General features: G+C 62.3%; 51 protein-coding genes and 11 pseudogenes (2 of these 62 cut by a window edge). 41 read left to right on the top strand and 21 right to left on the bottom strand.

From position 1 onward, the window contains the following. From AC3B5T_RS03940 to AC3B5T_RS03885, 12 genes and pseudogenes are all read left to right on the top strand, one after another. On the top strand, positions 1-12 hold the 3' portion of the coding sequence (locus AC3B5T_RS03940) for an ABC transporter permease (protein WP_006369623.1). Its footprint begins 852 nt before the window's first position; only the last 12 of its 864 coding nucleotides appear in the window; its start codon lies beyond the left edge, outside the window; it ends in the stop codon at positions 10-12. Positions 13-21: 9 nt separating this feature from the next. Next, complete coding sequence (locus AC3B5T_RS03935; protein WP_005195121.1) at positions 22-1,059, top strand: MlaD family protein; 1,038 nt, start codon at positions 22-24, stop codon at positions 1,057-1,059. Continuing rightward, entirely contained in the window at positions 1,056-2,069 is a 1,014-nt protein-coding gene (locus tag AC3B5T_RS03930) for an MlaD family protein (RefSeq protein WP_006369624.1), read from the top strand. Before AC3B5T_RS03935 ends, AC3B5T_RS03930 begins: the two co-directional genes overlap by 4 nt. Continuing rightward, positions 2,066-2,491 (top strand): annotated as a pseudogene (locus tag AC3B5T_RS03925) (MlaD family protein); the annotation flags it as partial. The gene AC3B5T_RS03930 and the pseudogene AC3B5T_RS03925, both read left to right, overlap by 4 nt. A 49-nt stretch (positions 2,492-2,540) precedes the next feature. Beyond that, positions 2,541-3,814 (top strand): IS3 family transposase gene (locus AC3B5T_RS03920; protein WP_156354424.1). Its coding sequence is split into 2 segments (ribosomal slippage): positions 2,541-2,820 and positions 2,820-3,814, totalling 1,275 coding nucleotides; the frame shifts between segments, so codons are not numbered across the junction. Beyond that, positions 3,784-4,416, top strand: a pseudogene (locus tag AC3B5T_RS03915) (MlaD family protein); the annotation flags it as partial. The gene AC3B5T_RS03920 and the pseudogene AC3B5T_RS03915, both read left to right, overlap by 31 nt. Further along, positions 4,410-5,471 (top strand): MlaD family protein, encoded by a 1,062-nt coding sequence (locus AC3B5T_RS03910; RefSeq protein ID WP_005195124.1) that lies wholly within the window; start codon positions 4,410-4,412, stop codon positions 5,469-5,471. The pseudogene AC3B5T_RS03915 and the gene AC3B5T_RS03910, both read left to right, overlap by 7 nt. Beyond that, the gene (locus AC3B5T_RS03905; protein WP_005195125.1) at positions 5,468-6,511 is read left to right on the top strand and encodes an MlaD family protein; all 1,044 of its coding nucleotides are present in this window, start codon (positions 5,468-5,470) and stop codon (positions 6,509-6,511) included. Before AC3B5T_RS03910 ends, AC3B5T_RS03905 begins: the two co-directional genes overlap by 4 nt. Beyond that, positions 6,508-7,464, top strand: coding sequence for an MlaD family protein (locus AC3B5T_RS03900; RefSeq protein ID WP_006369626.1), 957 nt, complete (start codon positions 6,508-6,510; stop codon positions 7,462-7,464). The genes AC3B5T_RS03905 and AC3B5T_RS03900 overlap by 4 nt, the downstream gene beginning before the upstream one ends. A gap of 46 nt (positions 7,465-7,510) precedes the next feature. Beyond that, entirely contained in the window at positions 7,511-8,200 is a 690-nt protein-coding gene (locus AC3B5T_RS03895; RefSeq protein ID WP_005195127.1) for a hypothetical protein, read from the top strand. Positions 8,201-8,229: 29 nt separating this feature from the next. After that, a complete protein-coding gene (locus AC3B5T_RS03890; RefSeq protein WP_005195128.1) occupies positions 8,230-9,870 on the top strand; it encodes a long-chain fatty acid--CoA ligase in 1,641 nt (546 codons plus the stop codon). A 238-nt stretch (positions 9,871-10,108) separates the two neighbouring features. Next, positions 10,109-10,270, top strand: a complete 162-nt coding sequence (locus AC3B5T_RS03885; RefSeq protein ID WP_005195129.1) for a hypothetical protein — start codon at positions 10,109-10,111, stop codon at positions 10,268-10,270. A gap of 131 nt (positions 10,271-10,401) precedes the next feature. Here AC3B5T_RS03885 and AC3B5T_RS03880 read toward each other — a convergent pair. Then, positions 10,402-11,373 (bottom strand): annotated as a pseudogene (locus AC3B5T_RS03880) (IS256 family transposase); the annotation flags it as partial. Here AC3B5T_RS03880 and AC3B5T_RS03875 point away from each other — a divergent pair. After that, positions 11,366-11,536: pseudogene (locus AC3B5T_RS03875) on the top strand (integrase core domain-containing protein); the annotation flags it as partial. The pseudogenes AC3B5T_RS03880 and AC3B5T_RS03875 overlap by 8 nt on opposite strands. 192 nt (positions 11,537-11,728) lie before the next feature. Here AC3B5T_RS03875 and AC3B5T_RS03870 read toward each other — a convergent pair. Both AC3B5T_RS03870 and AC3B5T_RS03865 read right to left on the bottom strand, forming a co-directional pair. Then, positions 11,729-14,818: an MMPL/RND family transporter gene (locus AC3B5T_RS03870; protein ID WP_026919817.1), complete on the bottom strand. Its 3,090-nt coding sequence runs from the start codon at positions 14,816-14,818 to the stop codon at positions 11,729-11,731. Between the two features lie 79 nt (positions 14,819-14,897). Further along, entirely contained in the window at positions 14,898-15,236 is a 339-nt protein-coding gene (locus AC3B5T_RS03865; RefSeq protein ID WP_005195185.1) for a DUF4873 domain-containing protein, read from the bottom strand. 133 nt (positions 15,237-15,369) lie between these two features. On the opposite strand from AC3B5T_RS03865, the gene AC3B5T_RS03860 reads away from it, so the two are divergent. From AC3B5T_RS03860 to AC3B5T_RS03835, 6 genes are all read left to right on the top strand, one after another. Beyond that, entirely contained in the window at positions 15,370-16,338 is a 969-nt protein-coding gene (locus AC3B5T_RS03860) for an AurF N-oxygenase family protein (protein WP_005195186.1), read from the top strand. A 161-nt stretch (positions 16,339-16,499) separates the two neighbouring features. After that, on the top strand, positions 16,500-18,020 hold the full coding sequence (locus AC3B5T_RS03855) for a flavin-containing monooxygenase (protein WP_005195187.1): 1,521 nt from the start codon (positions 16,500-16,502) through the stop codon (positions 18,018-18,020). A 47-nt stretch (positions 18,021-18,067) separates the two neighbouring features. Beyond that, positions 18,068-18,937 carry an SDR family NAD(P)-dependent oxidoreductase gene (locus tag AC3B5T_RS03850; RefSeq protein ID WP_006369629.1) on the top strand — a complete coding sequence of 290 codons (870 nt, stop codon included), beginning with the start codon at positions 18,068-18,070 and terminating at the stop codon, positions 18,935-18,937. Continuing rightward, complete coding sequence (locus tag AC3B5T_RS03845) at positions 18,934-20,004, top strand: ferredoxin--NADP reductase (RefSeq protein ID WP_005195189.1); 1,071 nt, start codon at positions 18,934-18,936, stop codon at positions 20,002-20,004. The genes AC3B5T_RS03850 and AC3B5T_RS03845 overlap by 4 nt, the downstream gene beginning before the upstream one ends. Beyond that, positions 19,994-20,899, top strand: a complete 906-nt coding sequence (locus tag AC3B5T_RS03840) for an alpha/beta fold hydrolase (protein ID WP_006369630.1) — start codon at positions 19,994-19,996, stop codon at positions 20,897-20,899. The genes AC3B5T_RS03845 and AC3B5T_RS03840 overlap by 11 nt, the downstream gene beginning before the upstream one ends. Positions 20,900-20,990: 91 nt before the next feature. Next, positions 20,991-21,740, top strand: a complete 750-nt coding sequence (locus AC3B5T_RS03835; RefSeq protein ID WP_026919816.1) for a TetR/AcrR family transcriptional regulator — start codon at positions 20,991-20,993, stop codon at positions 21,738-21,740. A 349-nt stretch (positions 21,741-22,089) separates the two neighbouring features. Here the strand turns inward: AC3B5T_RS03835 and AC3B5T_RS03830 are convergent, their stop codons facing one another. From AC3B5T_RS03830 to AC3B5T_RS03810, 5 genes and pseudogenes are all read right to left on the bottom strand, one after another. Continuing rightward, the gene (locus AC3B5T_RS03830; protein ID WP_370530226.1) at positions 22,090-23,148 is read right to left on the bottom strand and encodes a BtrH N-terminal domain-containing protein; all 1,059 of its coding nucleotides are present in this window, start codon (positions 23,146-23,148) and stop codon (positions 22,090-22,092) included. A gap of 114 nt (positions 23,149-23,262) precedes the next feature. Then, positions 23,263-23,937 (bottom strand): transglutaminase-like domain-containing protein, encoded by a 675-nt coding sequence (locus AC3B5T_RS03825; RefSeq protein ID WP_005195131.1) that lies wholly within the window; start codon positions 23,935-23,937, stop codon positions 23,263-23,265. Continuing rightward, on the bottom strand, positions 23,934-25,133 hold the full coding sequence (locus AC3B5T_RS03820) for an NAD(P)/FAD-dependent oxidoreductase (RefSeq protein WP_005195132.1): 1,200 nt from the start codon (positions 25,131-25,133) through the stop codon (positions 23,934-23,936). The genes AC3B5T_RS03825 and AC3B5T_RS03820 overlap by 4 nt, the downstream gene beginning before the upstream one ends. Further along, positions 25,130-26,520: pseudogene (locus AC3B5T_RS03815) on the bottom strand (cytochrome P450). The gene AC3B5T_RS03820 and the pseudogene AC3B5T_RS03815 overlap by 4 nt, the downstream one beginning before the upstream one ends. Positions 26,521-26,545: 25 nt before the next feature. Beyond that, positions 26,546-26,866 (bottom strand): 2Fe-2S iron-sulfur cluster-binding protein, encoded by a 321-nt coding sequence (locus AC3B5T_RS03810; protein ID WP_005195134.1) that lies wholly within the window; start codon positions 26,864-26,866, stop codon positions 26,546-26,548. 100 nt (positions 26,867-26,966) lie between these two features. Here AC3B5T_RS03810 and AC3B5T_RS03805 point away from each other — a divergent pair, with 100 nt between their 5' ends. Beyond that, positions 26,967-27,983, top strand: coding sequence for a helix-turn-helix domain-containing protein (locus tag AC3B5T_RS03805; RefSeq protein ID WP_005195135.1), 1,017 nt, complete (start codon positions 26,967-26,969; stop codon positions 27,981-27,983). Between the two features lie 543 nt (positions 27,984-28,526). On the opposite strand, the gene AC3B5T_RS03800 is transcribed toward AC3B5T_RS03805, so the two are convergent. Next, positions 28,527-29,135: a TetR/AcrR family transcriptional regulator gene (locus tag AC3B5T_RS03800; protein ID WP_005201328.1), complete on the bottom strand. Its 609-nt coding sequence runs from the start codon at positions 29,133-29,135 to the stop codon at positions 28,527-28,529. Between the two features lie 249 nt (positions 29,136-29,384). On the opposite strand from AC3B5T_RS03800, the gene AC3B5T_RS03795 reads away from it, so the two are divergent. From AC3B5T_RS03795 to AC3B5T_RS03770, 6 genes are read left to right on the top strand one after another with little or no spacing between them, the layout of a single operon-like run. After that, positions 29,385-31,157, top strand: coding sequence for a GMC oxidoreductase (locus AC3B5T_RS03795; RefSeq protein WP_005201331.1), 1,773 nt, complete (start codon positions 29,385-29,387; stop codon positions 31,155-31,157). Then, the gene (locus AC3B5T_RS03790; protein ID WP_005201333.1) at positions 31,154-31,969 is read left to right on the top strand and encodes an MlaE family ABC transporter permease; all 816 of its coding nucleotides are present in this window, start codon (positions 31,154-31,156) and stop codon (positions 31,967-31,969) included. The genes AC3B5T_RS03795 and AC3B5T_RS03790 overlap by 4 nt, the downstream gene beginning before the upstream one ends. A 57-nt stretch (positions 31,970-32,026) precedes the next feature. Beyond that, positions 32,027-32,878, top strand: a complete 852-nt coding sequence (locus AC3B5T_RS03785; RefSeq protein WP_006369842.1) for an MlaE family ABC transporter permease — start codon at positions 32,027-32,029, stop codon at positions 32,876-32,878. Beyond that, a complete protein-coding gene (locus tag AC3B5T_RS03780; protein ID WP_005201337.1) occupies positions 32,875-34,041 on the top strand; it encodes an MCE family protein in 1,167 nt (388 codons plus the stop codon). The genes AC3B5T_RS03785 and AC3B5T_RS03780 overlap by 4 nt, the downstream gene beginning before the upstream one ends. Further along, the gene (locus tag AC3B5T_RS03775; protein ID WP_005201339.1) at positions 34,038-35,078 is read left to right on the top strand and encodes an MCE family protein; all 1,041 of its coding nucleotides are present in this window, start codon (positions 34,038-34,040) and stop codon (positions 35,076-35,078) included. The genes AC3B5T_RS03780 and AC3B5T_RS03775 overlap by 4 nt, the downstream gene beginning before the upstream one ends. Before the next feature lie 29 nt (positions 35,079-35,107). Next, complete coding sequence (locus AC3B5T_RS03770) at positions 35,108-35,983, top strand: MCE family protein (RefSeq protein ID WP_488358258.1); 876 nt, start codon at positions 35,108-35,110, stop codon at positions 35,981-35,983. Here AC3B5T_RS03770 and AC3B5T_RS03765 read toward each other — a convergent pair. Further along, positions 35,973-37,246 (bottom strand): IS3 family transposase gene (locus AC3B5T_RS03765; RefSeq protein ID WP_156354424.1). Its coding sequence is split into 2 segments (ribosomal slippage): positions 35,973-36,967 and positions 36,967-37,246, totalling 1,275 coding nucleotides; the frame shifts between segments, so codons are not numbered across the junction. The two genes, AC3B5T_RS03770 and AC3B5T_RS03765, sit on opposite strands and share 11 nt — an antisense overlap. A 77-nt stretch (positions 37,247-37,323) precedes the next feature. Here AC3B5T_RS03765 and AC3B5T_RS03760 point away from each other — a divergent pair. From AC3B5T_RS03760 to AC3B5T_RS03730, 7 genes are all read left to right on the top strand, one after another. Then, positions 37,324-37,452 carry a hypothetical protein gene (locus tag AC3B5T_RS03760; protein ID WP_488358257.1) on the top strand — a complete coding sequence of 43 codons (129 nt, stop codon included), beginning with the start codon at positions 37,324-37,326 and terminating at the stop codon, positions 37,450-37,452. Continuing rightward, positions 37,449-38,567: an MCE family protein gene (locus AC3B5T_RS03755; protein WP_005201342.1), complete on the top strand. Its 1,119-nt coding sequence runs from the start codon at positions 37,449-37,451 to the stop codon at positions 38,565-38,567. The genes AC3B5T_RS03760 and AC3B5T_RS03755 overlap by 4 nt, the downstream gene beginning before the upstream one ends. Beyond that, entirely contained in the window at positions 38,567-39,724 is a 1,158-nt protein-coding gene (locus AC3B5T_RS03750) for an MCE family protein (RefSeq protein WP_006369841.1), read from the top strand. Before AC3B5T_RS03755 ends, AC3B5T_RS03750 begins: the two co-directional genes overlap by 1 nt. After that, complete coding sequence (locus AC3B5T_RS03745) at positions 39,721-41,139, top strand: MCE family protein (RefSeq protein ID WP_005201346.1); 1,419 nt, start codon at positions 39,721-39,723, stop codon at positions 41,137-41,139. The genes AC3B5T_RS03750 and AC3B5T_RS03745 overlap by 4 nt, the downstream gene beginning before the upstream one ends. Continuing rightward, complete coding sequence (locus AC3B5T_RS03740; protein ID WP_005201349.1) at positions 41,115-41,693, top strand: hypothetical protein; 579 nt, start codon at positions 41,115-41,117, stop codon at positions 41,691-41,693. Before AC3B5T_RS03745 ends, AC3B5T_RS03740 begins: the two co-directional genes overlap by 25 nt. Positions 41,694-41,757: 64 nt before the next feature. Continuing rightward, complete coding sequence (locus AC3B5T_RS03735; RefSeq protein WP_005201351.1) at positions 41,758-42,417, top strand: hypothetical protein; 660 nt, start codon at positions 41,758-41,760, stop codon at positions 42,415-42,417. 46 nt (positions 42,418-42,463) lie between these two features. Beyond that, positions 42,464-44,176 (top strand): aldehyde dehydrogenase family protein, encoded by a 1,713-nt coding sequence (locus AC3B5T_RS03730; protein WP_006369840.1) that lies wholly within the window; start codon positions 42,464-42,466, stop codon positions 44,174-44,176. 58 nt (positions 44,177-44,234) lie between these two features. On the opposite strand, the gene AC3B5T_RS03725 is transcribed toward AC3B5T_RS03730, so the two are convergent. Then, positions 44,235-44,495 carry a hypothetical protein gene (locus AC3B5T_RS03725; protein WP_010844852.1) on the bottom strand — a complete coding sequence of 87 codons (261 nt, stop codon included), beginning with the start codon at positions 44,493-44,495 and terminating at the stop codon, positions 44,235-44,237. A gap of 450 nt (positions 44,496-44,945) precedes the next feature. On the opposite strand from AC3B5T_RS03725, the gene AC3B5T_RS03720 reads away from it, so the two are divergent. From AC3B5T_RS03720 to AC3B5T_RS03705, 4 genes and pseudogenes are all read left to right on the top strand, one after another. Next, positions 44,946-45,491 carry a cytochrome ubiquinol oxidase subunit I gene (locus AC3B5T_RS03720; protein WP_005201356.1) on the top strand — a complete coding sequence of 182 codons (546 nt, stop codon included), beginning with the start codon at positions 44,946-44,948 and terminating at the stop codon, positions 45,489-45,491. A 23-nt stretch (positions 45,492-45,514) separates the two neighbouring features. Then, a complete protein-coding gene (locus AC3B5T_RS03715; protein WP_006369839.1) occupies positions 45,515-45,814 on the top strand; it encodes a transposase in 300 nt (99 codons plus the stop codon). Then, positions 45,792-46,427 (top strand): annotated as a pseudogene (locus AC3B5T_RS03710) (DDE-type integrase/transposase/recombinase); the annotation flags it as partial. The gene AC3B5T_RS03715 and the pseudogene AC3B5T_RS03710, both read left to right, overlap by 23 nt. Positions 46,428-46,477: 50 nt before the next feature. Then, positions 46,478-47,068 (top strand): annotated as a pseudogene (locus AC3B5T_RS03705) (transposase); the annotation flags it as partial. A 632-nt stretch (positions 47,069-47,700) separates the two neighbouring features. Here the strand turns inward: AC3B5T_RS03705 and AC3B5T_RS03700 are convergent. From AC3B5T_RS03700 to AC3B5T_RS03690, 3 genes are all read right to left on the bottom strand, one after another. Further along, complete coding sequence (locus AC3B5T_RS03700) at positions 47,701-48,159, bottom strand: hypothetical protein (RefSeq protein WP_010844958.1); 459 nt, start codon at positions 48,157-48,159, stop codon at positions 47,701-47,703. A gap of 82 nt (positions 48,160-48,241) precedes the next feature. Next, complete coding sequence (locus AC3B5T_RS03695) at positions 48,242-48,883, bottom strand: Mu transposase domain-containing protein (protein WP_026920504.1); 642 nt, start codon at positions 48,881-48,883, stop codon at positions 48,242-48,244. Beyond that, positions 48,873-49,124 carry a hypothetical protein gene (locus AC3B5T_RS03690; protein ID WP_240524022.1) on the bottom strand — a complete coding sequence of 84 codons (252 nt, stop codon included), beginning with the start codon at positions 49,122-49,124 and terminating at the stop codon, positions 48,873-48,875. Before AC3B5T_RS03690 ends, AC3B5T_RS03695 begins: the two co-directional genes overlap by 11 nt. A 123-nt stretch (positions 49,125-49,247) precedes the next feature. Here AC3B5T_RS03690 and AC3B5T_RS03685 point away from each other — a divergent pair. The 3 genes and pseudogenes from AC3B5T_RS03685 to AC3B5T_RS03675 all read left to right on the top strand — a co-directional run. After that, a pseudogene (locus AC3B5T_RS03685) lies at positions 49,248-49,400 on the top strand (helix-turn-helix domain-containing protein); the annotation flags it as partial. 35 nt (positions 49,401-49,435) lie between these two features. Beyond that, positions 49,436-49,609 carry a transposase gene (locus AC3B5T_RS03680; RefSeq protein WP_488358256.1) on the top strand — a complete coding sequence of 58 codons (174 nt, stop codon included), beginning with the start codon at positions 49,436-49,438 and terminating at the stop codon, positions 49,607-49,609. 112 nt (positions 49,610-49,721) lie between these two features. Continuing rightward, complete coding sequence (locus AC3B5T_RS03675) at positions 49,722-50,711, top strand: IS3 family transposase (RefSeq protein ID WP_488358254.1); 990 nt, start codon at positions 49,722-49,724, stop codon at positions 50,709-50,711. Here the strand turns inward: AC3B5T_RS03675 and AC3B5T_RS03670 are convergent. Beyond that, positions 50,638-52,029, bottom strand: coding sequence for an IS256 family transposase (locus tag AC3B5T_RS03670; protein WP_045540970.1), 1,392 nt, complete (start codon positions 52,027-52,029; stop codon positions 50,638-50,640). The genes AC3B5T_RS03675 and AC3B5T_RS03670 overlap by 74 nt on opposite strands. A gap of 177 nt (positions 52,030-52,206) precedes the next feature. Here AC3B5T_RS03670 and AC3B5T_RS03665 point away from each other — a divergent pair. Beyond that, positions 52,207-52,341 (top strand): annotated as a pseudogene (locus AC3B5T_RS03665) (ATP-binding protein); the annotation flags it as partial. Positions 52,342-52,405: 64 nt separating this feature from the next. Here AC3B5T_RS03665 and AC3B5T_RS03660 read toward each other — a convergent pair. From AC3B5T_RS03660 to AC3B5T_RS03635, 6 genes and pseudogenes are all read right to left on the bottom strand, one after another. Further along, positions 52,406-53,233: pseudogene (locus AC3B5T_RS03660) on the bottom strand (IS481 family transposase); the annotation flags it as partial. Positions 53,234-53,360: 127 nt separating this feature from the next. Next, positions 53,361-53,711, bottom strand: a complete 351-nt coding sequence (locus tag AC3B5T_RS03655; RefSeq protein ID WP_010844931.1) for a hypothetical protein — start codon at positions 53,709-53,711, stop codon at positions 53,361-53,363. Between the two features lie 296 nt (positions 53,712-54,007). Further along, on the bottom strand, positions 54,008-55,060 hold the full coding sequence (locus AC3B5T_RS03650) for a hypothetical protein (protein WP_020169780.1): 1,053 nt from the start codon (positions 55,058-55,060) through the stop codon (positions 54,008-54,010). Positions 55,061-55,219: 159 nt separating this feature from the next. Beyond that, positions 55,220-55,702 (bottom strand): annotated as a pseudogene (locus AC3B5T_RS03645) (TniQ family protein); the annotation flags it as partial. Beyond that, complete coding sequence (locus AC3B5T_RS03640; protein ID WP_006369929.1) at positions 55,668-56,741, bottom strand: ATP-binding protein; 1,074 nt, start codon at positions 56,739-56,741, stop codon at positions 55,668-55,670. The gene AC3B5T_RS03640 and the pseudogene AC3B5T_RS03645, both read right to left, overlap by 35 nt. Beyond that, a protein-coding gene (locus AC3B5T_RS03635) for a helix-turn-helix domain-containing protein (protein ID WP_079931101.1) crosses the window boundary here: on the bottom strand, positions 56,738-56,991 show its end. It continues 1,756 nt past the right edge of the window; 254 of the gene's 2,010 nt are visible here — the last part of the coding sequence; its start codon lies beyond the right edge, outside the window — the gene reads right to left on this strand; it ends in the stop codon at positions 56,738-56,740. Before AC3B5T_RS03635 ends, AC3B5T_RS03640 begins: the two co-directional genes overlap by 4 nt.

Raw genomic sequence — 56,991 nt, 5'->3', positions numbered from 1 at the left:
ATTTCTGGGTAGGGGGGTTCAGTGGCTGTCTTTCATGATCCGTCCGGGCGCGAACCATCGCACGGGAACCTGGTCCTTCGGGGGGTCGCCCTCTTAATCCTCGGCGCGATAGCTGCCTACTTACTGATAAGTGACGCTAACGGTGACTTCAGCGATCACACGTCGTTGACCATCAACACCGACGCGATAGGCGACGGATTGAAGGGGGGATCGGAAGTGAAGTACCTTGGGTTCACCGTGGGCGAGGTCTCGAGCATCTCGGTTCGAGACCGTGGCGCGACGGTCAAAATCAACTTCACCGGTTCCGGCAACGACCTAGATCTCCGGCAGGGCATGACGGTGAATTACACTTCGGCAAACGCACTGGGACCGACGGCACTGGAAATCGTAGATCCTGGACACGGACCGCCCATCGGTTCCGGCGGGAGTGTCTACGTAAGCAGGTTGCAGTCTGAACAGACCTCGGTGTCAACACTTGTTCGCAAGATCTCCACGCTGGTCGAGGCACTGGACCAGCCCTCGTTCGAAGCGGTGGTGAGGTTCATCGTCGAGGATTCGCAGGCAATGTCTGATAGCGGAAAACTCGTATTCCAGATCGCGAAGCTCACGCGGGATGTCCAGAAACGGCCGGTCGGGGAGGACCTAGAAATTGCAGCCAATCTGTCCACCGGAGTCGCCGACTTCATGACGCCGTTCGTCCCTGGCGTCTTGAAGAACGTCGATATCGCTGACTTTTTCGCCACTCAACAGAACATCGATCGCACGAAAAGCAATCTCGGCGACACGGGAAAGGTTCTGTTCGGTGCACTCGGCGGACTGCTCGACAAGAATTACCCGGCCCTGAGTTCGCTGTTAGACGTCGGCCTTGATCTAGCGCGGCCCGTCGCCAGATCCGCCTCGGGGCTCGTTCGCACGGTGTACACGATCCCGCAGATCCTCGATGGCATCGACAAAGCCTTGCCGAAATTCGGCGACCGAGTCCAGCTCCAGCTAGCACTGGTGGTCCAGACCTCACCTGCTCTACAAAGCGCATTGAGAATGGGGGGGCCCACGGGATGACTCTGAGGTCTCTGACACCCACAATCATTAAGATCACCGCGTTCACCGCTGTCATCGGCGTCCTTACGTATGTCATCATCGCGATTCTGCAGCCGACCAACGAAGGATCCTCCAGTTCGCAGCATTCCGCGGTTTTTGCCGACGCTTCCGGACTCAAGCCCCGCGACGGGGTACGACTCGCTGGAGTGAAGGTGGGATATGTAACGGCTGTCGACCTGAAGGGATCAACAGCGATCGTCCGTTTCCAACTGGACGACGGCGTCTCGATTACCCCCGCGACGACTGCCGCCGTCCGTTACCAAAACCTGCTGGGGCAGCGGTATGTGGAGCTCATCAATGCCGGACAAGGCGCCGACCAGGAGTCGATCACACAGGTGGCACTCAACAAGACCGTCCCGTCGTTCGACGTATCGACACTATTCAACAGTTTCAAACCAGTATTCGATACATTGAATACGGCCGAGATCAATGAGCTTCAGTCGAACCTGCTACGGGTCGCCCAGGGGGACGGTCGAGGTATCGCACCAGTCATGAAGCAAGTCGCGAACATCACCGAGTACGGGAACCAGCGTTCAGAGATCATCACCAACATTGTGACGAGCCTGGGACAGGTGTCTGATCAGTTGATGGGGCGCTCCGCCGAACTGGTCGAGTTGATAGACAAATTGGGGTCAATCGTCGATGCGTTCAGCCGCGTGAGCGATCGCCTGAGGGCCTCGCTGCGGGAGGTCAACCGTTCGATGGCGAAGACTGTGCTCTCCGGTGAGCAGATCGAGTCGACCTACGACACCAGCTTCGCGGCCATTTATCAGAGATTGGTGCGGGAGCCAGGGGATACAGAAAGCTTACTGAACGGTGCCGTTCTCCTGAAGCCACTCCTGGACGCCCTGGAAACTACATCCAAAGCGACACCTTCGTCCTCGGCGGCAGGGTGCGCCCGAGGAGTGCTCGACCTACCGAGAACAGCGCAGATCGCCCTGATGGGTCAACGACTGGTGGTGTGCCAGTGACCCGCTTCTTCGATAAGCGTCCGCATCACCGCCCGCAGCGTCGGCGCGACCTCATCCTGGCGGGAGTCGTTACGATGGTCACGGTGGCCGGCCTCGTCGTGGCGGGTGCTGTGTACATCTCACCGCCCGGACAAACTAGCTACAGTGCCAAGTTAGTCAATACCGGCGGATTGGAAGCCGGCGACCAGGTACGTATCGCCGGGATCAGGAAAGGCAAGGTCGCGTCAGTCGACCTGACCGGAACGTTCATCACCGTGCGATTCCGGCTGGATGACTCGATTGCCGTTCGGTCGGACGCGACGGCGAACGTCCGTCTCATCACCCCTATTGGTGGACGTGTATTGGACCTCGACCCAGGTTCAGGCCCGTCGGCCCTCGACGGTGCAATCCCACTGGAGCAGACAAGCAGCACCTACGACATGATCCCTCCCGGGATTTCCGGAGGGCTCCTCTCAAGGGAGGATGAAACCTATGGCAGCAGGATCGAAGCGGTACTCGGCTGAGTTGAAGCGAGACGCCGTGGACATGGTGGCCCAGTTGGTGGCCCACGGGTCGGCGGAGTGGCCGGCGATGCGCAAGACCGCAGATCTGTTGGGGGTGACCTCGGCGGAGACTGTCCGTCAGTGGGTTCGTAAGGCCCCGGCCGCTGATGCGGAAGGCGCCTCGAGGGCCGACAACGAGGAGATCCGCAGGCTCAAACAGGAGGTCGCCGAACTCAAACGGGCCAACGGCATCCTGAAAGCGGCGTCGGTTTTCTTCGCGGCCGAAATCGACCGGCCACACCGGTAATTGTGGACTTCATCCGCACCCACCAGGGACATCGGGTGGGTGCGGATGGTCTTATCTGGGGTGTCGATTCGATGTGCGCCGTGCTCTCTGAGCACGGCTGGCGCATCGCCCCGTCCACATACTACGACCACATCAACCGCGGGCCGAGCGCCCGTATGCTCGCTGACGCGCAGGTCATCGATGCGATCTTCATGCTCCGCAAGAACAAACCCCTGACCCGCGTTCTGGGCTCACGAAAGACATGGATAATGCTGCGCAGCAACGGATTAGATGTCGCCCGTTGCACGGTTGAACGGGTCATGCGGGAGATGGGATGGCACGGCGCGATCAAGAAGAAACGGGTGCGCACGACCATCCCTGACGCGGCGGCCAAGCGGCCGACGGATCTGGTCGACCGGCAGTTTTATGCCGCGGCACCCAACCGCCTGTGGGTGGCCGATTTCACCTACTGCCGCACCGAATCCGGTTGGGCGTACACAGCCTTCGTGACTGACGTGTTCGCCCGCAAGATCGTCGGCTGGAAGGTGGCCACGGAGATGACGGTGAACTTGGTGACCGATGCGATCAACAATGCGATCGACAACAGAAAACGTTGCGGGGTAGTCGATTTGAGCAAACTCGTCCATCATAGCGACGCCGGATCGCAGTATACTGCCATCGTGTTCGGGCAGCGATTGGCCGAGGAAGGGATCGCGGCCTCTATCGGCACCGTCGGGGACAGTTTCGACAATGCCCTGGCCGAATCGGTGAACTCGGACTACAAGAACGAACTGGTCGACAACCAGCCCCTGTTCCATGGAGCCACTGAGTTGTCGCTGGGCACCGCCGAATGGGTGGCGTTCTACAACCGAGAACGACCACACAGCTACTGCCACGACCTCACCCCCGACCGGGCAGAGCAACTCCACTACGATCGCATGCGCACCCTCAATCCGGAGGAAGCGCTCACACCATGAGCTCTCCGGAAACGCCGGGAGGGATCAACATTTCCAGCACGCTTGAGACAACCACACCGGTGTTCCGTGACGTGCGTGGTGTTGATCTACGGCGCACAGCGGCGCTGCTACAGAATGCTTTCTCCGACGGAAACACCAATATCCCTGATGCCCTGCAAAACGCGAGCAGCCTGATGGACCTACTGCAACGTCAGTACGCACAACTCGACAAGACGATGACGTTGTCCGATGAGTACGTCGCCGCCCTCGCAAACCGCAAGCAGGTACTCGTGGACTTCCTCCGCCAGCTCAGCTTCCTTGCCCGCACCCTTGGACCAGACATCGCCAACGTCCAGAACGGATTCGATTATCTGCGCCGTCTTTTCAAGCTACTGACCCGACCGCTTGTCGCGTACCGCGACGGAATAGAACCATCGGTACAACAGTTCAAGACCCTTCTGAACAAGGTGTCGGCCCAGATGCCCGCCTACGCAAACGCGCTGACCCAGGTCGATCAGATCACCAGACGACTGAGCATTCTTCTCGACGCTCCAGAGGTCGGTCCAGCGAGTCCTGAACCGACTGTCCGCATCTGCATCCCGAGTGGTGATCAAAAATGCTGACAGAGCGGATGCGTCAGCATCTGATCCCGATCGCCACCATCGTCACACTCGCAGTAGTGATCGCGGCCGTAGGAATCAACTATGCGACAGCCGACGACGACACGCGGCCACTATGTGCGGAGTTTTCCGACGCATCAGGTCTGTACGAAGGCAACTCCGTCGCGATGCTCGGCAAGAAGGTGGGCAGGGTCGTAGGCATTCACGAGGAGGGCCAGAGGGGCGTGCGTGTCGACATGCGGATCGACAAGACCGTGCCGCTTCCCGCGGATGTGGGGGCCACCCTGGTGTCCACCTCGATTGTCACCGAAAGACAAATCGAGTTCACCCATCCCTATCGCGGCGGAGAGCATTACGAGTCGGCCAAGTGCATACCACTGAACAAAACCAGGACTCCACTGGGGATTAGTCAAACGCTCGACGCGATCAGCACTCTTTCCGATGAACTCGTCAAGGACGGCGGACGTGACACCGATGCGATTCTCCAGGCGCTCACGCTCGTCTCCAAGAACATGGAGGGAACCCAGGGCGATATCTCTGGCATTCTCAAGGACTCGGCCACGCTGATCAACGATCCGACCCGGCGTGATGGTCAGATACGCAGAATTGTAGCCAACCTCGCGACCTTAACCGGTGTTGCCACCGAGAACAGTGCTGAGGTGACCCAGCTGTTCGACAACTTCGTCGGCGCAATCGAGGTGATTGTTGCTTTCGGTCAAACATTCGGCGCCGCAACAGAGTACGCAGGTACCTTCGTCCCCATCCTGTCGCGATTGGCGTCCGACTTCGGTCCACCGATCTTCGCAATTGGTGATGCTGCGGTTCCACTCCTCGCGCAAGTAGGCAAGCAAGAGAACATCCTGGCGACCGTCGCCGCTCGAACGGCTGACCTCATCGTCAAGCATCCGGATGCGAAGTCGATCCTGCGGGCATTCGCCGTGTCTGTCCCACTGCAGACCCTAAGAACGGCGTGTGCCTCTCCCCCCGTCAACGGCGTCTGCAGGACGGGTAACGAAGTGGCGACGATCGCTAACTTGATCGGAGGGCAATCTCAATGATGACCTACGGCTACCTTCGCCGTGTCACGGCCGCGATCGTGACGCTGTTCGCAGCGACCATCGCCCTCGCCGCCTGCAGCATCAACGCCGACAACCCGCCGACCATCGGCGGATCATCCGCCCGAGACGGCTACGACATCGAGATCGAGTTCACGAGTGCTCTGAACTTGCCTGCCCGTGCCAAAGTCCTCTCTCGAGGGATTGACGTCGGTGCCGTCACCAGCGTCACGTACGACGGAGGCCACGCGCTGGTTGCCGCCCGAATTGATAAAGACGCCCAACTGCAGGAAGATTCGCGCGCGGAACTCCGCCAAGACACTCTCCTGGGCGAGATTTATGTGGCCATCCTTCCCCCCGCACAGCAGTCCACCCAAGCCTTGCTGCACGCGGGATCGGTAATACCTCTCTCACGCACCGAACCGGCTGCCAACGTCGAGGACGTGATGCGGGGGATGGCTAATGTACTGGGCGGGGGTGAACTCGATAAAATCCATACCGCGATATCGACACTGAACTCGACCTTTCCGAGTGACCCCGCCCAATTCGATACGCTTTACCGCACGACGTTGCGCACCGTGTCTGAGGTGTCCGCCAACACCGACAAACTCGACGTAGTCCTGCAGTCGGCCGATCGCACACTGAAAGTGATCCTGGCCGACCCGTCAGGTACTGACCGAATGTTGACCAAGGGGGGAGTGAACTTCTATGGTCTGGGCTATTCGCTAATTGACGTCGCGCTACTTATCGCCAACCTGCGCGACTTCGCAGTATCTGCCGGCCGTATCGTCGACCCTGAGTATTCCCGCATCAAGGAAACGGTAGGAGCGATCGCGCCGGTAATCGCGTCCATCGCGTACTCGGACATCTACTCCAAGGATGTTTCCGACAAGGCGACGCGTGTAATACGCGAGAAGCTCATCCCATTCGTCAGCTCGCCAGATATCAACGTTTCCGACGTGTCTATCGACGGCCAAGATCTAGCCCGACGTGATGCCGGGTCGTTCATTAACGTATTGCGAGCGATCGGAATGATGCCATGATCCGCAGCACCGTCGTATCCCTGGTTGCCCTTGTCGTCGTCTTCCTCGTCGGAGCAACATACCTGACCATCGACGTGGCACGAATAAACCCGTTCCGCTCCGACTACACGATCTCGGCCATACTCAAGAGCTCGGGCGGCCTGCTCGACACATCGCCGGTGATGCTAGAGGGGGTGCCGGCGGGCAAGGTGACATCTATTCGCGTCACAGATAATCAGCTCGCCGTCGACATGTCCATCGACTCCGGCTACAAGATCCCTCGCGGCAGTGTCATGACGATCCAGAACCTCTCGGTCGCGGGAGAGCAATACATCAACTTCATCCCACCGGATACCACCACCAGTGAGTACTTGCGTAGTGGGGACCTAGTGCCCGCCAGCGCCATCCACGTGTCCCAATCCGTTCCCCAGGTGCTCCCGAAAATGTCGGCAGTGGCCGACGCGCTCGATCCAGCATCGATTCAGACCATCAACGAAACGATCTCGGCTGCAGTCGACGGCCGGCAAAAGGACCTCGACACGATCGGAGACATGATGCACCGCCTCGTGGACTTCGTCGGTGACGACGGTGCGGTCCGTACCACCGCGGACAATGCCGAGTTCCTCCTGGGCCTCATGTCGAACGTGGGCGGTGTGCTCAGTACCGCGTCGGTCCGGACCCCGGATGCCGTCGACGGTTTGGCGAGAATCCAACGTGCGTTCATCGTTTTCACCTCTACGTCCTACGACAAATGGCCACCAATCCTGAAGCTAGTGGAAAAGCTCAGCGGTTACATCCAGATACTTCAGCCCGACATTGTCGCCATCACCCGCGCGGTCAAACCGGCGACGGCGAAAGTCGCAGACACATACGTCGACTTCGGATCGATCGGTGATCTCCTGGCGCGAACAGTCCCCGCGTCCCATCGGGGACAGGCGCAAATCCCGATCGCCGTCACACCATCACCCCGCTGACGCCCGATGTCTCCCCCCCTACCCCAGCATTTACAGAAGGCAGCAAATGACCGCACACGACAACGGATCAGAATCCGAGGACAGCGGCACCGAAAATGAGCTGACTACGGCTTCCGATAAGGCAGACCGCGGCGACGCCACTAGTGCCACAGAACCTGCGACGTCACAGGACGTTTCCGCCTCGGACGAGGCAAGCCCCCCGACGTCCGAGGCCGAGCAGCGCTGGGGATCAGCACGCCTCCAGGTGGTGGCCGTCGGTGCTCTCGTGGTAGTACTCGCGGTGCTGGCCGGGCTCTTTGCTTACCTCTACATTGACATGCGGCAAGCAAAGACGTCCCTGGAGGACGCCGCCACACAACGAGCGCAGGCAGCGCAGGCAGCATCGGACTACACCACAAAGTCGCTCACGTACAGCTACCAAAACACCGACGCATTCTTTACCGAAGTGAAAGAGAATGCCAGCGATGCGTTGGTCAAGCGATACGACGATGTCGAACCCACCCTGACCCAAATCATGAAACAGGCCAAGGTCCAAGCGGCGGGACGCGTACTGGCGACCAGCGTCACCGGCAGCGCCAGCGAGAACCGGGGGGAATACACGGTGCTGGTCTTCGCCACCCAGAAGACCCAGAATGTTCAGAACCCTCAGCCGAGCGAACTCCCCACACTGTTGAAAGTCGTCGTGCTGAAGACCGATAACGGCTGGCAGATCCAGGATTACGGACCTGCCGAATGATCCAGCGTCCGCCGCGAAAGGAGAGTTAGATGAAAAGCACCATGCAGGAGGTGCCGATGACAGTGTCATCGATACTGCGCCACGTCGCAACCAATCACACTGTTAGGCAGGTGATTACCTATTCCGTGAACGGCTCTGCCCGGTATGCGACCTACGGCGATCTTGAAGAGCGATGCGCACGTCTGGCGAATGCTCTGCGTCGGGTCGGCGTGGTCGGCGACGACCGCGTGGCAACGATGCTGTGGAACAACCAGGAGCACCTCGAAGCGTACGCTGCGGTACCCGCGATGGGCGCGGTGCTGCATACGCTGAACATCCGGTTGTCACCGGCTCAGCTGCAGTTCATCGCGAACCACGCCGAAGACAAGGTCATTATCGTGGACGGGTCGCTGGTTCCGTTGTTGGCGGCGGTCCTACCGGGCTTGGCGACGGTTCGGGTTGTGTTCGTTACCGGCGACGGCGACACCTCCCCGCTCGACGGGCACGGCGTGACCGTGATGCGATATCATGACGCGCTCGCAGCGGAATCCCCAGTGTTCTCTTGGGTCGATCCCGACGAGCGGTCGGCTGCGGGTATGTGTTATACGAGCGGCACTACAGGCGATCCCAAGGGGGTCGTCTACAGTCATCGCTCGGTGTTTCTGCACTCCATGGCAGCGTGTACCGGTAACGCTCTGGCGATCGCAGAAGCCGATCGTGTACTTCCCGTCGTGCCGATGTTTCATGCCAGCGCCTGGGGTCTGCCCTACGCGTCGCTGATGGCCGGCGCGGACTTGCTGATGCCTGATCGATACCTTCAAGCAGCGCCGCTCGCTGACATGATCCAACAACATCGCCCCACGAAGGCAGGAGCAGTACCGACAATCTGGAACGATCTTCTTCAGTACGGTATCGCGAATCCGGGTGTCGACTTGTCATCGATCGACCTTGTCGCCTGTGGTGGAGCTCCCGTCCCGCAGTCGTTGATCGAGGGGTTTGCGGACCGCTTCGGCGTACAGATTATTCAGGCGTGGGGTATGACTGAGACGTCCCCGCTTGCAGCGGTAGGTCGGCCTCCCGCCGGGATCAGCCCCGCAAAGGAAATATCTTACCGCAAGCGACAGGGACGGGCAATTTGCGGGGTGGAGATGCGCCTCATCGACGAGGGCGGCCTGCCTGTTCCCCGTGACGACAAGTCCGTCGGTGAACTCGAAGTGCGGGGTCCGTGGGTCACAGGCAGCTACTACCGACTCGAGGACACCGAGAGGTTTCGGGATGGCTGGTTGCGGACCGGCGACGTGGGACACATCAGTCCGGACGGGTATCTGACGCTGACCGACCGGTCCAAGGACGTCATCAAGTCCGGGGGCGAATGGATCTCGTCAGTGGAGCTCGAGAACTGGATCATGTCGCACCCGGATGTCGCCGAGGCCGCGGTTGTCGCGATGCCCGACCCCCGATGGCAGGAGACAGCTCTCGCTGTTGTGGTTCCGGCACCGGGTCGCGAAGTGTCGGCTGACACGCTCCACGAGTGGTGCCTAAGAAATTGCCCGGAGGAGATCCCGCACTGGTGGATCCCGAACAACTGGACGTTCATGGAGCAGATACCACGGACGAGCGTGGGCAAGTTCGACAAGAAGGTGTTGCGCGCGAAGCATGAGCAGGGCGAGCTGCCGGTTGTATCGAACTAGCGCCGCACGGGGTCGGCTTCGCGTCCGCACTGGCCGAGATAGGACACCGCCGAGGTAAGGCACAGATGTGCCCACCGAACGTCCTCAGCGTTCGGTGGGCACGTATTTATTGGAGCGATCCGTCTGCCCGATGGCCCCGGTGGGAAAGACAGAACCGTCACTGGGAATTGCGCGGCCATTCATCTCTCACTCATCGTTCGTTGGGCGCCGTTTTATCGAGCGTCGTAGAGTTTGCGAGGTGGACATCGCAGCCAGCGCTCCACATTCGCAGTCATCAGCACACAACATCGAAGGGGCCACCATCATGGCCGAGGCTATCGTGGGCGCAATCATTACCGACATCGTCGGCGAACTGGTCACCGGATCGATCGAGTCCGGATCAGACGAAGCTACCGCTTGAGCGCTTCACAGAAGAACACACCGCCCCGTGGCTTCTGCCGCGGGGCGGTCTCTTGGTGCGCGGGGGCTCGAGAGCTTGTCAAGATGTCTGTGTAAGAACGTGACTCCTGATTTTCTTGTGGTCTGTGGGGTCTAGCTGAGGTGGGGTTCGATCCGGTCGGGGTAGGCCAGTGCGAGTTGTCCGAGGGCCTGTTTCCAGTTGGTGACGACCTGTCCCTCGACCAGTCGTCCGAGGGCCTTACGGGGCTGTGACCGCCTGGTCCCGCGTTCTTTGAGGCGTTGAGCGGCTCGTTTGTCTTCGATGTCGCAGATGGCCAGCCACAAGAGTTTGCGGACCGCGATGTCGTTGGGGAAATGTCCGCGGTTCTTGATGACCTTGCGGAGCTGGTAGTTCAATGACTCGATCGAGTTGGTGGTGTAGATGACTTTGCGCAGCTCGGGCGGGAATGCCAGGAAGGGGATGAACCGATCCCAGGCTCGGTCGAAAGCCATTGCCGCACTCGGATATTTGGCGCCTAGTTCCGAGTCGCGGAAGGCTTCCCACTCGCGGCGGGCGGTCTCGGCGTCGGGGGCGGTGTAGATCGGTTTGATCGCCCGGGCCACGTCTTTGCGGTCTTTGTGGTTCACGAACCGCATCGAGTTGCGGATCAGATGCACCACACAGGTTTGCACGGTGGCCAGCGGCCAGGTCGCCTCGATTGCCTCGGGGAATCCGGTGAGCCCGTCACAGCACACGATCAGCACGTCCTTGACGCCGCGGTTGGCCAGATTCGCACACACCCCGGCCCAGAACTTGGCGCCTTCTTCGGCCTGTATCCAGATTCCCAGCACATGCTTGACGCCGGCCATGTCGACGCCAATAGCGATGTGGGCGTGCTTGTTTCGAACATGAGAACTGTCTTTGACGTTCACCACCAGGGCATCAAGGTAGATGACGGGATACAACGGCTCCAGCGGCCGGTTCTGCCATTCGTCGACCGCGTCGAGGACCTCGTCGCAGATCTTGGAGATCGTCTCGTGCGAGAGATCGGTGCCGATCGTGGCGGCCAAATGGTGTTGGATATCGCGCAACGTCATGCCGCCGGCGTACAGCGGGACCACGATCTTCCACTCCAGCCCGTACAAGACCGTCTCCGACGTCGAGTTCGCGGCCGCTGGTTGGGTCGACTGGTACAACAACAGCAGGCTGCACTCGAGTATCGGCCAGATCCCCCCGACCGAGTTCGAAACGCTCCACTACTCTGGCCTCGGCCCGAGGACCAGCCCACAATGGAGGCGGCACAAAACCTCGGGTCGTTCAGTCCCTGTGCGTGAGGCTCCGGCCCGCAACCCCCAACACATCGCCGTGGAGTCACCCATACCGTCTAGCGTTGTACGGACGCAATTCGTCTATCACGAGCGACCGTGCCGCGTCATGCCCTATGCCGATCCTTACCTGTTGACGGGATGGTCGGGAAGTTCAGGGACCGACGCTTGTCAGATCCCCATGGGTCCGTCCGCGTGTCTTTTGCGATGGTCCCAGGGCGCGCCGGAAGCGGTCGATGTCACCCGGCCACCAGCTTGCAGTGCCCAGCAGCACCGCTAGTGCCGGGACTACTAAGGTCCGCACCAGGAACGTGTCGAGCAGCAAACCGACACCGATGATGAACCCGATTTGCACCATCACATCGATGGAGCCGACCATCAGCCCGAACATGCTGGCTGCGAAGATCAACCCGGCCGAGGTGATCACCGAACCGGTGTAGGCGACGGTACGCATTACTCCGACCCGCACGCTCGCTCTCGTCTCCTCTCTCAGGCGTGAGACCAGCAGCATGTTGTAGTCAGCGCCCACCGCCACCAAGACGATGAACGACACCAGTGGAGCTGGCCAGGCGATCCCGGCACCGAGGATGTGTTGAAGTACGAGCACACCGATACCAAGAGCCGCCATATAGTTCAAGACGACGGTTGCAAGGAGATAGACCGGTGCAACGACGGCCCGCAACAACAGCATCAGGATCAGACCCACGATGAGAAGTGTGGCTATGCCAAGCAGTTTGAAATCGTACGACAACAACCGCTGGACGTCGGCATTGATCGCAGGAAAGCCCGCGACCGAAGCACGTCCGCCCTCCAGAGTGGTGTTCGGCATCGCGTTCTCGGCGACGCTAGACAGCTCGTTCGCCAGCGTCATTGCATCGGCAGAGTATGGGTCGTAGGAGGTCTGTACCGCATAGCGCACGGTTTTCCCGTCGGGCGAGATGAACTGTCGAGCGACCTGACTGAACTGCTGGTCCTTGAACGCATCCGCGGGGAGATAGAAGCCGGTTGCCGAATCAGAATCGCCGATCTCGCGGGCGGGAGCCCGAAGCTGTGCGGCGACCTGTGCTAGTCCACCGAGTAGCTGAACGTTGCTGTCCACCAAAGCCCCGACTCCGTTCGACAACTGACGTGCGCCGTCGGCGAGTGCGCCGACGCCGGACTCGAGTTGCGAGACCCTGTTCCCGAGGTCCTGTCCACCGATGGTCTGTAGTGCAGAATTCAGCGTTTGAAGAGAACGCTGCAGCTGTGCCATGTCGGTAGAGCCTGGCGCACTCACGCGGCCGAGTTGCGCGGCAAAGTTAGCCACCCTCGCGAGCGACTGATCATCCGCGAGTGCCCGGATGTCGGCCGTTTGCGCGCGCAGTGCCGAGCACTGCGCGATCTGCTGACACCACGGAGCTTCCAATGCGGACAACGCTGGCGCGACCGCGTCTGCCGCAGACTGGGCCCGACGTGCGAGTTGAGACAGCTCAGGCGCTCGCTGGGAGAACTGTCGAAGCGTTGGGGCGGCGCTCGCGAGTTGGTTCACCAACGGCCGGTACTCATCGAGTTGTGGGCCAAATGACGACACCTCGTCTAGCAACCCCGACAGCGGAGCGAGATTGGATGAGATCTGGTCTTCTAGCAGTGCCAGGCCTCCGGCGAGCTGCTCTGATCCGGTCTTCAGGACGGCCAGATCACCCTTGCGGGCCTGTACATCTCCGGTCTCCTCGGTGATCTTGGTACCGATCTGATCGTTCTGCCAAGACAATTGCGCCTGCTGCAGCTTCTCACCGGTTGGCCGCGTCACGCCAATGACCCTGGTCACGCCGGGAATCTGCGCGACGCGGGATGCCAACTGGTCGAGGTCGGCAAGGCCTTGAGCCGTGCGCATGTCGTTCTCGGACTCCACCACCAAGAATTCCGAGATAATGATGTCTTTCGGAAAGTGGCGGTTGAGCAGCGCGTAGCCTTCGTTGCTCCCTGTGTCAGTTGGCTGCCCCTCTCGATCGTCGTAGGTGATCTGGATTGTTGCGGCGACCAGGGCGAGGCCAATCAACGCGACTACACTGATCGCGAGCAGAGGGACCGGCCGCCGGATAACCATGACTCCGACTCTTCTCCAGTAATCCCGCGTCAGGTCACGGCGGGGAAGGCCGGCCCCTCTCTTGGCAGCGAAGGAGAGCACGGGGGGCAACAATGTCACCGTCGCCAAGAATGCGAATGCTATGGCGATTGCGCAGGCCGGCCCCAAAGTGTTGAACACACTGAGCTTGGCGAAGGCCATAGCCAGGAAGGCTAGGGCCACAGTGCCCGCCGATGCGAGAACCACGCGGCCGATAGTTGCATTCGCGTGGGCAATAGCGGCATCAGGAGAGTTGCCTGCTCGAATACCCTCATGATAGCGGCTGATGAGGAACACCGAATAGTCAACTCCGGCACCGAAGATGATGACGGTCATGAACATCGAGGTGAACTGGGATACCGGCATGCCCAGCTCGCCTAGTCCAGATAGAACTCCGCGACCCACGGCCAAACTCATGCCCACGACAAGCAGCGGCATCAGCGCGGTGAACACCGAACGGTAGACGACGAGGAGGATCACGGCGATCAGCAGCACGGTGGCGACAGTGATCAGGACCAGATCCGACTCGCCCACGGCGAGTTGGTCGCTAAAGGTCGCGGGTGGGCCTGTCACACGGACTCTCGTCTCAGTGTCGCGAAAGATTCTCTCCGCGGTGTCGCGTACCGCTGCGACCGCCTCCGCGGTATCGGGTCCCCCGAGTGTGCCGGTCACTCCCACGGGCAGATACCAGGCTTGCTTGTCTTTGCTGAGAGCCTGACTCGCAGTGAGGGGATCGCTCAGCAGGTCTCGGACGGCGATGACGTGCTTGTCGTCCGCCCGCAGGGTGTCGACAAGCACGTGGTATCGATCGCGGGTGTTGTCGGACAGGCCTGCACTGTTCTCCATCACAACGAATACGGTGGTCTTGGCGCCGCGCTCGTCGAAAGAGGCGCCCATACGGTCCAAGGTCTGAAAAGACGGGACTCCGGCCGGGATCGGATCCACAGATTGTTCCCGTACCACTGACTCCAGTTGAGGAAAGAGAAGGCCTAAGCCGATAGCGGCACCGAGCCAAACCAGCGTCACAATCCCTTTGCGGCGGAGGGTAAACCATGCAACCCGCTCAAGGGTCGGACTGTATTCGCCGAGTTTCTCGCCCCCTCTCGACGAGCGGGTTCGAATGGGAGACGAACTCACCATGTGCAATATCCTCTCGACCTGAAGTGGGCGACCCAATCGTTCGGATCCGTCTGGCGAACGTCCGTGCGGTGGATGATTGTCACTTGTGGTGGTGCTCGGCCATGTCTTCGACCTCCTCGAGAGTGGTGGGCAGGTGGTATGGGGGGGTGCTCTTACCTGAGATGCGGTATCGGCCCCAGAAGTCGGGATCCCCGACGACACACTCCGCCCGCCCCTCAGCGGTCGTAAATACAGCGATCGCGCGGGCGCCTTTCAGGAGCCCGTCGAGCTCATCATTCTTCTGAATCCGGCCATACCAGGTGTATAAGCCGTTCAGCGGCTGGAAATAACCTCTTATTTTCGCTTCGACATGGATCTCCGTCCCACGGCACACCAGGGTTCCTTCGCCGGAGTAGTCGAGGTCATGGTCGTCAGACATGCAGCCCTACCTTCTTCGCATTGAGCGTTGACAAATAACGCGGTTCGTGGATACTAGCAGTACCAGATACTGCGAGTAATGGGTACTGGGCGCCAGGCCCCGACTCCCAGCCTTGAACGACCGAGGAGAAGACATGACCGTGCAGGATGCCCATATCAAGCCCGACTTTTCACAGGAGGGCATGGCCCGGGTGAACGGGCGCAAGCCCGTCGACATGGAACGATCTGCAGGTCGTCTGTTGCGGTCTTCCGCGGAGAAGTTCTACGACGCGGAGATCGACATCGACTGGGAGTCGCCCTGGGAGGAAGGCAAGTACTTTCTGCCAGAGCACCGGGTGTCGCTATACGGCACCAAACTATGGAACAAGATGACCGAGGAGCAGCGTCGCGAGCTGGGACGCCACGAGATCGTGAGCATCCTCAGTTTCGGCATCTACGCAGAGAACCTCTTGAGTTCGGCGCTCCTGCGCATGTCGGCAAAGGGGGCCCTAACCGATCAGAAGTCCCTATACGCGCTAACAGAAATCGGCGATGAGTCCCGCCATTCCACTATGTTCGCGCGCCTCATTAACAAAACAGGCGTGCCCCCTTACAAGCTCCCTAAGGGCTTCTTGAGCTTCGCAAAGATCCTGCATTTCGTCCCGCTCGGACCGTCGGTGTCCGGAGCCACGCTGCTGATCGAGGAAATCCTGGACCGCGCCCAGCGCGAGGCGATGAACGACCCAAGTATGCAGCCTCAGCTTCGCCAGCTCATGAAGATCCATGTCCTCGAGGAAGCCCGTCACATTACCTTTGCGCGACTGGAGATGATCGAAGGCATGCAGCGTCGACGTAAGGCGACGCGCGCTTGGCACCGAGGGGTGCTTGCCGTCATCGCGAACCTGGCGTACCCGCTGCTCATTAATCCGAAAGTGTACCCCGCAGTGGGAATTAGCCGCTGGCGTGGCGTATGGGCACAACAAACCAGCCCAAACTATCGGACCAACCTGCAGTTCATGTCGGAGCCCATGATTCGGTTCTTCCATGAGGCGGGAATGCTGGAAGGCAAGTTCACAATGGCCATGTGGCGCGCGACGCGGAGCCTTCCCGACGATCTCCGCTGATCTCCGTTCACGCGGCCGAGCCGTCACGGTCGACATCAGTTAGACCTGTGCGGAGCATTCTCGATGGCTTCGCGATCACTTCCGCCTCAACAGATCACCCGCTGCCACTGTGCGCAGGTGATGTGTTGTGCCAACGAACCCACGAGGGAGAAAGCATAAACATGGCATCTTCAACTACCCGGCGCGCCTCGCGCGCCGCCGCCAAAACCGACTCAACCGACGACCCGATTTCGACCAAGATTCTGATCATCGGAAGCGGGTTCTCTGGTCTCGGGATGGCCGCACAGCTAAGACGTCGCGGGTACAGCGACTTTCTAATCCTGGAGAAGGCAAGCTCCGTCGGTGGAACCTGGCGCGACAATACCTATCCGGGCTGTGCATGTGACGTCCCGTCGCTGATGTACTCGTACTCATTCGAAAGTCGAGGTAGCTGGTCGAAGGTGTGGTCGTCACAACCAGAAATTGAGCGGTATCTACAAGACGTCGCGGACAAGCGCGGCGTGACACAAAAGATTCATTTCGGTCAGAAGTTGGTTTCCGGATACTGGAGCGAGTCAGAGTCGCGGTGGCACCTGCGTACTGAGTCCGGACGTGAGTACATTGCTCAGTTCGTAGTTTCAGGAGTCGGTGCGCTGCATATCCCCAATTTTCCCGAAATTTCGGGGATTGAGGACTTTAAAGGCGAAGCGTTTCACTCCGCACAGTGGGATCATTCGGTGGATCTGGAGGGCAAGCGTGTCGCCGTGATCGGCACTGGTGCCAGCGCTATCCAGTTTGTGCCGTTCGTACAGAAGGAGGCCATGTCCCTCAAGGTCTTCCAGCGAACCCCTGCCTGGGTCCTACCCCGCAAGAATTTCACCGTTCCGCCGGCCCTGCGGACTCTTCTGAGCAGACTCCCGATTGCACGTCGTATCGCCAGGTGGTCGGTGTACTGGGGTGCGGAGAGCCTAGCCTTCGGCCTCAACGGTCACTCCAACCTTATGCGGCCAATCGAACGGGTCGCTCGGTGGAACATTGAACGCTCCATCTCTGATCCGGCACTACGCAAGAAACTGACCCCGTCATATCGCATCGGCTGTAAGCGAATTCTGGGGTCAAACGACTATTACCCTGCACTTGCGGCGCCCAACACCACCGTCATCAGCGATCGGATTGAGAGGGTCACCGCTGATTCCATCATCACCTCAGACGGCGTCGAGCACCTCATCGACGTAATTATTTATGCGACCGGTTTTCACGTGACTGATGGTTTCGATCAGCTCGCCCTGAAAGGTGCCACTGGCGAGGATCTCCCGTCCCACTGGCATCAGACGGGGATTAACACGCACCTGGGCATCACGACCAAGGGTTTTCCCAACCTGTTTTTCCTCCTCGGACCCAACACGGGCCTCGGCCACAACTCAGTGGTGTTCATGATCGAGCAACAGATCAAATACATCATGAAGGCCATCGACACAGTAGAAAGCCGAGGCGCTGAGAAGGTTGACGTACGCCCGTCCGTGCAAGAACAGTTCAACACCGACATCCAGCGGAAGCTGGCCAAGGGAGTGTGGACCAACGGCGGCTGCACGAGTTGGTATCTCGACTCGCAGGGCGTCAACCGGACCGTGTGGCCGGGCTTCACATGGCAGTACTGGCGCGCCACAAAAGATTTCGACCCCGCTGAGTACGACATCGCCTGAGCCCGAACGCACGGAGAGACACGATTCGTAGAAATGGTGAGACGACAGTGAGCAATTCTGACCGGCATGATTACACAGGCAAGGTGGCAGTGATCACCGGTGCCGCGTCAGGGATCGGTCGGTCTCTGGCACTCCAGTTGGCGGAGCGAGGTGCCGCACTGGCACTGTCCGACATTGATGAGATGCACTTGAAGGAGACTGCAGAACTTTGCCGCACCACGTATGCGGCGACGGTAACCGCCGCCGTACTAGACGTTGCGGACCGCAGTGCGTTTCAGGACTATGCCGACGGAGTGCGGTCAGAGTCGGGCCACGTCGACATGGTGTTCAATAACGCCGGCGTGGCCTTGGGCGTCGACGTGGTCGACATGACCTGGGAAGACTTCGACTGGCTCATGGGCATCAACTTTGGCGGAGTCGTTAACGGGTCGAAGGCGTTTCTGCCTCACCTGATCGCGTCCGGGGACGGACATCTCATTAACACGTCGAGCGTCTTCGGCTTGATCGGAATCCCCAGCCAGAGCGCATACAATGCCGCGAAATTCGGCGTCAGAGGCTTCACCGAGGCGCTCCGACAGGAGATGAAAATCAGTCGATACCCGGTCACAGTGACATGTGTGCACCCGGGGGGTGTAAAAACCAACATCGTCAACAATGCCCGAGGCGTTTCCGCCATGGGGGCAGACACCGCGACTGTCGCCTCGCTGTTCGACAGGATCGCACGAAGCACCCCGGATAAAGCAGCGGCGACAATCCTCAAAGGTATGGACAAGAAGAAGGCACGAGTGTTGATCGGTGCGGACGCCCGCGGTTTCGACTTCGTGGCACGGGTGATCGGTCCCCGCTACCAGGACATCGCGGCGCCACTGACACGGGCGGGTTACGCGGTCGCACGTAGACAGGGGATCCTCAAGTGACCGTCGAACCCGATGCACGTCCGGCTGCCGCAGCCCGCTCACGCACCTTGCGCGTCTCAGAAGTGACCCAGGAAACGAAAGACTCCGTCACCATTTCGTTCGAGATCCCCGATGCCATGGTCGAGGAGTTCAAGCATGTCCCAGGGCAATTCATCACCGTGAAGATCCCATCTGATCGGACCGGTCATGTCGCACGATGCTACTCGTTGAGCAGCTCGCCTCACGTCGAGGACTTCCGTCTCGAGATCGGGATCAAGCGGACGGAGAACGGTTACGCATCGAACTGGCTGTGCGACAACGCGATGACGGGAATGGAGTTGACCGTCCTCCCGCCGTCGGGGCACTTCACGGCTAAGAATCTCGACGTCGATTTTCTATTCTTTGCAGGAGGAAGTGGGATCACTCCGGTCTTGTCGCTGATTAAGTCGGCGCTTGTGTGCGGCGGGGGCGAAGTCACACTGTTCTACGCGAATCGCGATGCCGAGTCGATCATGTACGAGGGCCAACTGGCGCAGATCGCCTCCGAGTTCCCCGAGCGTTTCACGGTCTTCCACTGGTTGGAGTCGGCTATGGGGATTCCGGCACCTGAGGATGTCGAATCCGCCATACGTGAGCACCGCGGTGCACAGATCTACACCTGTGGTCCGGCGCCGTTCATGGATCTGGTTCAGAAGTCGGCGGAGGCCTGCGGTGTTGAGCACGCCTCGGTACATCGAGAAGTCTTTCAGTCACTGACCGGAGATCCATTCGAGACAGCCACGATGCGTCAGCTCAGTGACGACGATGGTGTGGCGACCGCCACGGTCTATCTGAATGGGCAGTCCATCACGACTGAGTGGCCGCGCAACACTCCGTTGCTCGACGTGCTATTGGCCCAAGGTCACAATGCCCCGTACTCCTGCCGAGAAGGGGCCTGCAGCGCGTGCGTATGCAAGCTGGTTGAGGGTGATGTAGAAATGGCACAAAACCACATCCTCGTTGAAGATGACATTGCCGACGGTGAACGGCTTGCGTGTCAGGCACTTCCGCTGACGGATGCAGTCACGGTGAGCTTTGATGACCTCTGAGATAGCGAGCGAGTCGCGAGGATCGCGGCACCTCGAGGTCCTCTCCTCCGACGGAACCAGGTTGTTCGCCCAGGAATTCGGCTCGGGCCGGGATGCTCCACTTCTAGTCTTTAGTCACGGCTGGGCCTGTCAGGGGCGTTTCTGGCGGCCACAGATCGAACAGTTCGCGGCGACGCATAGGGTAGTGGTCTACGACCAACGCGGACACGGGTGGAGCGACCGGGGCCGGGTACCGTTCTCGGCGAGACTTCTGGCCGATGACTTGGAGTCCGTAGTTCGGGCGGTAGCCACTCCCACCGACAAGGCTGTCGTGGTCGGACACAGCATGGGAGGTATGTCCATCATGAGCTGGGCAGCTGAGTACCCAGCCTCGGTGTCGGAGCTGGCCCGCGGAGTAGTACTGGCAAGCACCGGGCCATCACAGTTGGTGGATCGGTCAACGTTACTCAAAGTTCCCCGCCAGCTACGACCGAGACTTGAACGGGCCTTCGCGGCTAGTCTTGCGGTCGCGGGACCCGAGATGCAGGACACGCGTTTGTCTCGCCGCCTGATTCGTTACGGAACCCTGGGCCCGGGCGCGACTGTCGAGGTAATCGATGAGTGCGCCGACATCGTGTTGCGATGCCCACCACAGGTGCGGGGGATGTGGGGTGCGGTTTTGGCGACAATCGACGTCAGCAGGGGTGTTGACTCGCTGACAGTGCCGGCGGCGGTCATCGTGGGCGATGCCGACAGACTGACCCCGGCGGCCCATTCGGTGGATCTCGCAGCGCGACTGGGTCGGCAGGGCGTTCTATTTGAATTCACTCTTCTCGACAAGGTCGGTCACATGTCCAACCTAGAGGCCGTTGAAGACTTCAATTCAGCTGTGGCCAGGTTAGACAGATCCGCTTGAAGCTCGTTTCGACCCATGTCTCTGCCGACTGCATGCGTGCGCCACGTGCTTATTGGGGCGACGGTCAACCATCCTGGTAGCGTGGTGGGTCATGTCTGTAGTCCGTCGAATCTCCGCAGCCCCGGTGAAAGTGCAACGTCGTGTGCGCGATGCACGAAGCACGCGTTGGGACGACCACCGCGCTATCGTGAAGGCTGAACTCGTCGACGCGGCAATACGCGCGATCGAGAAGTTTGGCGACGCTGTGAGCATGGACGACTTCGCGGAAGAGGCAGGGGCGTCGAAGCCGAAGCTTTATCGCCATTTCGGTGACCGAGCTGGGCTCTATTCCGCTGTGGCAGCACGTTTGGGTTCGATGATGTGGGAGTCCGCACAGTCAACTCTGCTCTCCGGACAGCAGGACTCCGTCGACGAGCTCTTCCGGTCAGCGATCTCCGCATACGTGTCATTGGTCGACGAGCATCCGGCGGTCGTCCGCTTCCTCATGACGAACCACATGTTTCAGTATTCTGAGTCCGGCGAGGGAGGGGCCGCGGATCAGCTGAGATCGGCAATGGATATTATTTCCGACGAGTTCGCCCGTAGCCTCCAATCGGTCGGTGCCGACGAGTCCCTCGTCGCCGTCGTAGTGGCCTCCATCTTGGGGGCGGGCCTATCAGCTACCCAATGGTGGATCGATCACGGTCGGCTCAATGGAATGAGCAAGGACCTGTTCTCCGCGCACCTTTATCAGACGTCGTGGGGGATCATTGACGGCGCTGCGGCCACAGTGGGCGTTCGCTTCCGCAGAGACAGACCCTTCGGCGACCCCGCGTTCGCCACTCGCCTCGGACTAGACTGATCCCGCTCGCGAGAGACGGTGCCGCCCCAGTCTCCGCCCTCAGTATTTGATCACAACTGTGTTCCTTATCGCGAGGAGCACTTGTCCAAGTGTCGGATGGGCGGGTCGAACGACTCGTCGTCTACCACCTGATCTAGTGTCATCACGTCGCCCCCGGTGATGAAGCCGGCGAGCCAGTCAGGCCCCAGGTCTGGCGCGACCAGTAGGACCGAATCAACTCGTAGGAACTGATGCCCACGATCTCGTGGTTCACCCCGTCGGACTCCGGTAGCGACCCACCTCAGTCGATCCAGATGCGAAAGGGCCGGGCTAGGGCCAGCCACTCACCGATGCGGTGCTGGCAGTTCTTCTAAACGGCGGACCTTAGGGATCTGGCGGCGGAGTCCAGTGAGGTGGCAAGGCTCGACTCAGTGTCAGTTAGAACCGCCGCGGCCTCGATGACGTGGTCGAGCCGGGTAGCAGCGGTCGAGCCCTTGTGTACGGCCGCCTGAGCGACTGATGTCCATGCTGCAGCCGCTCGGTGAGCATCTCTGGCAAGGTCGCTGGTTGCAGCATCGCCGGTCAGTCGGGCGATCTCGTCGCAGCCACACGCGAGTAGTCGTCGGAACAGGCCACCACCCGTACCTGCCTTCTCGATGAATGCACCAAGACTGAATAGGTGGACTTCGAGCACGTCGGAGGGCAGCTCATGCCAGAGCACCACGTCAGAGGATAGTGCTAGGGCTGCGTCTATTCCGTGTGTCCCCGAGTGTTCGACAGGGCCGGCGATCGTGGATCCTGCGGGCGCGCGCATGCATGCCGCAGATTGCGCGAACGCCTCCGCAGCCACGACGGCGATTGACGGTAGCGCCTCGGGCCAGTCAATGCGGAAGAGCGTATGTCGGGTCGGCTCGGGGAAGGTCATCGAGCGTCGGGCTCGCGCCAGCGCGTCGAAGGGAACCTGTTGAATTTCGACGCGATCGTTGTCTGCGACGTAAGCGATTTCTGCGTCGCTGTCGTAGCCCACTATGACGATATCGTGGCGACTCATGCGCAACTGAACGCGCAGGTAGGGCAATTCAGCAATTTCGGCCCACACGAGCGCGGGCCGGCCGCGGTCGAGTTCGTCGCGGACGAGATCCCACCCTAGCTGGGGATCGTCGGTGGACCGGACCTCCACCGTAGCGCCGAGACGGCGGGGGAGGTCCATCTCGAAGTCAGGACCACGTCCTACCAGATACAACGGCGGCACGAGGGCGTCGGTGCGAACATACGTGAGCGAGAGTGCTCCGCCCAGAGCGAACACCAGACCCTCGTTCGGTGGCCCGTCGAAGCCTAGTCCCGACCACTCCATCAAGTCGCGCATCGCGCTGGAGCCGCAATGGCCGCCCATTCGGTGTGGATAGGTGTCGAGCAATGACTCGGACATTGTCATGGTCTCCCTAGTGGTGGTGGACACTGTGCGACGGGATCTGGCCGACAGGTGGTGGCACGGGTGTTCGAGCGGGCAGTAACCTGCGGCGGTAGCCCGCCGGAGCGCACACTATGCGCGGAATGCGTCGGACGGAGCTGGCCGTCCCGAGAAGATCAGAGGGCCGTAGGCATGCCGCAGGCCCGCCAGGATTTCCTCGAGGGGCAAGTCGTTGTAGACGCCGCGTTCGTGCACGTACTCCATGTGCGCGGAGCCGTCCGCCGCGTGCGCGTGAAACAACGCGTCGCGATCGCCGGTGAAGTCGATAGGTGGGACCCCGAATCGAGTGCACAATTCAATGTTGAACGCGGGTGTAGCTTTCAACCAGCGCCCCTCGATGTAGACGTGGCTGTATCCGTGATATACGAAGACGTCGGTTCCCATGAGTTCGCGCAGCGCGTCGGTCTGCAGATGATTGCGTACATCAGCGAAGCCGAGCCGGGCCGGTATGTTTGCCGCGCGGAACGCGGCTGTCAGTACGACCGCTTTGGGTACGCAGTACCCACGTCCGGACTCGATGACATGGCTGGCCCGGTAATGATCGGGCTTGTCAGAGACGGTGTAGGGGTCGTAACGGATCTGGTCTCGGACTGCGGCGAAGAGGCGCCGCGCCTTCTCGCGATCGGTGTCCGCGTCGCCGACCGCGTCTTGGGTGAAGGCCTGCACGGTCGCGTGATGGATGTCGAGGAAGGTCGATGCTGTGAGCGCCGCCGCCGGCCTTTCCGCTGCCGCGGGTGATGTGGTCATGGTGTGGCTCCGATCAGTTCGGACCTGTCGAGCGACGAACGCTGTGCGATCGTACGCTTCGCGTTCATGAAATCCTTGGGTCTGTTGACGCAGTCCGCGGCGATCAGCTCGCCGTCGTTGAAGTAGTAACAGGTGAAGTCACGGTCGTGGTCAGGGTCACCGCTGACCAGTACCTCGTCGTACCCGGTGTTGAGCCCGGCGATCTGCAGCTTCAGATCGTATTGATCGGACCAGAACCAAGGCAGCGCGGTGAGACCGGCTTCGTTGCCGCAGATGGTCGCTGCCGCGACCTTGGCCTGCTCGGTGGCGGCCGCCACGCATTCGAGGCGGACGCGCCTGTCGTACCGTGCGATCCGTTGGTTGACGCAGTCGCCGGCGGCGACGATGTCGGGGTCGCTGGTGCGTGCATGGTCGTCGACGATGACTCCGTCGTCAACCTCGAGGCCCGCGGCGACCGCGAGATCCGTGTTGGGAATGATGCCGACACCGACGATGACGAGGTCCGCGGCCAGGGTCTCACCGTCGGCGAGCACCACCTCTTCGACTCGCCCCTCCCCGCGAAAACCCTCGACCAACGCGCTGGTGCGAACATCGACACCCTCGGTCCGGTGGGTACGGTCGAAAAACCTCGAGACCACCGGCGCGGTCACCCGCTCGAGCACGCGTTCCGCAGCCTCGAGAACAGTGACGTCCACACCCTGAGCTCGAAGTGAGGCGGCCGTCTCCAGGCCGATATAGCCGCCGCCGACGATGACGGCCCGGCAACCTGGCACCACCGCGGCACGGATGGCCTCGACGTCGGTGGCGGTGCGCAAGTAGTGGACGCCCGTCAACTCGGCGCCCGGAACGGTCAGCGCGCGGGCGCGCGCGCCGGTGCACAGTGCCAGCGTGGCGTAAGACACCACGTCTCCACTGTTGAGGGTGACGGTGTGCGCGGAACGGTTGATCGCCGTCGCCGTTCCGTCCACGAGCTCGATCCGCTGCTTGTCGTAGAACTGACGTCCGCGGATCGCGCAGTCATCAAGCTGTGATGCACCTGCCAGGTATGCCTTGGACAGCGGTGGACGCTGGTAGGGGAGCCTGCCCTCGTCGCCGATCAGCAAGACATCCCCGGCCCATTTCTCCTTTCGGAGAGCGCCCGCGAGTTGGACGCCGGCGTGGCTCGCGCCGAGGATGACGACCTGATCAGCCGTCACATTTCCCCCTTGGGGGTCAGGCGAACCATCATCTTGCTGATCCCACGGACAAAGTTCGATTGCACGTACTCCGGCTCACCCACCACCTCGATGTTGTCGAAGCGAGGGAGGAGCTCCTCCCACAGGATGCGTAGCTGGAGCTCGGCGAGCCGGTTGCCCATGCAGCGGTGTACACCGAAACCGAACGCGATGTGGTTGCGGGCGTTGGCCCGGTCGATGATGAGCTCGTCTGGACGCTCGAAGACGCGCTCGTCTCGGTTGCCCGAGGCGTACCACATCACCACCTTGTCACCCTTGCGGATGAACTGGCCGCCGAGCATGACGTCCTTCTTGGCGACCCTGCGCATGTAAGCAAGAGGGTCTGCCAGCGGATGATCTCCGACACCGCGTTGGGGATGAGGTCGGGGTTGGCCTTGAGCTTCTCGAACTGCTCGGGGTATTCGTTGAGGGCCAGCACTCCGCCGCTCATGGAGTTGCGGGTCGTGTCATTGCCGCCGACGATCAGCAGCACGAGGTTACCGAGGAACTCCATGGGGCGATCGTCGAGGAGGTTCTTGGTGTCCTCGTTGCTTTGCAGCATGGTGATGAGGTCGAAGCCAGGCTCTTCGCCGGCCACGGTACGTGCCGCCTTGTCCCGCCACAGCGAACTCAGGCCTTGCGCCATCGCGACCATCTCACGGAAGACCCTGTCGTTGTCCGAGGGGCCGCCGTTGGCCTGCTCCATCGAGGTCGCGAGGTCGGACCATTCGACCAGCTTGTGCCGCTTGTCGTAAGGGAAGTCAAGTAGCGTCGCGAGCATGCGTGCAGTGAGTTCGATCGACACAGTCTGGACCCAGTCAAACGGCTCGTTGAGTGGGAGGCCGTCGAGGACTTCGCGGACGCGCGCGCGGATGAGCCCCTCCATCTCACGAAGGTTCTTCGGAGCCACCACGCCCTGCACTGCGGCGCGCTGCTTGTCGTGCCGGGGCGGATCCATCGCGATGAACATCGCGATGTCCATGAAACGCGGGGGCCTGCCGATGATGATGAACGGTTCGGCGGAGAACGCCTCGTGATTCTTGTCGACCGCGATGATGTCGGCGTGTCGCGTGACCGACCAGAACGGACCGAAGGGGCTCTCCGAACGGAAGTGCACCGGCGCCTCGTTGCGGACACGCTCGAAGTACGAGCGCCACATACCCTGGCGATACAGGAACGGGTTACTCAGGTCGATTTCGGCGAGATCGACCTCGTCCACCGGCGGGATCGGGGTCTCGGTGAAGATCTTCTGGCCGTCGGTCCTTGTGACGATTCGGCGGGTCTTGTCATAGACATGCGCCCCCCGGATCTGAAGGTCGATCGGGATCATTGATTGCGCCTTCTCGGCGACGGTGGCTGCGATGCTCATGATTGCATTCCTTCGTCGTTGCGGGTCAGAGTTGGAATTCCGGGAGGCGAACAGTCAGGCCGTCCCACTCCTCAGTCGCGATCATCTGGCAGGACAGCCGCGAGGTTCCTTCCCGTTCCGGATGCATGCTCAGCATCTCTTCCTCGCCCTCGCCGCTGCGCCCGACGGTCTTGATCCACGCCGGGTCGACAATGACGTGACACGTACCGCAGGCCGCTTCGCCACCACAATCACCGTCGATGCCGGGGACGGCTTCGTCGACGGCGGTCTGCATGAGCGACTTCCCCTCCACGAGATCGGCTTCGTAGTCGTCTCCATCGTGGGTGATGTATGTGATCGTGGCCATGGCCACCTCCTTGCACGTATGAGGTTCCCCTTGAGTGTGAATGTGCGGATCCCGACCGATCCATGTGTGAACGTCGCAATCTGTTGTTAATCTGGCTCACGTGACCCTCGGTGAATCCGGTGTGCCCCCGTTGGCGTTTGCACAGCTTCTCGACAGCGGTGCGCTGGGCACGGAGGCGACGAGCGCATTCGGTCGGATAATGGCCCAGGAGGGCACCGACCTCAGAACGTTGATCACGCAAGAAGCGCAGGTGCCGATGCAATGGTTTCATGACGTGTATCCGACGATGGGGCCGCACGACGGGTTTCGGCTGGGCCTCGCATTCGCTGAGCACGCTCAGCTGACCTCCTTCGGTCCACTGAGCCTGCCGCTGGTCAGTGCCGGGTCGGTCGTTGACATCGTCGAGTTGCTTCGTTTTCTGCCGTTGATCTCGACGGCGCTAAGTGCGGACTTTCATCATGGCGCCAGTGGTCTTACCATCGGTCTCGCAGGGCGCACCGACAGCGCGGGTACCGACTGCTTTGCCGTCACTTATGGGGGCCTGACCGTTCTGCGTCTGGTGAAAATACTCACAGGAGATGTGTCCTCAGCAGAGTTACACCTGACCTGCCCGGCGCCGACCGAGCCGCTGAACGTGGGAGAGATAGGGCATCGAGTCGTCTTCGATGCGCCAGCGTCATTTGTTCGCATACCAGCCGAGGCGCTTCATGAGGTGTGCCGCTTTTCCGATCCCGTCGCCTACCGGATCGGTACCGCCGAACTGCGACGGCTCTGCGATCAGCGGCGTCACAACTCGTACACGCAGCGCGTCCGAGCCCAGTTTGATGCAGACCCTGCTCGAGTCAACGCTAGTCGGATCGCAGCAGAGCTGTCGGTATCGGTAAGCACACTCAAACGGCACCTACACGCCGAGGGCACCACCCTGCGCCGCCTACGACAGCAATTCATGCAGGAGCACGCCATCCTCCGACTTCTCGATCCCGGCGTCGGAATCGGCCAGATTGCTACCGAACTGGGGTACTGCGACGTCGCAAGCTTTTCTCATGCGTTTGCTCGGTGGGTCGGCTGCTCCCCGTCGCAGTTTCGACTTCGACGTGCACGCCCGCCAGCCGCATGAATGCTCGACCAGCCCAATCGGGGCGTCAGCTGATTACACCACAACGAATTTCGCGACTGGTTCATAACGTTTCGATACGGTAACCCGGGCCCGCCCCGTCCGAAGCGCACGGTCGTTACAAGTCAGCCAGCATCGCCTACGCGGCAATTCTCAGCCACACCTCAACGTCTGCCGCCTCGCCGAGGACACCAGCCGGTTCGTTCTAGCCACCGTTATGGCCGCCATGGTGGGGTTCTCGAACAGTCTCGGCGAGGAAGTCGGTCGTTATGGCATCGGAGTCTCACTCGTCTGCCCTTCGGAGGTCAACACCGACTACTTCGAACGGAACGATGCAGACATGGGGTGGTACCCCCGGATGTCGCAGTGGTTTCCGGTTCTGGAGCCCGAAGACGTCGCTCGACGAACTGTCCGGGCGATACGCACCAACCGGCGTGAGGCCATCTTTCCCTGGGAATGGCGCTGGCCACCTGGCTGCACAAGCGATTCCCGAAGATGGGGATCAGTGTTCTCAAAGCGCTCGGCTTGGCTTGTTCCGTCCACGCGTCATCCCGCCGGGGGAGCTGGCGGGCTTGCGAACAAGGCGAGAATGACAGCGTGGATCTGCACGACGGATTCGGCACGCGAACCCCGGAGCTGGAGCAGGTGGCTCACGGTGAGTCGTACGAAGATCTCGGTGATCGACTCCAGCGCGAATTCGTCGAGATCGGGCTTCCGAGAACGGATCTGATCGGCTACCACCTGCGTCGCCCGCCCGAGGACGACCTCTGAGTCGACGGTGACCAGCGACAGGAGTTCGCCGCCCTGGAGTCTGCCCGAGATGATCGACATCAGAAGCTCGTTGTCCTCACCAAGGGTCAGTGTGCGCTCCGCGGCGGCTGTGAGTCCGTCAACGATGTCCTGTTCGTCCGCGATGCCCTCGACGACCCCGTGGAGGAAGCGGTCTGCCTCGCGTGCGATCAGCGATGCCGCAAGCTGATCCCTGGTCCCGACCTCGTTGTAGAGGGTCGTACGGCTGATTCCGACCTCGCGCGCCACCCGGGACATGTTCACCGCGGACCATCCCCGTTCCACCACGAGATCGCGAGCGGAGTCGAGTATGCGATCGCGCAGCAGGTCGCGTACTTCGTCGTGGAAGCTCGGGGGCGTAGCCATGTGTCCATCATGCCCGAATTGGCATGCAGGCCTAAGGCGCCCGCCTGAGTGTTTGACACATTAGGCAATTATGTGTAGAAACAATACAGTTCATCTCACAGTGTCAACACACTGTGTCCGGCCGCACCGCCCCGCTTGGCCAGGACGGACAGAAGCGGCGACCGGCACACGGTCATCACAGGGACGTGTTCCTGTAGAGGCTCAATCAGCCACGTAATACCCACGCCCACAGACGATTGCGAGCATCCAATGAACGCTGAGGCGAGCGAGAAAGACACCGACTACGACGTCCTGGTGATCGGCTCCGGGTTCGGCGGCAGCGTCACCGCCCTTCGCCTGGCAGAGAAGGGCTACCGGGTCGGCGTTCTCGAAGCCGGCCGCAGATTCGACGATGCGGACTTCGCCAAGACCAGCTGGGACGTTCGACGATTCCTGTGGGCGCCGAAGCTGGGTGCGTACGGGATTCAGCGCATCCACCTACTTCGCGACTGTGTCATCTTGGCCGGGGCGGGAGTCGGGGGGGGCTCTCTCAACTACGCCAACACCCTTTACCAGCCGGGATCAGCATTCTTCGGCGATCCGCAGTGGGCGCACATCACAGACTGGGAAGACGAGCTGACGCCCTACTACGACCAGGCGCGTCGCATGCTGGGCGTGGTCACCAACCCGCACATGACGCCTGCCGACGAGATCATCCGGTCGGTGGCCGACGACATGAGTGTCGGCGACACGTTTGTCCAGACTCCGGTCGGGGTGTACTTCGGCGAGCCCGGTCGTACCGTGTCGGATCCCTACTTCGGTGGGGTCGGACCGGATCGCACCGGCTGCATCGAGTGCGGCGAGTGCATGACAGGTTGCCGTCACGGTGCCAAGAACACGCTGCTCAAGAACTACCTCGGGCTCGCCGAACGCGCTGGAGTGGTGGTGAATCCGCTGACCACCGTCACCGACGTGCGTCAGCGACCCGATGGCTCCTGGACAGTCGACACAGTCAAGACCGGTGCCTGGATTCGTAAGCGCGAGAAGGCGTTCACCGCTCACAATGTCGTCTTCGCGGCGGGTACCTGGGGTACCCAGCAGTTGCTGCACAAGCTCAAGGACTCCGGCCGCCTTCCTGAGCTCTCGACGCGACTGGGCGAGTTGACCAGGACCAACTCCGAGTCGATCCTCGGGGCCACCCGTTACCGCGTCGACGAATCCCTCGACCTCACCAAGGGCGTGGCGATCACGTCGTCGTTCTACCCCACGCCGGACACCCACGTCGAACCCGTCCGATACGGCAAGGGCTCCAACGCGATGGGGTTGTTGCAGGCGCCGATGACCGACGGCGACGGACGGTTGCCGCGATGGCTGCGATTCATCGGCGTCGCGCTCCGGGATCCACTCGCCACAGCACGTGTCCTGGCGGTGAAGGGCTGGAGCGAGCGGACCGTGATCGCACTGGTGATGCAAAACCTCGACAACTCGATCACCACTTTCACAAAGCGCGGTCTGTTCGGTCGCCGGCTCACCAGCAAGCAGGGGCACGGCGAGCCCAATCCCACCTGGATCCCCGCGGGCAACGAAGCCACGCGGCGCATCGCCGAGAAGATCGGCGGCACCTCCGCCGGAACGTGGGGCGAGGTGTTCAACGTGCCGATGACCGCACACTTCCTCGGCGGATGCGTGATCGGGGACGATGAGGACAACGGTGTGATCGACCCATATCACCGCGTGTACGGCTATCCGTCGCTGAGTGTGGTCGACGGTTCGGCCGTGTCCGCGAATCTGGGCGTCAACCCGTCGCTGACCATAGCTGCTCAGGCCGAGCGGGCCGCCGCGTTGTGGCCGAACAAGGGGGAGAAGGACCTTCGCCCGATCCAGGGTTCGGGTTATCGGCGCATCGAGCCCACCGAACCCCGGTCGCCGATCGTGCCGGTCTCGGCGCCTGGAGCGCTGCGACTGCCCATCATTCCTGTCCGTCGAGTGGCAGACGAGAAGATCTCGCGGGCCGCAACGCGTGAGAGCTCCGACGCCCGATGAGCGCACTCGCCCCCGAAACAGCGCTCCCGGAACGACGCCAATCGTCAACGCTCGCACCGGTTCTCAAGAAGGCGCGCCACGGTACCGAAATGGTCGGCGACTTCTTCCTCACCTTCTGGGGCATCGTCAAGATGCTCCCACGGCGTCCCTTCCAGTGGCGTGAGCTGGTGGCGCAGGCGTGGTTCATCGCGAGCGTATCGATTGTCCCGACCATGCTGATGTCGATCCCGTTCTGCGTCATGGTGGTGTTCCAGATCAACGTTCTGCTGAACGAGATCGGTGCGATCGACCTGTCCGGTGCGGGCGCGGGTGTGGCCGTCATCCGAGAGATCGGACCCATCGTCACGGTTCTCGTCGTCGCGGGCGCAGGTGCCACCGCGATCTGCGCCGATCTCGGTTCGCGCACCATCCGCGAAGAGATCGACGCCATGAAGGTGCTCGGTATCGACCCGATCCAGCGACTCGCAGTTCCGCGCGTGATCGCCTCCTGCGGCGTCGCGGTGTTCCTGAACGGCCTGGTGACCGCCATCGGCCTGGCCGGGGGATACGTGTACGGCGTCTTCCTCCAAGGTGCCACGCCGGGTCAATACATCACCGCGATCCCGATCCTCACCGGAATTCCCGACCTACTCATCAGCGAGCTCAAGGCCGGCATCTTCGGTCTGCTGGCCGCACTGGTGGCCTGCCATCTCGGCTTCAACGCGGGAGGCGGACCGAAGGGTGTCGGCGACGCCGTGAACCAGACCGTTGTCTTCAGCTTTGTGCTGCTGTTCCTCGCGAACGCGGTCATCACCACGCTCGCACTGCACTGAAGGCCTCGACATGACTGCGCGAACACAAGAGCAGGGACCACGTTGACATCGACTCAGATGCCCACCGAACCGTCGCGGCGACTGACCGACCGGTTGGACGCCGGGAAGGCGCTGAAGCCCGCCGAATCCTTCGGAGAGAAACTGGCGTTCTACGGGGTGGCGCTGCGGGCGGTACCCAAGGCGATGACCCACTATCGTCGCGAGACCTTGCGCCTGCTAGCTGAGGTGTCGCTCGGCGCAGGTGCACTCGCCATCATCGGCGGGACCGTCGTGATCATCGGATTCCTCACGGCTGCAGCCGGATACGAGGTCGGTCAACAGGGATCGAGTTCACTGGGGCGCGTCGGTGTGGAAGCGATGTCGGGCTTCATTTCCGCCTTCTTCAACACCCGCGAAGCGATCCCGGTCATTGCTGGCGTCGCACTCACGGCGACGGTGGGCTCCGGTTTCACTGCGCAACTCGGTGCCATGCGCGTGAGCGAGGAGATCGACGCGCTCGAGGTGATGTCGGTTCAGTCGCTGCCCTATCTGGTGTCGACGCGGATCGCGGCGGGACTCGCCGCTGTGGTGCCGCTGTACGCGATCGCCCTCTTCACCGGGTACGCCGCCACCAAGTTCGTGAGCGTGTTCCTGTCGGACCAGTCGCCGGGCACCTACGACCACTACTTCCGGCTGTTCTTGCAGCCCGGTGACATCGCGATCTCACTGTTGAAGGTGATCGTCATGGCGGTCGCCGTGATGGCGGTGCACTGCTACTACGGCTACAACGCCAGCGGTGGACCGGCCGGGGTCGGCGTCGCTGTCGGCCACGCCGTCCGCACGTCACTGATCATCATCATGATGGTCGACTTCATCGTCGGTATCGCCTTGTACGGCGGCGTCCACGCGACTGTGCGGGTGTCGGGATGATCGAACACTCACGCAGACAACACCTGCTGTACGCGTTCGTCGCCTTCGCCGTGGTGGTGGGCGTCGTCGTGGCTGCGCTGATGTCGTACAACGGCAGGTTCCAGGCCACCGGGTCCATCTACCTGAACGCCCCGCGCACGGGGCTGCTGCTGGTGCCTGGATCGGACGTCAAGCTGTACGGCGTAGTGATCGGTCGTGTCGCATCTGTCGACGTGTACGGCGATCACGCTCGCATCGAGCTGGCGGTGGAGGAAGACCAGCTCGGCGATCTGCCGACGAACGTCCGGGCGGAGATGGAGCCGACCACGCTCTTCGGCCGCAAGTACGTCGCGCTGACGATGCCGGAGCAGCCGGCGGCATCGACGTTGAGCGCCGGTGCCACCATCGACACCTCGCAAACGCCGGTCGAGGTCTACGACACTTTCGAGTTGCTTGTCGGAATTCTCGACCGTGTGGACCCGGCGCGGGTGAATGCAACCCTGACCGCTGTGCAGACCGGCACCGTCGATCGGGGCGAGAAGCTCGGCGAGCTGGTCGACTCGGTGAACACCTACCTCGCGACCTTCAACAAGTCACTGCCAACTCTGCAACGGGATCTCGAGCTCGGTGCGGACAATCTCGACACATTCGCCGGACTGTCACCGGACCTGATGGCCACCGTCCGTCACCTCACCACCACCTCGAAGACGATTGTGGAGAACCAGTCGCAGCTGACTGCGTTCCTGTTGAGCTTCACCGAGTTCGGGAACACCGGCAACCGGTTCATGACTAACGCGGGCACGCCACTGGTGAAGGCCGCCGACGCCCTGGCGCCGCCGGCGCAGGTGCTCGGAGACTACGGACCGATCTACCCGTGCTTCCTGGACGGACTGAACACGAGCCGCAAATATCTCGAGCGGGCGTTCGGCGGAGCGAGACCGGGCCTCGACATCGTCGGCACCCTGCTCATCGGCGACCCGCCATACCGACCGGGCATCGACGCGCCCGAACACACGGCAGGAACGGCGGGACCGAGCTGCTACGGCTACCCGCGCGCACCCGGCGAAAAGGGGCCGGGGCACGTCGACTTCGACGACGGCAGTCACGCGTACCGCGATGTGAAGTCGATCGAAGACGTCATCGGAAACCCGTTCGCCTCGATGATCTACGGAATGACGAAATGACAATCACCGGACCGGCCATCAAGCTGGGGATCTTTCTCGCTGTCAGCTCGCTGATCACCTCGGCTCTGTTCGTGATCGTCGGCGACCTGCGTTTCGGTCCGACAACGGTTTTCCGCGCTCAGTTCATGTCCGCATCCGGCCTGCGGACCGGCGACGACGTCAAGGTGGCCGGTGTGGTGGTCGGGAAGGTCACCGATGTGGACATCGTGGACTCCGGTGCGGCTGCGCAGACGGGTCTGGGAGCAGAGGTCCGTATGGACGTCGACTCCCACATCCCGGTGACGACCACCACCAACGCCTACATCAGGTACAAGAACCTGATCGGTGATCGGTACCTCGAGCTGAAGACCGACCCCGGAGACGTGGGTAGGAGGCGGTCAGCCGACAGCGTGATCCCGGTATCGCAGACCAAGCCGGCTCTCGACATGGATGCACTCGTCAACGGGTTCAAACCCCTACTGACCGGGGTGAATCCAGAGCAGACCAACAAGCTGTCCGCTGCGCTGGTCTCGGTACTCAACGGCCGCACAGCCGATATCAGCGATCTGATCACCCAAATGGGTGAACTCGGCGAAACCATCGCCGATCGCGACGCGACGATCGGATCGGTGGTCACCGATCTGAACACCGTGCTCGTAACGGTAGCGGATCGCCGGGAGGCCTTCGGCAGCGTCGTCGTCCAGTTGCAGGAGCTGGTCTCCGAGCTTGCCGGTGATCGCCGGCTGATCGCCGACGGCCTCACGAACATCGCGGGCGCGACCACCGAGCTCGACGAGCTGCTGTCCCGAGCCCGCCCCGATCTCACCTCCGACATCGAGCATCTGCGCGGTCTGGCCCAGAACCTGAACAGCAACACTTCAACGATCAACATGCTGCTCGCGAAGATGCCGGAGGCCTATCGGCTTCTGGGCAGGTCGTCGGGCTACGGCAGTTTTGTGAACTTCTTCGTGTGCGGCCTCGCGATCCGCTATCCGACGCTCGACGGCGGACATGCGGACACACCGATGGTCCAAGTCCCAGCTCGGCGCTGTAAGTGAGGGAGACAACCAGATGAGGTCAAAACATCATGAGATCTGACGACTCCCGCCGTCGAATCCGGGCCGGTCTAATCGGAATCGGCGCGATACTCGCGGTTCTCGCGCTCGCGTTCAACTACCGCTCGATTCCGTTCCTGCCCGGCGTGACCGTCGTGGTCGCCGAGTTCTCCGACGCCAGTGGCCTGAATCCCGACGACGAAGTGCACATCGCCGGCGTGGCCGCGGGGAGTGTGCAGTCGATCGAGCTCGCCGAGGACCACGTCGACGTGACGATGCGGCTCACCGACGGCTGGGAGAAGCTCGGTTCCGAGACCACGGCCTCGATCAAGGTCGAGACCGCGCTCGGGCGTCGCTTCGTCCAACTCACGACCGCCGGCCCCGGCGAGCTCGGCGACCGAATCCCGGTGTCGCGGACAAGTTCCGGCTTCGACCTCACCGAGTCACTCGACCAGCTCACCGAGACCGTCGGAGACACCGACAAGAAGAGCGTCGTCGACGCGGTCGAGAGCCTCGACAAGGTCATGAACGATCTCCCGTCCGACATCGGCGGCTCCCTGGAGAACGTCGCCGCTGCGGCACGGACGGTGTCGTCGCGCGATGCCGGAATCCGGACGCTTCTGCAGAAGGCCGATTCGGTTTCCGACGTGCTGGCCGAGCGAAAGGGCAACATCACCAGGCTCATCGACGACGGGTCGGTGCTGTTCGAGACCCTCGTCGATCGGGCCGAGGTGATCCGCAGGCTGCTCACCAGCCTGCGCGCAGTATCCACCGAGATAGAGACGTTCGTCCATGACACCGGATCGTCCACCCCACAGATGCTCGAGGAGGTCCGTCAGGTGACGGCCACGCTCAACGCCAACTACGCCATGATCCCTCCCGGCGTTTCCGGAGAGCTCATGGTGTGAGCGCTTCCTCCGGATTGAGGGTGCGCATGCGATCGTAGTGGAGTTGCTCTGCCCGGTCGGGGGTGAGGTCGTGGCAGTAGCTGTGTGGTCGTTCTCGGTTGTAGAACGCCACCCATTCGGCGGTGCCCAGCGACAACTCAGTGGCTCCATGGAACAGGGGCTGGTTGTCGACCAGTTCGTTCTTGTAGTCCGAGTTCACCGATTCGGCCAGGGCATTGTCGAAACTGTCCCCGACGGTGCCGATAGAGGCCGCGATCCCTTCCTCGGCCAATCGCTGCCCGAACACGATGGCAGTATACTGCGATCCGGCGTCGCTATGATGGACGAGTTTGCTCAAATCGACTACCCCGCAACGTTTTCTGTTGTCGATCGCATTGTTGATCGCATCGGTCACCAAGTTCACCGTCATCTCCGTGGCCACCTTCCAGCCGACGATCTTGCGGGCGAACACGTCAGTCACGAAGGCTGTGTACGCCCAACCGGATTCGGTGCGGCAGTAGGTGAAATCGGCCACCCACAGGCGGTTGGGTGCCGCGGCATAAAACTGCCGGTCGACCAGATCCGTCGGCCGCTTGGCCGCCGCGTCAGGGATGGTCGTGCGCACCCGTTTCTTCTTGATCGCGCCGTGCCATCCCATCTCCCGCATGACCCGTTCAACCGTGCAACGGGCGACATCTAATCCGTTGCTGCGCAGCATTATCCATGTCTTTCGTGAGCCCAGAACGCGGGTCAGGGGTTTGTTCTTGCGGAGCATGAAGATCGCATCGATGACCTGCGCGTCAGCGAGCATACGGGCGCTCGGCCCGCGGTTGATGTGGTCGTAGTATGTGGACGGGGCGATGCGCCAGCCGTGCTCAGAGAGCACGGCGCACATCGAATCGACACCCCAGATAAGACCATCCGCACCCACCCGATGTCCCTGGTGGGTGCGGATGAAGTCCACAATTACCGGTGTGGCCGGTCGATTTCGGCCGCGAAGAAAACCGACGCCGCTTTCAGGATGCCGTTGGCCCGTTTGAGTTCGGCGACCTCCTGTTTGAGCCTGCGGATCTCCTCGTTGTCGGCCCTCGAGGCGCCTTCCGCATCAGCGGCCGGGGCCTTACGAACCCACTGACGGACAGTCTCCGCCGAGGTCACCCCCAACAGATCTGCGGTCTTGCGCATCGCCGGCCACTCCGCCGACCCGTGGGCCACCAACTGGGCCACCATGTCCACGGCGTCTCGCTTCAACTCAGCCGAGTACCGCTTCGATCCTGCTGCCATAGGTTTCATCCTCCCTTGAGAGGAGCCCTCCGGAAATCCCGGGAGGGATCACCAACCTCGAAAAGTCGATCAAGGGGATGCGCACATTCGTCATGCAATTCGCCGACGTCCTGGGCAGCGGACCGTTCTTCTCAGTACTGCTCCAGAACATCACGCCGGCCAATCTCCGCGGCCAGCAGCCGGGCAGTCCGGGAGGCGGGCGATGAGCACGTCATCAGCCGTCAACCGACTCGGCGGGCCCGCGGTCATCGCCCTCGTCATCGTCGCCATGGTGGCCGTGACCGCGGCGAAGGTATGGGAGAGCACGCACACCTCACGGGCCACAATCTGGTTCACGGACGGCACCGGGCTGTTCGTCGGCGATCCGGTCAAGATGCGCGGCGTCACCATCGGCACTGTCGAAGCAGTGGAGGCCACACCGGCGAAGGTTCGCGTCGAGGTCTCGTACGACGACTCGGCGTACGTGGACTCCGAGGCACGGGCGGCGATCGTGGCGCCGACCCTCGTCTCCGGTCGGTATGTTCAGTTCGTCAACCCGGTCAAGCGATCGCCGGCTGGTGCGCTGGAAGACGATGCCGTGGTGGAGGTCGGCCGGACCGCGGTCCCGGTCGGGTACGACGAGATCAAGAAGCAGGTGACCGACCTCGCGCACCAACTCGGACCTTCCACCGGCGATGAGAAGGGGGCGCTCAGCCGACTCATCGACACCTCGGCCGGTGCGCTCGACACCAGCGGCGGCTCACTCCGGAAGTCGGTCGATGCGCTCTCCGACGCGATGAGGACGCTCTCCGCGGCCGGCCCCGACCTGTTCAGCACAGTCCGCAATCTCCAGCAGGTCGTCACCGCGCTGCGCACCGCCGACCAGCAGATCGTCGGTTTCGCCTCGCAACTCGACGACGCGTCGGCCGTGCTCGACGACAATCGGACGCAACTCGATGCCGCGATCCGTGCCCTCAACTCGATGGCCCCACGCCTGCGCGACTACTTGAAGCAGAACCAGGGTGCGCTAAGCCGTGACGTCAAGGACCTCACCAGGGTGTCCCGACTGCTCGTCGACAGGCAGGACGATCTGGCTCAGATCCTGCACACGGCGCCGACCGCGCTGTCGAACCTCTACAACATCTACGACCCGGACTCGAACTCACTGACGGCCGGTCTCGCGGTGGCCGACTTCCCGGATCCGGTGTCGCTCATCTGTGCACTGCTGACAACCGTGGACGCTCCCAAGTCGGAATGCCAGAAGGCCGAGACCACCCTGACCCGGGTCATCACGTCCGAGATGGCACGCTCGACCGGTCGCCCCGAGGAGGGAGGACGCTGATGGGACACAAGCGCTTTCACGTCGGCGCGGGACTGATCGCGGCGGCCGTCGCGATGTCGACGGTGGCGGGCTGTCGGTTCGACGGCGCCAACTCGTTGTCACTGCCAGGCGACGCCGTCTCCGGTGACAGCTACAGCATCACCGTCCAGTTAGCCGACGTGCAGAACCTGGTGTCGAACTCCCTGGTCAAGCTCGACAACGCGAATGTCGGGCAGATCCGGTCCATCACAGTGCGCGAGTCGTTCGCCGAAGTGGACGTGGAGCTCTCCGAGGGAGTGGAGATCCCGAACGGTTCGACCGTGAAGCTGGCACAGACCTCGGTGCTGGGCGCGCAGTACCTGGAGTTCATTCCTCCCGCGGAGCAGACGCCGGGCAAGCTGTTGCCCGGCGACACACTCGATGTCAACAGCTCCGCAGCCTATCCGTCGACCGAGTCGGTGCTGGCGGCCTTGTCGCTGATCCTCAACGGCAGTGGCCTCGAACAGCTCCGGTCGATCATGACCGAGCTCAACGACGCCACCGATGGCCGCACAGCCGCTGCCAACCGAGCGATATCTCAACTCAAGACCTTCGTCTCCGGACTACACAAGCAACGTGATGACATCGGCCGCGCCATCGATTCGCTCGGCAAGCTCAGCGCCACGCTGGCCGATCAGAGTTCGACCGTGGCGGAGGGCATCGACAACCTGGAACCCGCCCTGACCGTGCTGGCGGACCAACGCGAGGAGCTGGTCACGATGCTCGATCGCGTAGGAGTGTTCGGCGCAAAGGTGGGCAGCGTGATCGCACGCAGCAACGCCGATCTGAACTCCATTGCCGCGGAACTCCGTCCCGCACTGAAGGGGCTCGAGGAGTCCGGCGACGACCTGGTCGGCTCGCTCATCGTCGGGCTCACCGTTCCGTTCCCGGTGACCGTCATCGACAAGGGAATGAAGGGTGACTACCAGAACCTCTTCCTGACCCTCGACCTGTCGGTGGGCGCCATACGCGACAAGGTGCTCGGCAGTATTCCCAAGGTGGCCCTGGCCAGGATGGCGACCTCGCGGCAAGCCGCGGACCCACTCCGCGCTCCATTCGGACTGCGCACCCCCACAACGGATCACAGCCCATCGAAAAAGACCTCACCGCAGCCCGCCGGGATGGGGGGCCCCCGATGAAACTCACCAGACTGGTGCGATGGCAGCTCGTCGTATTCGCTGTCCTCACCGTGGTCAGCGTAGTCTACGGGACTGTCACCTACGTCGGCATCGGTCGGGTCACCGGCATCGGATCGTATCGCGTGGTCGCCGAGTTCGACACCGCCGGCGGCATTTACGAGACCGGACTGGTGACCTATCGAGGTGTAACCGTGGGACGGGTGGATTCGGTAGACGTCGATCTGGCCGACTTGTCGGCGCCGGTTCGCATCACCCTGCGCATCGATTCGGACAACACGATCCCGCGAAACAGTGCGGCGCACATCAGGAGTCAGTCTGCGGTCGGGGAACAATACGTGGATCTGATTCCCCGCGACAACGGCGGGCCCGCGCTGACGGACGGAGACGTGTTGTCGGCCAAGGGCAATGAGGCGCCCACGCCCACCAAAGACGTCCTGGAGAGGACCATGAACCTCGTTGCGACGATCTCGCCCCAGAATCTGGAGACGACCGTCGACGAGGTGTCCGACGGGCTAGGACAGACCGGTGATCGCCTGGCTCGGTTGATCGACGCATCACAGCGGCTGCTCGAGTTGGCGCAGATCGATATCGGCCCCACCACCCGGCTGATCGACGACGCCGAACCGCTGTTGACCACTGGCAACCGGGTGGCCGCCGACCTGACCTCTGCGGTGGCGAACCTCGCGTCGTTCACCGATCAGCTCGCGCTGAGCGATGAACACTTGCGGACTCTGCTGACCCAGACCCCGTCGGCAGCCGACCAGGTGTCGGCCACCCTGACCGAGCTGACGCCTACGCTGCCGACGCTGCTCGCCGACCTCCAGTCCGTGGGACAGGTGCTGCGCGTCAACGTCCCCAACCTCCGGCACATCCTGACCGTCTATCCGGCGTTCACGTCGGGAACCCTGAACTCGGTCGACGGCTACGCGCTCGGCCAGAGTCCGCAGGCTCCACTCGACATCAAGCTCGGAAACACGCTGAACCCGCCCCCGTGCACCGAGGGATATGGCGGCAGCCGACGTCGTGACGCATCGGACATGCGGACTGTGCCGGTGGTTCCGGACCAGTACTGCGACGCGCGCCCCGACAACCCGAAGGTGGCGCGTGGCGCCCGGAACGTCCCGTGCGCGACCGACCCCCGCGTGAGGACTCCCTTAGTGGCCGATTGCCCCGGGGGACTTCCGTCCACGTGGCCGGAGATGTTGTCGCGTCCGCACTCTATGGGCGACGCCGGCGGTGACCCAGGGGCGAAGAGGGTGCCGAAGCGCTTACGTACAGCGTCGAAGCCGGTGCCGTATTCGGAGACCACCGGAAGGTTCCGAGGGCCCGACGGGGTGACGTACTTCGTGGGAACACCCACCAACTCAGCTTCGGCGAAAGGAAAGGCGACATGGCAGTCGTTACTGATCAAGTAGAGGCCACCGGTCCGGAAGTCGACGACGACGCGGTCGGCCCGGAGAGCGCCGGCGAAGGGGCGGGCACTGCTCCACTCCGGTCCGTGGTCACCGTGTGGGCGCTGGTGGCGGCCCTCGTGGCGGTGCTCGCGCTGCTCGGCGTGAAGGGCACCGATCTCTATCAGGCCAAGCAGGACGAGAAGCGGAACTCTGAGGTACTCGACGTCACCCGCGAGGTGGTCGCCGGACTCGTCAGCCTCGACTACCGCCGGTCGAAGGCCGACCTGGATCGGATCAAGTCCGTCGCCACCGGATCCTTTCAGCAGCAGTTTGAACAGCTGGCGACGTCGTTCGAGCAGGTCCTTTCCTCCGGCGAGGTCCTCTCGACTGGATCGGTCAAGGAGGCGGGGATCATCACCGCCGACGACGACGCCGCGCAGGTCCTGGCCGCGGTCAGCTCGATCGTCAAGAACACCGAGGCACCCGACGGGCAGCAACGCGTCTATCGGATGAAGGTGGATCTGACGGCCGCCGACCATGCGTGGAAGGTCAGCAACGTGGAGTTCGTGTCATGAACGCGGGGAGCGCGGACCAAGAGGCGTCGACCGACGCGAAGGCGGCAGAACCGAGGAGGAAGCCATGAACAAGGTTGTGGAGCAAGATATCTCATCCGAGTTCGCCGAGGCGGAGGTGGATCGCGACGTCGACACCGACGCGGCGCCTACCGACGGCGCCGAGAAGCAGGACAAGGTGCGCGGCGGTCATGTCAAACGACTCGGCCCCGTCGTTGTGAGCTGGCCCGCCAGACTTTCGACAAAGGCGCGTAACGGGTTGGTCAGGGTGCTGGCGGCACTCGTGATCGCCGGCGCCGGTGGACTCGGCTACGTGTGGTTCGCGACGAGCGCGGCGACGACGGAGGCATCGGCGGGGCAGTCCGCGCTTGCATCGGCACGTACCGACATCCCCAAACTGCTCAGTTATGACTACCGAACAGTCGACACCGCGCTGCCCGAAGCTGCCGAGACCATGCTGACCGGCAGGTTCCTCGACGAATACACCCAACTGGGCGAATCAGTTATTCAACCTGCTGCCAAGAAGGAGCAGATCGTCACGAACGCCGAGGTGGTCGACGCCGCACTCGTCGCGTCGGACGCCGATCACGCAACCGTCCTGCTCTTCGTCAACCAGACGACGTCCAAGAAGGACGCTGAGGGGCCGCGACTCGACGGCAGCCGCATTCGCGTCCAGATGGCCAAGGACGGCGATCGCTGGAAGATCTCCGAATTCACACCGGTGTAGCCGCGGAAACCCTGAGCCATCCACACCACACCATGGAGAACAACTCATGACTCTCACCACCGATTTCACCACAGTCGCGGAGCTCGACAGTGCGCTGCTACGACTCAGCGCAGGCGAGCGCCGGTGGGCAGACCTCCCGCTGACCCGGCGCGCCGACCTTCTGCAACAGGTGGCGCACCAGGCGGCCGAGCAGGCATCGGATTGGGTTGAGGCCGCGTGCCGTGCGAAGCGGATCTCGCCCTCATCGCCGCTCGCAGGCGAAGAATGGCTGTCGGGGCCGTACCCGGTCATCACGAACGCTGCCACGCTGGCCCGTTCTCTGCGCGACCTGAGCTGCGGCGACAGTCCCATCGCCCACGTACCGACTTCCGTCGCTCCCGGCGGTCGTGTTGCGCTCGACGTCTTTCCCCATCAGATCTGGGATCGGCTACTGCTGTCGGGCGTCTCGGCCAAGGTCTGGCTGAAGCCGGGGGTGAGTGTCACCCAGGCGCGGTCGGCGGCGGGATTGGCGCAACTCGACCCCGCGACGACGCACGGCATGTCAGTCGTCCTCGGCGCCGGCAACATCACCTCGATCGCCGTGCTGGACACCCTGTACGAGCTGATCGCGCACAATCGCGTCGTGATCCTCAAACTGAACCCCGTCTTGGGCGAGATGTTCGACGCGATCAACGCCGTCCTGCGACCCCTGTCCGAGCGCGGCTTCGTGGAGGTCGTCAGGGGCGGTGTCGAGGTCGGCTCGTATCTCGTCGATCACCCGAATGTGGCGCATGTCCACATCACCGGAAGCTCGGCAAGTCACGACGCCATCGTCTTCGGCACCGGCCCGGAAGGCGAGGCCCGTCGCCGGGCCGGCGTACCGAAGCTCGGCAAGACCATCACCAGTGAACTCGGCGGCGTATCACCCACCGTCGTCGTCCCCACCGGGTGGTCGGCCAAGGACATCCGTTTCCAGGCGGAGCACCTGGCCACCCAGCGTCTGCACAACGGCGGCTACAACTGCATCGCCGCCCAGGTTGCCGTGATCCCGTCCGAGTGGTCCAAGAAAGGGGAGTTCCTCCGGGAACTCCGCGACCAGATCGACAAGGCTCCCGCGCGGCCAGCCTATTACCCCGGAAGCGACCAACGGGTCGCCGCGGCAGCCGACCGGCACGCCACGGCCAACGCACGCGAGAACGGCCGGCTGCTGATCGAGGGGCTCTCACCGGACCAGGTGGCCGAGGCCTTCACCGTGGAGTACTTCTCGCCCGTGCTGGCCGTCGTGGAGATCCCCGGAGACGGGATTGCCTACCTCCGGGCAGCGAGCCGCTTCGTCAATGAGCGGCTCGAGGGCACTCTCGGCGCCAACGTCTTGGTGCACCCGAGATACCGCCGCAAGCTCGGTCGAGAGTTCGAGTGGTTCGTGGAATCGCTCCGCTACGGCACGATTGCGATCAACGCGTGGACGGGGGTCGGTTATCTCACCGCAGCAGCACCATGGGGCGGCTTTCCCGGTGCGACCCTCGTCGATGTCGAGAGCGGAATCGGATTGGTACACAACGCATCACTGGTGGACGACACAGAGCGCACGGTCGTGACCGGCCCGTTCCGCCCGCTGAGCCGATCTCTGATCACCGGCCAGCTGTCGATCACGCCGAAGCCGGCGTGGTTCGTCAGGAACACGCATGCGCACCATGTAGGCCGAAAGATGGTTGCATTCGCGGCAGATCCGAAGGCCACCCGGCTGCCGTCGCTCTTTGCGTCCGCCTTACGCGGCTGACGCACCGCGCGCAGCGAGGTGCCCCGTCACGAAGCGTACGGGGTGTGGTGCGTCCACCTCAGGCCGGCTCGAGCGCCCGCTTGGCCTTCTCCAACGCGGCGAGCGTGCGCAACACGGAGTCGCGCTTCGCGGTCAGGTCGGACACCTTGGCCTTGCCACTCAAGCCGCCATCCTTCTGCGCGACCTGCAGACGTTCCTCGATCTCGGTGAGCTGCGCCAGGAGGCTCTGCGCCCGGCTCATGAGCTCGGCGCGGTCGGGTCGTGAGACGTTCGCCGGCCCGGCGACGCCGGACCTGACATTCTGCGGCTTGGTGGCCACCGCCTTCCCGCCTGCCTTCGTGGGCAGTCGTCGTCGCGGTTCGACGCTTCGCCGCCGGGAAGCAGCAGGGGGAGTCTGCGTGCGCGTCTGGTTGAGCACCGTCCGCGCCTCTCGCCGCGGAACTCCGCGATTTCGTCGGTGGACGAGCACCACACGCAAACACTCGAAGTGGTTTCGGTCACGAACGCATCGGCAGCAGCGGGATTCACGGGGAAAAGAGTACGAAACAAAGTTTTTCACCCGGAAATCGGGTTTCCGGTACACCGTATCCCGCCGCTGACTTGACCCGCCGGACCGTCCCCGACGCGCTGTTCATCGTCGTCGAGCAACTCGGACCCACCCTCGTCGTTGCGGACACGAGCTCGAGCCGGCGGCGGGGCAGTGGCGTTTACCGGCCACCCCCGGCGGGAACCTCATCTGCGTGCGATTACCTTCGGTACAGATGACGACGTGTCGGGCTGGAACAACCGGCCCTGCTCGACGGTGACGACCGTGTACCTGGCCGAGGCATTGCTGGTTGTGGCGGAGGGTCAGCAACCTCCGGGTCTGATGCCGGCCCGGCAGCAGATGGCGGTGTCCCTGGGCTGGCACATCGTCCTTGCGTGTTTCGGGGTGGCGTTCCCGACGATGATCTTCGTGATGCGCCGTCGCGGCATCGTGCGCGACGGCCCTGTCGCAATGGGACTGGCCCGACGGTGGGCCAAGGTGTCGGCAGTGCTGTTCGCGATCGGCGCGGTCTCGGGCACGATCCTCAGCTTCGAGATGGGTCTGCTGTGGCCCGGTTTGATGGGCCGGTTCGGTGACGTGCTGGGATTGCCATTCGCGTTCGAAGGGCTGTCGTTCTTCGTCGAGGCGATCTTCCTCGGGATCTACCTCTACGGCTGGGACCGCATGCCGCCTCGACGCCATCTGCTGATGCTGATTCCGATGGGCATCGCCGGGGTCGTCGGGACGTTCTGCGTGGTCTCGGTCAATGAGGTTCCCCCCGAACCGTAGAGGCATCGATAGTGAGGAGCACGATGCCAGAGAAGCGGAAGAAGTACGACCGGGAGTTTCGTGATGGGGCGGTCCGGATCGTCGAGGAGACAGGTAAGCCGATCGCCCAGGTCGCTCGAGACCTGGGGGTCAACGAGGGCACCTTGGGTAACTGGGTCAACCGGGCGCGCGCCGAGCGGGAGGGCCGCGGCGAGCTGACCGTTGATGACGCTGCTGAGCTCAAACGGTTGCGTGACGAGGTCGCTGAGCTGCGCATGGAGCGTGATGTCCTCAAGCGATCAGTGGTCCTGTGGGTGAAGGAGGCGGGCCCAATCCCCGGGTGAGGCAACGGGTTTGCACATCACCCGGGGCTATCGCCGGGACACCATCGACCGGGCCGTGGCGGTGGCGTTCGACAAGGCCCGCGGCCTGCACGGGTCACCGCGCCTGCATGCGGATCTGCGTGCTGACGGGTGGACGGTGACCGAGAAGACTGTCGCTGATTCGATGTGTCGTCAGGGCCTGGTCGCGCGGCGGATCCGCCGGCGCAACGGGCTGACCCGTCAGGACAAGACCGCCCCGAAGTTCCCCGATTTGTTGGGTCGCGATTTCACCGCACAGTGCCCCGATCAGCGGTGGGTCGGCGACATCACCGAGATCCCGACCGCGGCGGGCAAGCTGTATCTGGCCACGGTCATCGACCTCTACAGTCGCCGCCTGCTGGGGGCGGCCACCAGTCGTCACCCGGATGCAGCGTTGGCGTGTGCGGCGATCGAGATGGCGGTCGCCACGCGGGGCGGTATGCAGGCGATATGGCGTGATGACGATGCGCAGAAGCTGATTTTCCACACCGATCGTGGGTCGACGGGCGGATTCAACTGGTCGTCGCAACACCCTGATTCTCGGAGGTGTGCGGCGTGGTTACAGCGGACTGGAGCAGGAAGACCAGCGATGTGCCGGTAGGTGTTCGTCGACAGTGGCGTGCTGATCGTGCACTTCGGCCGGCGATGCGATCGCCGGGGCGGCCGGAGCCGTCGCGGCAGGTGCAACGTGAGTTTTGGCGGGTGGTCGCGACGGGGGTGAGCACGGCGCAGGCATCGATCGCTGTCGGTGTGTCGGTGCCGGTGGGTACACGGTGGTTCCGCCACGCTGGCGGTATGAGGCCGCTGAGTCTGGATGAGCCTTCGGGCCGCTATCTATCCTTCGCGGAACGGGAAGAGATCGCGCTGCTTCGCGTTCAGGATTGTGGGGTGCGTGAGATCGCACGGCGGATCGGGCGCAGTCCGGCCACGATCTCGCGTGAGCTACGGCGCAACGCCGCAACCAGGAGCGGGAAGCTTGAGTATCGGGCGTTGGTGGCGCAGTGGAAAGCCCAGCAGGCCGCCAAGCGCCCGAAAACAGCGAAGCTCGTGGCCCACGTCGAGTTGCGGGAGTACGTACAGCACCGCCTGGCCGGCGTTGTCCGCCGTCCCGATGGCACGATCGCTGCGGGCCCCACGCCACCACCGTGGAAGGGGCTCAACAAGCCGCACCGTGCCGACCGGCGGTGGTCGCCGGCGTGGAGTCCAGAGCAGATCTCCCAGCGTTTGAAGGTCAAAGTTCCGGCCCACGATCGGAGCGGTGTACCGGCCAGCCGGCCAGTGGATGTTTCGTCGTTCTGTCAGGGTGTTGCGGATCTCCTGGGTGGGCTCAGCGCTGTCGGGAAGGCGTCCGCGGACTCCTCGCGCCAGGGCCGAGGCCACAATGTGGCCATCAAGTAGCAGTCGGGCAACCCGGGCATGGACCCGGTCGTTCCCACTGAAGCCGTTGGGAAGCGTCATGCTCTGCCTTGTATATGCGAGGACTGCGGCCAGGTCCTCAGCGAACCGGTAGACCATGAGTTGCTCTTTCAAGTCGGGGTCTTCGTTGTCAACTTCGTCGCTAGATCGGCCGTATTTGGTCAGGAATCGGCCGTCGATGTGGAACTCGACCTCTTTGGATGTGCGAAGGCCGAGAAGAACTTTGAACAGTTCGGCGACAGAGCGCGGACTGAGCCCGCGAATCTTGTATCCGACGTCCATCGACGACGCTTGGCCGGACGTGGCTCGATACGGAATCTCTGCGGCCACCGTGAGCCGGCTCCCACAGAACGACATCACGCTGGTTAAGCCGTGAGTTCCTTGGCGGACCTCCGTGACCGTTCCTTCCTCGGCGGCTACGACTTCACCGTCCTCGAGGAACCGGATCTCCATTAGCATTCCAACCGCTGGGCTGCGGTCTGTTCCTGCTCGAAGATCTGCCGGGTGCGTCGGTAGTGGTTGAGCGTCAACCATCGGTCCACTTCGGGATAGTCGATGAGCATCTGATTGAGCTCTGCGCGACCCATCCATCCCACAGTGGGTCGACGTTTCCCCGCTGGAGTGAAGGCTTCGGGCAGGCGTCTTATGTAGCCCTTCTCGGGGGTGGTGAAGTTGCTGCATGGGGCTACCAGAACCCATTCGTGCGGCTCCTGTTCCTTCACCGCCCGCACGAAGGACTTCTTGACTTTGTCTCGACGTCCCACGAACCCGCCGGACATGCCCTCGGGGTAATACTTCAACTGGTAGATAACGAGCCGGCCGTCGGGGTAAGTGACGGAGACGTCCACGCCTCCGTCACCGCCTCGTCCGTTCACGACGTCGACCTCGGCGACGCGCCGGAATTTCCGCATCACAATGTCTCGACGATGCGATCGAACCACGGTGACGTGTGCGGTCTCAGGAGATGCGTGACGTCGTGTTCTCGGGAGATGCTTACCGGCGGTGGGGCCGGTGGGCGTTGAAGTTGCGAATGGTCTTGGTGGTGGTTCGTGCGTGCAGTGACAGTTCTCTGGCGCCGTCGAGCACTCGTAGGTGGTGATCGTCGACGATGATGGTGACGATGGTGCCGGCGTAGGTCGGACTGACTCGGAGGCGTTGGCCGGCCACCATGATCTGACCGCTCTTGGGAACCCGGCGCTGCACGCTCTGCGGCCCTGACGGTGGCGCAGGCGGCAGCGGGGTGCTGGCTTCCCGAACTCCGGTCAAGCGGCGAATATTCTCTAGGTCAAGAGGATTGGGTAGCGTCTTGATCAGGTGGGTGCCGTTGGTCGCGTGGATCAACTCGCCGTCGATCCGCAGGGTGACCCGGCTGCCGGCCGTCACGACGCCGAGGGCGAGTTCATGTCCACGAACAATGACGATGCCGTCGCGGTTCGCGGTCCGGTCGATCTCGATAGCTCGCGGCCGATGGGTGGCGGTGGAGGTGTCGAACGCGGCTTGCGCCGGTCTGGGCCGGCCCGGGCGGGTGCCGCGGGCGCGGAGTCGTTGCAGGTCTGCGGTGGTCAGCTTCGACCGGACCGTCTTGATCACGATGTCGTCGCAGATGATGTACACGCTCGACAGGTCAGCCCACATCACGACACTGCGCTGCGCATAGTTTCTTTCCGACCCACACCTGTTGCACACCGGCAATAGTCACTACACCGGACGGCGGCACGACAGTGTCGAACTCAATGGCGGAACTCGACTGATCGGCCACGGTTGGAGCTGGCCGAACGACTTCGGCTTCCGGTCGGATCTCGGCACCAACAGGCTTGCTGGGCATGGTGTCGGGATCGGTGCTGCGACTGCGGAACACGCTGGCAGGGGTGGCCATGTTCAGCGACTGATGCGGTCTGCAGGTGTTGTAGGCGTGGACCCATTCGTCGATAGTGTTGACGGCGCCTGAAAACTGACCCCCTGACGACGGGTGAATTTTGACCCCCGTCTTGTTAGGAGGGTGATTTCAGTGGAGCAGTGGGCGGAGATCCGCCGTTTGCATCGCAGTGAGGGTGTGCCGATCAAGGAGATCGCGCGCCGGTTGGGGGTGGCCCGTAACACGGTGCGGGCGGCGTTGGCCTCAGACACCGCGCCGAAGTACTCTGAGGTTCCCCCCGAACCGTAGAGGCATCGATAATGAGGAGCACGATGCCAGAGAAGCGGAAGAAGTACGACCGGGAGTTTCGTGATGGGGCGGTCCGGATCGTCGAGGAGACAGGTAAGCCGATCGCCCAGGTCGCTCGAGACCTGGGGGTCAACGAGGGCACCTTGGGTAACTGGGTCAACCGGGCGCGCGCCGAGCGGAGGGCCGCGGCGAGCTGACCGTTGATGACGCTGCTGAGCTCAAACGGTTGCGTGACGAGGTCGCCGAGCTGCGCATGGAGCGTGATGTCCTCAAGCGATCAGTGGTCCTGTGGGTGAAGGAGGCGACGAAGTGAGCGTGGCACGCTTTATCGCCGACCAGAGGACCAACTATCGGGTGCCACACGCGGTGTCCTGCCGGCTGCTCGGGGTCAGCGAGGCGTGGTTCTACAAATGGCATAAGCGGACCCAATCGCCGGGTGCGGCAACGGGTTTGCACACCACCCGCGACTATCGCCGGGACACCATCGACCGGGCCGTGGCGGTGGCGTTCGACAAGGCCCGCGGCCTGCACGGGTCACCGCGCCTGCATGCGGATCTGCGTGCTGACGGGTGGACGGTGACCGAGAAGACTGTCGCTGATTCGATGTGTCGTCAGGGCCTGGTCGCGCGGCGGATCCGCCGGCGCAACGGGCTGACCCGTCAGGACAAGACCGCCCCGAAGTTCCCCGATTTGTTGGGTCGCGATTTCACCGCACAGTGCCCCGATCAGCGGTGGGTCGGCGACATCACCGAGATCCCGACCGCGGCGGGCAAGCTGTATCTGGCCACGGTCATCGACCTCTACAGTCGCCGCCTGCTGGGGGCGGCCACCAGTCGTCACCCGGATGCAGCGTTGGCGTGTGCGGCGATCGAGATGGCGGTCGCCACGCGGGGCGGTATGCAGGCGATATGGCGTGATGACGATGCGCAGAAGCTGATTTTCCACACCGATCGTGGGTCGACGTACACCGCGAAACGGTTCACCAGGCTGTGCCAGAAGATGGGTATCCGGCAGTCGATGGGCCGGGTCGGATCGTGTTTCGACAACGCCGCAGCGGAGGCATTCTTCTCTTCTTTGGAGTGGGAAGTGTTGTCACGCAACGAGTTCCATACTATCATGGAGGCGCAGGCGGTCGTGTTGGAGTGGTGCTACGGCTTCTACAATCAGAGCTTGTCAAGATGTCTGTGTAAGAACGTGACTCCTGATTTTCTTGTGGTCCGTGGGTTTAGCCGAGGTGCGGTTCGATCCGGTCGGGGTAGGCCAGAGCGAGCTGTCCGAGGGCTTGCTTCCAGTTGGTGACGACCTGTCCCTCGACCAGTCGTCCGAGGGCCTTACGGGGCTGTGACCGCCTGGTCCCGCGTTCTTTGAGGCGTTGAGCGGCTCGTTTGTCTTCGATGTCGCAGATGGCCAGCCACAAGAGTTTGCGGACCGCGATGTCGTTGGGGAAATGTCCGCGGTTCTTGATGACCTTGCGGAGCTGGTAGTTCAGCGACTCGATCGAGTTGGTGGTGTAGATGACTTTGCGCAGCTCGGGCGGGAATGCCAGGAAGGGGATGAACCGATCCCAGGCTCGGTCGAAAGCCATTGCCGCACTCGGATATTTGGCGCCTAGTTCCGAGTCGCGGAAGGCTTCCCACTCGCGGCGGGCGGTCTCGGCGTCGGGGGCGGTGTAGATCGGTTTAATCGCCCGAGCGACGTCTTTGCGGTCTTTGTAGTTCACGAACCGCATCGAGTTGCGGATCAGATGCACCACACAGGTTTGCACGGTGGCCAGCGGCCAGGTCGCCTCGATCGCTTCGGGGAATCCGGTGAGCCCGTCACAGCACACGATCAGCACGTCCTTGACGCCGCGGTTGGCCAGATTCGCACACACCCCGGCCCAGAACTTGGCGCCTTCTTCGGCCTGTATCCAGATTCCCAGCACATGCTTGACGCCGGCCATATCGACGCCAATAGCAATGTGGGCGTGCTTGTTTCGGACATGGGCGCCGTCTTTGACCTTCACCACCAGGGCATCAAGGTAGATGACGGGATACAACGGCTCCAGCGGCCGGTTCTGCCATTCATCGACCGCGTCGAGGACCTCGTCGCAGATCTTCGAGATCGTCTCGTGCGAGAGATCGGTGCCGATCGTGGAGGCCAAATGGTGTTGGATGTCGCGCAACGTCATGCCGCCGGCGTAGAGCGAGATGATGATGTCGTCGAGGCCGCCGAGGCGGCGCGAGCCCTTCGGGACCAGCCGCGGGGTGAACGTGCCGTCACGGTCACGAGGAATGTTCAGCTCGACCGGCCCGGCCTCCGAGGCCACCGTTTTCGGGCTCGACCCGTTACGGGCGTTGGGCAACTCCCGCCCGGCCGGATCGCCCTTGGCATAGCCGAGGTGATCGGTCAGCTCGGCCTTCAGACCGCGTTCGAGGGCCAGTTTGATCAGACCTGGGATCAACCCGCCTTCGCCGGTGATCTGGATCTGGCCGGTATCGATCTGGGCGAGCAGCTCATCGACCATGCCCGAGGCCTGTAATGCCTCGGCGACTTCCGCGGTCGAGCGCGGCTCGGCCAGTTCAGGCAACTGCTCGTCGTCGTGGCCCTGCTGCTTGTCGTCTAACGCCATGCTCATAGATCTTCCTCTCACTGATGAGCACTGGACTTACACAGACCATCTGACACCCCCTACAATCACCAGCGTCGCCACAGCGCGATCGGGATGATGAGTCCGGTCGACTACGAGAACACCGCAGTCACCGAGCCCGAAGCCGCATAGAGGAGTCCTCCACGATTCCGGGGGAACCACAGGGGCGAAGTCTTCGCCGACGATGTCGTTGCCGCCGCACTCATCGACCGCCTCGTCCACCACGCCGAGGTCATCACCATCGACGGCGACTCCTACCGCACCAAGACCCGACGACAACTCGTCAACGCCGACCAGTAACCACACCAAAAGGGGGTCAAATTTCAACCGTCGATAAGGGGTCAGTTTTCGGCCGCCGTTGACAGATAGCCGTTTGCGCGGTCTCGATGGTGTCGAAGGCGCCAGTCTCGTCGAGAAGCTCCCGGCGCAATGTGCGATGGAATCGTTCGATTTTGCCGGTCGTGGTCGGTGACCGGCGTTTGGTCAACCGCGCGGTGATGCCGTACTCGCGACACGTCCGCTCGAAGAGCACCTCAACCGGCAACGGCCGCGTGTGTCTGCCGGTGAACTGGTTGCCGTTGTCGGTGAGCACCTCGAACGGCACGCCCCATCGATTCATCGCCCCGACGAACGCTTCACACACGGCACTGCCACTGGGCTGCTCGAGAACCGCGGCGACGGTGACGAAGCGGGAATGGTCGTCGATGCCGGTCAACAGTTTGCATTCCCGGCCGCCAGCCAGGAACACACCTCCAACCAGGTCGAGTTGCCACAGATGCATCGGAGCTTCCCGCTCCCATCGCTTGTAGACCCGTTTATGTAGCTGCTCTTGAGGATTGACCAATCCGTTGCGTACCAGCACGCGGTGCACCGTGGCCCGCGCGGGCGCGGGCGCATAAGGGTCGAGGCGTCCGAGTTCGTAGACGATGCGCCGGGCACCCCACCGCCGGTGGGTGCGTCGCATTTCGCAGATCGTCGCCTCCACTTGTGGAGAGATCTGGTTCGGGCTAGTACGCGGTCGGCGAGATCGATCCGATAAACCGCCCAGACCTGATGCGGCATAGCGCTTGCGCCACGCCGTGACCGTTTGGCGAGAGACACCGTAACGGTTAGCGACCTCGATGACCGGAGCACCGTCGGCGACTTCGGTGACCGCACGGAACCTGACCTCCACACGCACCCGTGCAGCGATCTCAGCATCGGATTCAGTCTCAGCAGAGAAGGACACCCCCCACACTCTGACTGCGACCACCGACAAGCGTGAGACGTCAACGATGTCCCGACGACACGACGTCAAGCATGTCCCGAGCCCTTACACGTCACACGTCGGCAACCCACCGGTGGCGGGTGGAGCCGTCGTGCTGGTACTCCGTCTCCAACTCTTGAAAGAACTCAGTGATGTACATGCTGGAGCGATACGGGAAGTACCGAACTTCGTCGACGTTCTGGGCATCGTCGCGTCCGAGGTTGCCCACGACGAGGTTTCCAAGAGCTTCGAGGTTGCGGCGACGGAACTTCACATGGGCATTGTTGCAAGCGACGCCGACGAATGCCCACACCTCGCGCGACCCTGCGGGCGATGCCCGATCAAGACCGAGGCGTTCGACTACCAGTTCGTCGGACCATCCGGGTAGCGTGTCGCAAGGGTCGGTTCCGAACTCGGCGGCCATGCCGTCGGCGGCAGGGAGATTGCACGCCCTGGTGGTTCTCGATCAATTTCCCACGGTGTATAGCGTGGACTTGCGGCGTTGAAGGTGTGCTGCAGGAGGATTTCCATCAGTGAGTTGAGTTGCCCGACTCCTTTGAGCCCGTGGCGTCGGTATGACTCATTCGCCTCGTAGACATCTGCGCGGCACATGTGCTGATCCGCCTCAAGCGTTCCGCGGTAGAGTGAGGGCATTCTCGAAGCCACTGACGAGCGCGAGTCAGATCTGTTGCCGGAGTGTCCTGTCTGCACGTAGCTCCTTCAAGGTGGGCGCCATTCAAGTGGCTCCTCGCCGAATCCCAGGTCAGGCAACAGGCTGTTTGATCGGATTGTGGACCACTGCTCGCGTACCAGGTTGCGCGCCGAGCTGAGATCGCCGTCGTTGGAATCCTCAGAGTAGAGCGATTCTGTCGCGAACTCGGCGGCCCCGCCGGTGTAGACCTCCCAAATCGCGACGGCTAGCGCGTGTGGAGTCACTGCTCTGAACGTGCGGCTCGTGCTAAGAATTCTCGCAATGGAGATCGTGAGATCTGGATTGGCAAGTTGAAGCCGCCGGCGGTGGTAATCGATAGGAGGCGGGCCGGTGAGCAGTTCCCGGGTCTGGTTCTCGATCTGATCCAGGGTGTCGGTCCAATCGCCGCTGCGCTTGATCTGGCGGATGAGTAGTGGTGGGTAGCGCGAGAATTCGTGAGGCAGTCCTAGCGCGAAAGCGATATGGCCCCAAGGTCTCGCGGTCCCAGACCGTGCAAGGAGCATGGAAAGGACGGCGCGATCCTTCGCAGTCGTGTAGTCGCGGAATCCCGTCCAGTGAACTTGAGGTATCGACGAGAGAGGAATGTGGTTGCCCGGGATCTCGTGGGCCGTCGGATAACGGGCACACCCACTAGCAACTCGAAACGTCAGTTGTGCCGTCGGCGATAGCTTTTCGGCGAGCGGGGTGATGGCGAGGTGGCCGATAACCGCATTCGTCCGACTACGGGGCAAATCTCGGCCGTCCCTGAGAAGCCAGGTTCCTGGAGTAAGGACGCTCTGCTCTACGGCGAGCGAATGAGCCGCATGAACGTCCTCCTCGCAGAGGATGGACTTTACCTTGAGGAGTTGCTCGAGGCACGCGGCGTCAGGGTCGCTTGCTGCTTGACAGCTCATAATGGGCTTGCCCAGCGTCAGAGCCGCGTCGAAGTATTCGCGTGTACTGAACCGCTGACCGCCAAAGCTGTTCGTCGAAGGCTCTGATGCACCGCGTGCGAGTTCGAGAATCCAAACCTGAGCTTCAACGATCTCGGGGGCAACCCTACGGAACTCGACGTCGCGCAAGTCGTGGCCGCAGTATGCGTGTCGAGTTCTTGGTGTTCGGGGGCGATTGTCGCGCTGCGGACAGGCCCAGTTGGGGTCGGTGCTATTGGGCCAACTCGTGCCCGCCCACGGCGTCTCGGCGCACCGAGGGCAGTTGGTAGGCATCAAGATCGCATGTTCGACACAGACGCGGTGTAGCGGCAGTGACCATGTCGAGTTCCAGTATCCTTGCTGAGCAAGGCATTCGGGACAGTAGGAAGGGTCGAGGGGCATCGATTCCGAAGACTTACCGTACCGTTCCCAGTGCGTGCGAAATGCGGAAACAGCCTCGGATATGAGTCCTGCCCGGAGGTATCGGGCTCGTTCGTCCGGTAGCCCCACCGTATCCACAATCAAATCACTGTGCTCAGCGATATGCGCAGAGACTCGTGTGGGGGACCAGGCACTCGTTGGAATCCCGAGTTCTCGGAGTAGCGCGCGTGCGGTGAGTCCGTAGCGGTGGCCGAAACGGCGCAGCCAACTCGGTGCGGTCTCATCGTCCCTGGGGGCGACGAGTATGGGAAGCCGCCGCGGGTTGTACCCGTCTGGTATCGCAATTGCGGAGGGTAGTTGCTCCGCGTCGGTTCTCTCACCTCTTGGGAGTGGTGAGCCGCTGAGCGGCATTGTCAACGACGACCTCCTCCAGGATGCTCGCAGTAATTTGCTCGGTGCCCGTCTTAATAGCCAGATAGGCGGCCCGATCGAGCAGGTTCGTCAGTGAACCGATGTGCCCTTGCGTTCGGCGGAAGAGTTCCTTGCCGAAATCGGATAGTGTCCCAGGCGTTTGCGCGGCGAGCATTAGGTGCAATTCGAGGGCGTTGAGAAGCGAGATCCAGGCGACGTTGCTGGCATCGGAGTCGGTGTTGAACGGCGCGACGCGTGCACGTGTGGCACGGCGGGCAGTCTGTGCGTACACGGCACCGTCATCGCCTCCCAGGCCCTCGTCGAAGAACTTCTTCTCTGTGAGGCGTACACCGACGTAAATGAACGTGACCGCCATTTCGTTGGCCAAGCCCTTCAGATGATTGCTTACTTCGCGACCGTGACGGTCTCGAAAGTCGATGAAGTGAAGGTCATCGATGACAATTATCTGAGTCTCGCAGCTCCGTACGCAGTCGACCGCGAGCGCACCCAAACCAGAAGTATTCGCACCAGCTACCCCCAGATGGCCATAGAAGGCGAGGATCTTTCTGTTCAGGCCCTTGAGGGTGATTCCAGCATCGAGCGGGATGAAGGCGACCGGAATACGCTGATCGCCTGCGGCGGTCTCGCTGCTGAGGCGGCGAATTGCAGTTCGATGGAACTGCCTTGCGTAGCGGATGGCGATGGTGGTCTTACCGAGACCTGGCGGGGCGTCGATCACGACCGATCCGCGGAGGCGGTCGCCATCGCGACGGTTGGACGCCATGACTTGATCGATGACAGCGAAGGCGTGCGTGAGTTGAGCTGTCTTGACAGTCGGGAGGTTGGCATTCCATACAAAGCGAGCTTCGTTGTAGTCTTCGCGCTCGTCGTCGCTGAGCGCTGCGATCTGTCCCTTCGTGAGGAGTTCCAGGCTCGCGCGCGGCGGCGAATGCACGAAGTCGTGCCAGCCCACTTTTGACGCCAGGTTGTAGCGATGCGGTTGATTGTTTCGAAGCCATAGTGCCCATGGGTTACTCATTCGTCGAATACCTCATAGCTCGAATCGTCTGCACCTTGGTACTTCTCAAACACATCGAGGTCATCGTCCAAATCCCAACCTGGAGGGCGACGTTCTGCTCTCCTCGCGAGAAGGTCGATAACTCCTGGCAGTGATGCAATCTCGTCGTCAGGTTGGCCATCGCCAGTATCGCTTGCCGTGGAACGGGTGCTGGCCAGGCGTCGTGCGAGGGCGCGGTCGCGCTTGGATTTGGTGTTGCCTTTGGACCACT

Source organism: Gordonia sp. G4, from assembly GCF_057770005.1.
Note: the sequence above shows the minus strand (reverse complement) of the source record. Positions and strands in the feature narration are given on the sequence as shown.

Excerpts from the sequence above, each read along its gene's own strand:
- AC3B5T_RS03750 (WP_006369841.1), top strand. The coding sequence starts at position 38,567 with ATGGGACACAAGCGCTTTCACGTCGGCGCGGGACTGATCGCGGCGGCC.
- AC3B5T_RS03790 (WP_005201333.1), top strand. The coding sequence starts at position 31,154 with ATGAGCGCACTCGCCCCCGAAACAGCGCTCCCGGAACGACGCCAATCG.
- AC3B5T_RS03785 (WP_006369842.1), top strand. The coding sequence starts at position 32,027 with ATGCCCACCGAACCGTCGCGGCGACTGACCGACCGGTTGGACGCCGGG.
- AC3B5T_RS03690 (WP_240524022.1), bottom strand. The coding sequence starts at position 49,124 with ATGGCCACCCCTGCCAGCGTGTTCCGCAGTCGCAGCACCGATCCCGAC.
- AC3B5T_RS03905 (WP_005195125.1), top strand. The coding sequence starts at position 5,468 with ATGATGACCTACGGCTACCTTCGCCGTGTCACGGCCGCGATCGTGACG.
- AC3B5T_RS03800 (WP_005201328.1), bottom strand. The coding sequence starts at position 29,135 with ATGGCTACGCCCCCGAGCTTCCACGACGAAGTACGCGACCTGCTGCGC.
- AC3B5T_RS03670 (WP_045540970.1), bottom strand. The coding sequence starts at position 52,029 with ATGAGCATGGCGTTAGACGACAAGCAGCAGGGCCACGACGACGAGCAG.
- AC3B5T_RS03890 (WP_005195128.1), top strand. The coding sequence starts at position 8,230 with ATGAAAAGCACCATGCAGGAGGTGCCGATGACAGTGTCATCGATACTG.
- AC3B5T_RS03835 (WP_026919816.1), top strand. The coding sequence starts at position 20,991 with ATGTCTGTAGTCCGTCGAATCTCCGCAGCCCCGGTGAAAGTGCAACGT.
- AC3B5T_RS03930 (WP_006369624.1), top strand. The coding sequence starts at position 1,056 with ATGACTCTGAGGTCTCTGACACCCACAATCATTAAGATCACCGCGTTC.
- AC3B5T_RS03795 (WP_005201331.1), top strand. The coding sequence starts at position 29,385 with ATGAACGCTGAGGCGAGCGAGAAAGACACCGACTACGACGTCCTGGTG.
- AC3B5T_RS03910 (WP_005195124.1), top strand. The coding sequence starts at position 4,410 with ATGCTGACAGAGCGGATGCGTCAGCATCTGATCCCGATCGCCACCATC.
- AC3B5T_RS03855 (WP_005195187.1), top strand. The coding sequence starts at position 16,500 with ATGGCATCTTCAACTACCCGGCGCGCCTCGCGCGCCGCCGCCAAAACC.
- AC3B5T_RS03900 (WP_006369626.1), top strand. The coding sequence starts at position 6,508 with ATGATCCGCAGCACCGTCGTATCCCTGGTTGCCCTTGTCGTCGTCTTC.
- AC3B5T_RS03655 (WP_010844931.1), bottom strand. The coding sequence starts at position 53,711 with ATGGCCGCCGAGTTCGGAACCGACCCTTGCGACACGCTACCCGGATGG.
- AC3B5T_RS03860 (WP_005195186.1), top strand. The coding sequence starts at position 15,370 with ATGACCGTGCAGGATGCCCATATCAAGCCCGACTTTTCACAGGAGGGC.
- AC3B5T_RS03840 (WP_006369630.1), top strand. The coding sequence starts at position 19,994 with ATGACCTCTGAGATAGCGAGCGAGTCGCGAGGATCGCGGCACCTCGAG.
- AC3B5T_RS03680 (WP_488358256.1), top strand. The coding sequence starts at position 49,436 with ATGCCAGAGAAGCGGAAGAAGTACGACCGGGAGTTTCGTGATGGGGCG.
- AC3B5T_RS03870 (WP_026919817.1), bottom strand. The coding sequence starts at position 14,818 with ATGGTGAGTTCGTCTCCCATTCGAACCCGCTCGTCGAGAGGGGGCGAG.
- AC3B5T_RS03730 (WP_006369840.1), top strand. The coding sequence starts at position 42,464 with ATGACTCTCACCACCGATTTCACCACAGTCGCGGAGCTCGACAGTGCG.
- AC3B5T_RS03825 (WP_005195131.1), bottom strand. The coding sequence starts at position 23,937 with ATGACCACATCACCCGCGGCAGCGGAAAGGCCGGCGGCGGCGCTCACA.
- AC3B5T_RS03830 (WP_370530226.1), bottom strand. The coding sequence starts at position 23,148 with ATGTCCGAGTCATTGCTCGACACCTATCCACACCGAATGGGCGGCCAT.
- AC3B5T_RS03810 (WP_005195134.1), bottom strand. The coding sequence starts at position 26,866 with ATGGCCACGATCACATACATCACCCACGATGGAGACGACTACGAAGCC.
- AC3B5T_RS03770 (WP_488358258.1), top strand. The coding sequence starts at position 35,108 with ATGAGATCTGACGACTCCCGCCGTCGAATCCGGGCCGGTCTAATCGGA.
- AC3B5T_RS03755 (WP_005201342.1), top strand. The coding sequence starts at position 37,449 with ATGAGCACGTCATCAGCCGTCAACCGACTCGGCGGGCCCGCGGTCATC.
- AC3B5T_RS03760 (WP_488358257.1), top strand. The coding sequence starts at position 37,324 with ATGCGCACATTCGTCATGCAATTCGCCGACGTCCTGGGCAGCGGACCG.
- AC3B5T_RS03775 (WP_005201339.1), top strand. The coding sequence starts at position 34,038 with ATGACAATCACCGGACCGGCCATCAAGCTGGGGATCTTTCTCGCTGTC.
- AC3B5T_RS03865 (WP_005195185.1), bottom strand. The coding sequence starts at position 15,236 with ATGTCTGACGACCATGACCTCGACTACTCCGGCGAAGGAACCCTGGTG.
- AC3B5T_RS03740 (WP_005201349.1), top strand. The coding sequence starts at position 41,115 with ATGGCAGTCGTTACTGATCAAGTAGAGGCCACCGGTCCGGAAGTCGAC.
- AC3B5T_RS03895 (WP_005195127.1), top strand. The coding sequence starts at position 7,511 with ATGACCGCACACGACAACGGATCAGAATCCGAGGACAGCGGCACCGAA.
- AC3B5T_RS03735 (WP_005201351.1), top strand. The coding sequence starts at position 41,758 with ATGAACAAGGTTGTGGAGCAAGATATCTCATCCGAGTTCGCCGAGGCG.
- AC3B5T_RS03780 (WP_005201337.1), top strand. The coding sequence starts at position 32,875 with ATGATCGAACACTCACGCAGACAACACCTGCTGTACGCGTTCGTCGCC.
- AC3B5T_RS03745 (WP_005201346.1), top strand. The coding sequence starts at position 39,721 with ATGAAACTCACCAGACTGGTGCGATGGCAGCTCGTCGTATTCGCTGTC.
- AC3B5T_RS03715 (WP_006369839.1), top strand. The coding sequence starts at position 45,515 with ATGCCAGAGAAGCGGAAGAAGTACGACCGGGAGTTTCGTGATGGGGCG.
- AC3B5T_RS03640 (WP_006369929.1), bottom strand. The coding sequence starts at position 56,741 with ATGAGTAACCCATGGGCACTATGGCTTCGAAACAATCAACCGCATCGC.
- AC3B5T_RS03700 (WP_010844958.1), bottom strand. The coding sequence starts at position 48,159 with ATGCGGAAATTCCGGCGCGTCGCCGAGGTCGACGTCGTGAACGGACGA.
- AC3B5T_RS03695 (WP_026920504.1), bottom strand. The coding sequence starts at position 48,883 with ATGTGGGCTGACCTGTCGAGCGTGTACATCATCTGCGACGACATCGTG.